Origin of the sequence: Brevundimonas sp., assembly GCF_047617075.1 — a bacterium.
Lineage (GTDB): Bacteria > Pseudomonadota > Alphaproteobacteria > Caulobacterales > Caulobacteraceae > Brevundimonas.
In genome coordinates this window covers 1-55086 of record NZ_JBLGCI010000014.1, presented here as the reverse complement: position 1 = coordinate 55086, position 55086 = coordinate 1, and the positions used below count along the sequence as shown (strand labels likewise).

Below are 55086 nucleotides of genomic sequence, written 5' to 3'. Positions count from 1 at the left end.
ATCCATCGTCCGCCGTCCGCCAGGGCAGGGACCGGCGTCAGAATGAGGCCGATTGCGGCGAGCGCGCCCGACAGGCGCCGTCTGGAGATCATGGCCGTCCTCCCGCGCCGCGCGCCGCGATCCGGCGTCGTGATAGCGCTATCATTCGCCGCAGCGTCCCGTTTTCCGCAGGGATCGTCAAGGCGGCCTGACCGAACGGCGTGTGTGGCTTCCGCGCCACTGTTACGCTTGTGTAATCGTTCGGCCTTGGAACCGCCCCAAGGCGTACCTACTTGAACACTCGCTGGGATTAAGGGGCTGGCGACCAAAGAAGTCGCTGCTCACGGAGTGTAACGAAATGAAAACGATTCTTCTCTCTACCGCCGCTATCGCCATGTTCGCCGCTGCGCCTGCGATGGCTCAAAGCTGGCCCGCGCCCGAATACTATGGTTCGCTGGGCTATTCGCACCTGGAAGCTGATGGTGTGGACGCCGACCTGGGCGCCGTCACCGGTCGCTTCGGCGCCAAGCTGACCCCGTACTTCGGCTTCGAAGGCGAAGGCTCGTTCGGCGTGCGTGATGACGAAGTCACCATCGCCGGCGTGACCGCCGACATCGAGCACAACTACGACCTGGCCGCCTACGGCGTCGCCTTCCTGCCGGTCAGCCCGAACTTCGAGCTGTTCGGCCGCCTGGGTTACGGCACCACCGAGCTGGAGGCCTCGGCCGCCGGAGTCACCGCCACGGCTGACGGTGAAAGCTGGAACTACGGCGTCGGCGCCAACTACTTCTTCGACGGCCAGAACGGCGTCCGCGGCGACTGGACCCGTCGCGACTTCGAGGATGACGGCGGCGAGGCCGACGTCTGGTCGGTGAGCTACATCCGCCGTTTCTAAGGCCTGATCGGTTGAGGCGGGGTCGCTTCGCGATCCTGCCGACGCCGTGAATCAGGCCTCGGATAGACCTGGACCGATCCCGGTCCAGGCTGGATGACATCGGGGCTCCGGCGACGGAGCCCCGCTATCGAGCAGGAAAGGCGCGCTTCGGAGAGGAAGCGCGTCTTTCTTTTTGTTGGGCGCTAACGCTCGCGACGCGGTCGCTCGCTGCTTGAGCGCATTATGGGGCGCTAACGCTCGGCCCGCGGGGCCTCGCTGCTTGAGCGCGGGCCGCGCGCCGAGCGGTAGGGGAAGCGTCACGCCCTCAAGTCGCGAGCGATCGCGTCGCGAGCATAGGGCAAGCATCACGCCCTCAAGCCGCGAGCCTCCGCGAGGCGAGCATAGGGCAAGAATCATGGCCAATCCTCCGCCTTCCCGGGCGGAATCCCCTCGTCTTCACGCCACGCCTCCCGATTGGCCTCAAGGGTGATTTCGTCCAGCCGGAACAGAGGCCTCAGCCGCCCGTCCTGATCCCAGAATTCATCCGTCCAGGCGTGCTTGCGCATATAGTCCCGGTCCGCCGCCGCGACCTCGGGCGCCAGCCGGTCGGCGCGCCACTCCAGCACGAAGCCCGCATGCCACAGGGGAACCTCATGCAGCGGCCCGCCCTGCATGGCCTCGGCCAGCTTTTCGGCCAGCTTTTCGGCCAGCAGCCGGGTCTCGTCCCGGCGGGCCCGGAACGCGCCCATGGCCCGCCGCGCGCGACTGTCCCATCCCTCCACCGGCTCCGGCTCGGGATCCCCGGCCCGCAACCGCCGCCAGCCCTCGGACGCCCGCCGCCGCCACAGATTGGCCAGCCCCACGTCATACCGCTGCGCCAGCGAGGCGGCCGTCTCCCCCTGCTCCCATCCCCGCCGCACCTCGGCCCAGGTGTCCTCGCTCCTGATTTTCGGCGGCTTGCGCGCGGGCCTGTCGTATGGATCGTGCATGCCGGACAGGGTGCGGCGCCGAAACGTCAGAACCGGACGTAATCCTCCCCCTTGGGGGTGGAGGAGGAGCGGCGGAGGCGATCCGACGACGGGACCATGCGCAGCATGGTGGAGGGGGCGTATCCGCGCGCACGCGGCCTTTCCCACCACCCAAAGCCCGTCATTCCCGGCCTTGTGCCGGGAATCCAGACGCGCGGACCGGTCAGGAGGAACCCCGCCCCTGTCGGAGTCTATGGACCCTCGGGACAAGCCCGAGGGTGACGGAGACCACAGGATTTCAGCCGCTCGGTCGTCCCTCTCCCGATGGGAGAGGGCTGCGCGCACGGATGCGCCAGCATCCGTGTCTCCTCCCCTGCGTCGCAGGGGAGGGGGACCACAAAGTGGTGGAGGGGCCGGTCGCTGAAAGCGACCGGAGCGCGCGCAGGGTGAGGGTCCGGTGGTCGCCTTCTGATCCGCTCGACCCTCAACCCCCGCGCCAGGACGAAGCCGCGATGCGCCTTCGTGCGCGGGTCCCCCTTCTCCCATCGGGAGAAGGTCAGGAGAGCCCGTCCGTCCCGCGCCTGTCACTGCGGCAGGCGGTCGGCGGCGCAGGCGGGACAGAAGCCGTGCAGCGCCATCCAGGCCTCGGTGACGGACCGGGCGGTCTGGGTCGGCCCCTTGAAGGCGACGGCCGGTTCGGCGAAGCCCAGCTCACACCAGTGATTGTCGTCCTGCCCCATCCTCCCACCTTAGCGGGTGGCGGGTCAGGGGTCAGCCCTTACCGCAAGTCGTCTTTTCGATGTCGTCGCCATTCCCGTCGAGAAGGTGGGAGGCAGGCCACCGACCACTGGTTGATAAAAATCGCATCTGCTGGAATTGACCTTGACCGTTCGTCCGCAGCGCCGTCATATCTCCCCCTCTTTACGCGTTAGGGTCGTTAGTCCGCTTTCGGTCCTGTGTCGGGCGTTTCGCCAGACCATATGTTATTGGGAGCGTTAATCGGTAGGAACGGGTCACGAGAGCTCATCTCTCGTCGCAAGCTCCTCGCCTTCGGCCGATGACCTCTCGCAACCCGTTCCTACCTTCTCAGGTAAAGAGCCTCATTGTCGGAAGAGCTTGCCCAACTATATGCCGACATAGAGGGGCGTCCGACGAGATTTCGGCCACCCTTCAAATCTATATTTTTCTGTGGCGGAGAGATGCTGGAGCCTGATGTTCGGGGACCGGCCAAGAGCCTCCGCGATTATCTTTGCCGTACAAGATCATTAAAGTTGAAGGCGAAAATTGTATTCGCAGAGAGCGCAAATAAGCTCTATCGCGACACAAATTATGACGATCTTATTTCATTTGAGGAGGACATAGCGCGGATCGCGTCTTTGGTTCTCGTTATATCTGAAAGTCCCGGCTCTTTGGCGGAACTCGGGGCTTTCTCAATGAATGACACTATACGGCCGTCGCTCCGTGTGATTTCTCAGACGAAGTACGAAGAATCGGAATCGTTTGTGCGGTTCGGTCCAATACAAAAGGTCATGGATGAAGACGAGGATTTCGTCGCCTTCTATCCGTGGACGACGAATGGGCAGGGGCGCTTCGTTCGCCGATCCGCTACCCCGCATTACAAGGAAATAAAATCGTTCATATCAGCAAATGTTGATGCAGTACCTGCCAGCCGACAGTTCCATCTGGAGTACGAAGTCAGGAAGTTCTTTGTCGTATACTGGACTTTGTATCTCGCTTACGCCGCCTCCATCAATGTTATGCTGACCGCTGTAAGGCGAATATACGCTGACATGACGCTGTCCGATCTTAGAGATGTCTTATTCTGCCTCAAGGTTGTGGGGTGGATTGATCGCCAAAAATACTCCAACAAGGAATACTACTTCGCTTTGGGGAATGGAGACCCCTTGGAGTATCGCTTTTCCGGCGATCTCGTGGACAAAGACATCCTGGGTCGACGCCTTCGGGTCCGCGAGGATTTCGAGGGTGCGGAAAAATTGCCTGTCCACATAAAGAAGGTCGTGGCCGAGCGACGGGCAAAGTCCAAATGAGCTTGATCGACGAAATTTCTGCGTTGATGGAGGTAGGGCCTGCTGATGTCGCCCGTTTTTTGTATGCGGCACCGGCTCGGTACAAGGTATTCGATATCCCCAAGCGAAATGGTGGAAGCAGGACAATTGCTCAGCCTTCTGCAACGCTAAAAACAATTCAACGATATCTGCTAGCAAGCAAGTTACGCGCAGCTCCTGTCCACCCCGCAGCGACGGCGTATGTCACGGGCAAAGGCATTATTGACAACGCGGACGCTCACAAGGCGAACAGGTATATCCTCAAATTGGACTTCACTGACTTTTTCCCTAGCATCAAGGTCAAGGATTGGCGCAACTACGCGAGAAGCGGAACATTTACTGAGATCCTTATCGAGGACTCTACAGCATATGAGCGGATACTGTTTTGGGGAGACGGAGGGTTTTCACCTAAATGCCTCTCCATAGGAGCACCAACGTCACCGCACGTCTCCAATATGCTGATGTATTCGTTCGACGCTGATGTTAGCCAAGCAGCGAGCGAGCGCGGGGTGATCTACACGCGTTACGCGGATGACCTCACGTTCTCGGCGAACTCACGAGCTGCGATCCTAGACACGGAGCGGCACGTCACCCAGCTCGTAAGGAAGATGCGATCCCCAAACTTGAGCTTCAATGAATCGAAGCGGGGTCTCTACGGTCCCGGAGAGCGTCGGATGGTGACTGGGCTAATTATCACGCCTGAACGACGCGTCTCGCTTGGCCGAGATCGAAAACGCCTTATTTCTTCGATGGTTCATCGTGCTTCGCTGGGTCAACTCGACGTCTTGCAACTCAGCCACTTGAAGGGCCAGTTCGGTTTCGTGATCGCTGTAGAAGCCACATTTCTCGACACCCTAAGGGCGAAGTACGGCAGTTCCGTTATTGATCGAATTCTTGAATTCGATCCTCCGGCGCGTGTTCGGGACTAGGCCCGCCATATTACTGCGTCGGCCGAGCGACCTGACTACTGCGGAGCTCAGCCCCCTACAACCGCCCCTTCCTGAACGCCTCCGCCGACGCCGCGCGCGCCGCCGCGCGGTCCCGCTTGGGCGCATCCTTGTCCACGGCCTCGCCCGGCGCCGTCAGGGCCTCGTTGGCGAATTCCAGGTCCATGAGCTTCATGTGCTTGATCTCGTCGCGCAGGCGGGCGGCTTGCTCGAACTCCAGGTTGGCGGCGGCCTCGCGCATGCGGGATTCCAGGTCCTTGAGGGCGGCCTGGAAGTTTGTGCCGACGAAGGGTTTTGAGTCCTCCTTGACGCCCGGGGCGGTCAGCTTGTCCAGGGCGCGGGATTCGTAGGGGCTCTCGATGATGTCCTTGATGTTGGACTTGACGCTTTCGGGCGTGATGCCGTGTGCGGCGTTCCAGGCCTGCTGCTTCTCCCGCCGGCGGTCGGTCTCGGCCATTGCGCGCTCCATGGAGCCGGTGATGCGGTCGGCGTAGAGGATGACGCGGCCGTCCACGTTGCGGGCGGCGCGGCCGATGGTCTGGATCAGGGAGGTCTCCGAGCGCAGGAAGCCTTCCTTGTCGGCGTCCAGAATGGCGACCAGGCCGCACTCCGGAATGTCCAGGCCCTCGCGCAGCAGGTTGATGCCCACCAGCACGTCGAATGAGCCCAGGCGCAGGTCGCGCAGGATCTCGATGCGCTCGATGGTGTCCACGTCGCTGTGCATGTAGCGGACGCGCACGCCCTGCTCATGCATGTATTCGGTCAGGTCCTCGGCCATCTTCTTGGTCAGGACGGTGACGAGGGAGCGGTAGCCGGCGCGGGCCACGTCCTTCACCTCGGCGATGACGTCGTCCACCTGGGAGAAGCCGTCCTTCGAGACCGGGCGCACGTCCACCGGCGGGTCGATCAGGCCGGTGGGGCGGATGACCTGTTCGGTGAAGACGCCGCCGGTGCGGTCCAGCTCCCACGGGCCGGGGGTGGCGGAGACGTGGACGGTCTGGGGCCGCATGGCGTCCCATTCCTCGAACTTCAGCGGGCGGTTGTCGATGCAGGAGGGCAGGCGGAAGCCGTATTCGGCCAGGGTCGCCTTGCGCCGGTAGTCGCCCCGGAACATGGCGTTGATCTGGCCGATGGTGACGTGGCTCTCGTCCACGAACAGCAGGGCGTTGTCGGGGATGTATTCGAAGAAGGTGGGCGGGGGCTCGCCGGGGCTGCGGCCGGTCAGCCAGCGGGAGTAGTTCTCGATGCCGGCGCAGGAGCCGGTGGCCTCCATCATCTCCAGGTCGAAGCGGGTGCGCTGTTCGAGGCGCTGGGCTTCGAGCAGCTTGCCGTTCTCGACCATCCAGTCGAGGGTCTCCTTAAGCTCGGCCTTGATGCCGGTGATGGCCTGGTTGAGGGTGGGGCGCGGGGTCACATAGTGGCTGGCCGCATAGACGGTGACCTCCTCCAGATCGGCGGTCTTCTTGCCCGTGAGGGGGTCGAACTCGGCGATGGACTCGATCTCGTCGCCGAACAGGCTGATGCGCCAGGCGCGGTCCTCCTGGTGGACCGGGAAAATCTCGATGGTGTCGCCGCGCTTCCTGAACATGCCCCGGTCGAAGGCGGCGTCGTTGCGCTTGTACTGCAGGGCGATCAGATCGGCCCGCAGCTTGGCCTCGTCGATGGTCTGGCCCACCTTCAGGTCGAAGGTCATGGCGGTGTAGGTCTCCACCGAGCCGATGCCGTAGATGCACGACACCGAGGCCACCACGATCACGTCGTCCCGCTCCAGAATCGCCCGCGTCGCCGAGTGCCGCATGCGGTCGATCTGCTCGTTTATGGAGCTGTCCTTCTCGATGTAGGTGTCGGTGCGCGGGACGTAGGCCTCGGGCTGGTAGTAGTCGTAGTACGAGACGAAATACTCCACCGCATTGTCGGGGAAGAAGCTCTTGAACTCGGAATAGAGCTGGGCCGCCAGGGTCTTGTTGTGGGCCAGGATCAGGGCCGGGCGCTGGGTCTGTTCGATGACCTTGGCCATGGTGAAGGTCTTGCCCGAGCCGGTGACGCCCAGCAGCACCTGATCCCGCTCGCCGGCCTCGGCGGTGGCGACGAGCTCGGCGATGGCGGCGGGCTGGTCGCCGGCGGGCTCGAACGGGGCCACCATGCGAAAGGGCGTCTTCACCCGCTTGTCCGGGCGCGAGGGCCGGTGAGGGGTCCAGTCGGCGTCCACGCCCGGCGCGATCTCCGGCGTCAGGCGCGGGCCGGTGACGGGCGCGAACATGGGCATTTTCCCGCCCTTGGGCGGCGCGTCATGCACGAACGTCCCTGACATGTCGGACATGCCCGGAGTGTGGACGGGCTTGGCGGATTTCGAGGGAGAACGGGCCATGAACGCCAAGGTAGTGACGCGGGAGGCGGACGGCTAGGGGGATGATAAGCTGGGCGCCCCGACTCACCCGGAGGTCCCATGCGCGCCCTCGCACCCCTGTTGCTGATCCTGCTGCTGGCCGGGTGCGGGCGGTTGCTGCCCGAGCCGCAGCCCTATGGCCCATACCAGCCTGGGCCGACGCCGTCAGGTGCGCCGCCGGCGTCCATCAGCGAGGTGCTGATCGACCGGCCCATCGACGGGGGCACGCGGGAGGCGGTGCTGGGCGAGGGCGGCGTACTTGGCCGGTGCCTGGCCCAGCTGTCGGCGGCGGACGTGCGGTTCAGCACCCGGCCGGACGAGGCGCGGGGCGGCAGCTGCGGCCTGTACGACGCCGGGACTCTGGGGCCCGACATGGGCACGGTGGCGCGCATGACGCCCGGCGACCCGGTGGTTACCTGCCAGACGGCCCTGGCCATCAGCATCTGGCGGCGCCAGTCGGTGGAGCCCGCCGCCCGCGAAATCTTCGGTCAGGATGTTGTATCCATTGACCATTTCGGCACCTACGCCTGCCGCCCGGTGAACAATGTGGCGGGCAACCGTCCCAGCGCCCACGGCCTGGCCGCCGCCCTGGACTTCTCGGGCGTGCGCCTGAGGGACGGCCGCCGCATCACCGTGGCCAGCGACTGGAACGGAAACGGCCCGGAAGCCCGCTTCCTGCGCCGCATCCGCGACGACGCCTGCCGGGTGTTCGGGACCGTCCTGAGCCCCGACTACAACGCCTTCCATGATGATCACCTGCATCTGGAGGCGACGGGGGGCCGGGCGTTCTGCCGGTAGATTTCAGACTCTGAAAAAGAGGGTCTGAATGGTCTGAAACGTCTGAAATCGGGTCCGGGCGTTGCACTGCCGGAGCGAAAAACAGTGCAATCGGAGTCTAACGCCTTGTCATCCCGGAAGCGCCGCAGGCGCTATCCGGGACGGGACGGCGCCCTCATCCCTAGGCCCGGACGCGATCCGGGCCGAGGGTTCCCGGCGCCGGTCGCCCGGCTCAGCCTCGCGGCTGTCCGGGCGGGGTGGCCGATAGCGTCGCCGGTCCCGGCGCTCCGCTGCGCGTCGGCCGGGATGACAAGGGCCGCGAGACTCCGGATGCGAAAAACAGTGCAACGGGAGTCTCACGAGGCCCCGCTTTCACGTCCCCGGCGCATCACACCCCTCCACCGCTCATCCCGGCGAAGGCCGGGATCCAGATGCGATGGCGCGGTCCATGACGTGGTCGCAGGGTGGATGTGCGACGCCCCTGACACCCCGCCCTATGATCTGGATCCCGGCCTTCGCCGGGATGAGCGGTTGGGGGTGGGGATAGGTTGACTCCCTCGTACAGTATGCCGCATACACTGTGTGGCACACACTATGTGACGTCAGCGGAGATGGCTTGTGGGCGAGGGTGAGCTGTTTGAGGCGATGCGGCTGGAGCTGCGGCGGGGGTCGCTGGTGCTGGCGGTTCTGGCGCGGCTCAGGACCGAGCAATACGGCTATTCGCTGCGGGTGGCGCTGGGCCAGGACGGGATCGAGATGGAGGAGAGCACCCTCTATCCCCTGCTGCGGCGGCTGGAGAGCCAAGGGCTGCTGACCAGCGAATGGCGCGAGGAGGACCGGCGAAAGAAGCGGTTCTACCGGCTGTCGCCGCTGGGCGAGACGATGCTGGCGCGGCTGGCGGAGGAATGGCGGGGCCTCTCGGCCTCGCTGGAGCGGATGCTGTGAGCGGCGCCGGGTTCAATCAATCAAGGGATGGAGGGCGGGGCATGACCCTGACGGAGAAATATCTGAAGGCGGTGGCGGCGCAGTTGCCGGCGGCCGGGCGGGAGGACGTGATCGCGGAACTGCGCGACGCGCTGATGAGCCGAATGGAGGACCGGGAGGCCGAGCTGGGCCGCCCGCTGACCGAGGCGGAGGAGGAGGCGGTGCTGCGCGAGATGGGGCACCCGCTGGCGGTGGCCGCGCGCTTCGGCGCCGGGCCGCATCACGTAGTGGGGCCGGAGCTGTATCCCTGGTGGCTGTTCGGGGTGAAGACGGCGCTGACGGTGCTGGCGATCATCACCGTGATCGGGGCGGTGGTGCGGGTGCTGGTGGGCGAGGTGGACGGGGCCCAGGCCTTCGGCCAGGCGATCCACGGCCTGCTGTGGAGCGGCATGATGATCGTGGGCTTCGCCACCGTGGCGGGCTTCATCATCGAGCGCATGAAGGACAAGCCCTCCTTCCTGACCGAATGGCGGGCGCGGGATCTGGGCCTGTTCGAGATGGGGGTGTTCTCCAGCGCCTGGGCCGGCAAGGCCGCGGACATGGTGGGCGGCGAGCGGGCCGACGGGACGAAGGAGACGGCCGCGTCGTGGAATGGAACGGGCGCCATGTCGCCGACGGCGCGAGCGGTGGCCTCGGGCGTCGCCTGGGGCGTGTTCGTGCTGTGGTGGATCGGGGTGATCGGGGGCGAGATCCGGCCGGGTGTGATCGGCGGCGAGCTGATCGTGGACGGGGTCGATTACGGCCTGTTGGTCAACGAGACGATCGCCTGGATCTGGTGGCCGATGCTGGCCTTCGGTCTGGCGCGGGCGGCCTTCCACCTGATGCGGGCGGCCATGGGGTCGCCGGTGCGGTTCACGGCGTTCGGGGATGTGGCGTTCAGTGTAGCCAGCCTGGGCTTCATCGGCTGGTTCTGGCTGTATTCGCCCATGGCGCCGGTGGTCGCGGTGGATACGGCGCAGGCCTTCGTGGACCGGGTGCGGATGTTGTGGAGCACGGGCGAGCTGGTGGTTCCCACGGGGCTGATGCTGGTCACGGCCCTGATCTTCCTCGCCGAGGTCTTCACCCTGCTGGGGGCGGCCGGGCGGTTCGTGACGGGCGTGGACCGGCGCGGGTGACGCCTTGCCACGGTCGCCCCGGCGAGGCATCACCGGCGCCTGTTCAAGGGGAGACCGATCATGCGCAGCGACGTCAAGGCGACCATCATCATCACCGGCGTGATCGTGGCGATGATCCTCGGCTTCCTGGTGGGATGGCCCCAGTACAATGTCTATCGCAAGCAGATGCAGGGCCGCGCCGCCTATGAGCAGGCGGTGCAGGACCGGCGCATCCGGGTGCTGGAGGCGCAGGCGGCGCTGGACTCGGCCCAGCTGACCGCCGAGGCGGAGATCGCCCGGGCGCGCGGCACCAACGAGGCCAACCGCATCATGGCCGAGAGCCTGGGCGGGCCGGAGAACTATCTGCGCTGGTCCTACATCCACATGCTGGAGGAGACCGCCGGGCAGGGCGACCGCCAGGTGATCTACATCCCCACCGAGGCGGGCATGCCGATCCTGGAGGCGGGGCGGCGGCCGGGCGCGAACTGACGACGCTTAAGCATTGGGCAATCGCGGCGTGCCATGAGAGACGCGAAGGGCGTCTTGAGGGTTTTCACGCGTGGTCGATGTCGTGGCGACAATGCCGCCGGAGGCGGTGGGCTGGGACGCCCTGAGCCGGGCGGTCTGGCTGTTCGATCCGGTGAGCTGTCGGGGGCTGTACGCCAATCCCTACGCTCTGGAGCTGTGGGGCGCCGATAGCCGCGAGGAGCTGCTGGCGCGGGATTTCTCGCAGTTGTCGCCGGCGGTGCGGGCGCGAACGGACCGACTGGCCCAAGCCACGGCGGGCGGCGCGGTGGTCACCGAGCGCTGGACCTTTTATCCGAACGGCGAGCCGCTGACGGTTCAGGCGGCTATCTCGACATTCCGCATGCCGGACGGGCGGGCGGTGCTGCTGTTCGAGGCGGCGCCGGAAGAGACCAACGAGGGCGAACGCCGGGCCGTCGAGGCCTTGAGGCACACCTCCAGCATCATCACCCTGTTTGATCGCGAAGGCCGGGCGGTGTTCAGCAATCCGGCCGCCTTCCGCACCTATGGGCCCGGGGAGCTCGGCTTCGCGGAACGGTTCGCGGAGCCCGACGCGGGCGCGCGGATGCTGGCCCGGGCGACGGCGGGCGAGGCCTGCGCGGACCTGCGCCGGGTCACCACGCCGGATGGCGAGCGCTGGCACTATCTGGACGCGCGGCCGGTGACCGATCCGGCCACGGGAACGCCTGGGGTGCTGCTGAACGAACAGGACGTGACCGCCCAGATCGAGGCCGAGCGCGCGGCCCGGACCGCCGAGCAGCGGGCCGGACTGGCCGAGGCCCGGCAGCGCTTCCTGGCCAATATGAGTCACGAGCTGCGCACGCCGCTGAACGCCATTCTGGGCTTTTCCGCCGTGCTGGAGGCGCGGGTGGACGATGAGGACCTGCGCGGGCAGGCGCGGCGCATCGGGGCGGCGGGCGAAACCCTGCTGGGCGCCGTCAACGACATGATCCTGCTGGCCGCTCTGGACGCGGGCGAGGTGAGCCTGAAGGCCGAGCCGTTCGAGCCCGAGGCTGTGCTGCGCGAGGCGGCGGATCGGTTTGCGCGCGAGGCGGCGGACAAGGGGCTGGCCCTGACGGTGGAGGCGGGCGCGGTCGCCGCCGTCGAGGGGGATGCCGAGCGGCTGGGGCTGATCCTCGACCATTTCGTGGGCAATGCGGTCAAGTTCACCGAGACCGGCGGGATCGTGATCCGGCTGGAAGGCGCGGCGCGGGGTGGAGGGGCCGAGCTGACGATTTCGGTGAGCGACACCGGGCCGGGTATCGACGAGAACCGCATCGCTGCGCTGTTCGACCGCTTCGTGCAGGCGGACGACGGCGCGACCCGGCGCAAGGGCGGTGGGGGCCTGGGTCTGGCGGTATGCAAGGAGCTGGCCGATTTGATGGGCGGAACCGTGCGCGCCTCGATAAGCCCCGGCGGCGGTTCGCGGTTCGAGCTGAGCGTCTTTCTGCCACTGGCCCAGGCCGCGGGCGTAAAGGTTGACGAGGCGGGCGATGGTGGTCCGCTGCGGGTGCTGTACGCCGATGATCACGCCAGCAACCGGGCGGTGGTGGTGGCGATGCTGGCCAGCCAGGGGCACGCCTGCGACACGGCCGATGACGGGGTCCAGGCGGTCAAGGCGTTCCTGGGCGGAACCTATGACCTGGTGTTGATGGACATCCAGATGCCCGTCATGGACGGGGTCGAGGCGGCGCGCACGATCCGGGCCCTGGGCGGGGCCGGGACGACGACGCCCATCGTGGCGCTGACCGCGAATACGCTGGATTCCCAGGTGCGGACCTATCTGGAGGCCGGCATGCAGGACTGCATCGCCAAGCCGGTGATGATGCCCGAGCTGCTGGCCAAGACCGCCGCCTGGGGCGCTCGTGGTCGCCGGGAGTCTGAACCCGGCGCCTGCGCCACGGCCTGATCCGGGCCCGCGCAGGGTCCGGTGGGAACCCCCCAGCGGGCGAGGGATTGAAACAGGATCGCGAACCAGGCGGGGGCCATGACGATTCTGAGTTTCCAACCCTATTGCGGAGCGGCGCCGGACCCAGGCGCCGTGTGGGCTGCGTGGAATCTGGACCCGGTGTTGATCGGCGCCCTGATCGCAGTGGCCGTGGCCTATGGCATGACCTGGGGCCGGGATGCCTCGACGCGCGAGCGGCTGGTGTTCGGGGCTGGATGGAGCTTGTTCTTCATCGCCTTCGTGTCGCCCCTGTGCGCCCTGACCTCGGCCCTGTTCGCTGCAAGGGTGGGGCATCATGTGGCGGTGCTGACGCTGGGGGCCGGGCTGCTGGTGGTGGCGGCGCCGCGTCAGCGGCTTGAGCGCCTGTTCGGGGGGCGGGCGCTGTTGTGGAGCGCCACGGCCGCGCAGGCGATCCTGCTGTGGTTCTGGCATGCGCCGGGGGCCTATGGCTGGTCGCTGACCGGCGACATTCAATACTGGGTCATGCAGACGGGCCTGATCGGCGCGGCGCTGATGTTCTGGCGCGGGGTGCGGCTGGCGCCGATCCAGCACGCCTTGCTGGCGCTGATCGCCACCATGGTGCAGATGGGCGCGCTGGGCGCCCTGATCACCTTCGCGGGTGAGCCCCTGTATGCGCCCCACTTCGCCACCACCCTGGCCTGGGGGTTGACGCCGCTGGAGGACCAGCAGGCGGGCGGGCTGATCATGTGGGCGCCGGCGGCGGGCGCCTATCTGGCGACGGCGCTGATCCTGCTGATGCGGCGGGTCGGCTTCGGCGAGGCCGATGCGGGCGAGCGGGTCGCATGATCACGCGGCTGAGGGTCTGGGCCGACAGCCACACGTCGGAGGGCCGCTGGTCGCCAGTGGCCATCACCTTTCACTGGACCATGGCGGCGCTGGTGCTGTTTCAGCTGGTGTGGGGCTGGTGGACGTCGGGCATTCCGGTGGGCGGCGACAAGGTGGCGGCCTATCAGCTGCACGCTGATGTGGGCCTGCTGATCCTGCTGCTGGCCGTGCTGCGGGCCATCTGGCGGCTGATGATCCCGGGCCCGGTGAATGACGCGGACGAGCCAGGCTGGGAGAGCCAGGTGTCGCGGCTCACGCACTTTCTGTTCTACATCTTCATCGTGGGCCTGCCCCTGTCGGGCTGGCTGATGCTGTCGGCCACGGCGCCGGAGATGCAGCTGATGCTGGGCGGGGTGATCCCGGCGCCGCGCCTGCCGGTGGGGAGCCTGTCGCAGGAAGGGCTGTGGCAGGTGCAGTGGGCAGCGGAACGCATCCACTTCTTCATGATATGGGGCATCACCTTCCTGATCATGGGCCACGTGGCGGCGGCCCTGAAGCACTATGTGTTCGACAAGGACAATGTGCTGCCCGGCATGCTGCCCATCGCCCACGAGCTGGACGGCGAGCCCATCGAGGTCATTCCGGAGACGGATGAGGAAGAGATGCCGCGTAAGCGGAAACCGCCGCGATCTGGTCGTCGGAAAGCGGCCGGCTGACGGCGCCCATGACGTCGCGCGGGTCGTTGTGGCGTTTCGCCGACCGCCAGAGACGCAGCTGGGCGGCCAGATAGGCGGGTGACTGGCCTGTCAGAGGCGGGTTGCCGCCGCCCAGACCCTGGCCGTCCGCGCCGTGGCAGGTCGAACAGGCGGCGACGTTCTGATCCGGCAATCCCTGATGATAGAGGGCGCGGCCCTGGGCGATCCGGTCGGCGGCCGGCGAGACGGCGGGGGCAGCGGCGCGGGGCGGCATGTCGGCATAGTAGCGGGCCACGCGAGCGCGGTCGGCGTCGGAAAGGCGCCGGGCGATGGAGGACATGGGGTCGTGGGGCCGCAGGTCCGAACCGTAGTCGTTGAGCTGCTTGAGGATGTAGCCCTCGTCCAGCCCGGCGATACGCGGCGTTTCCGCGCCGTCGCCCTGGCCGTTCATGCCGTGGCAGGTGAAGCAGGCGGCCTGCGCGCCCGCGTCTCCGCCGGACAGGGCGACGACTTCGCCGGTGGCCACGAAGGGGTCTTCATACTCGTCCACGCCCGGCGCGCAGGCGGCCAGGGTCGTCGCGGCGAGGAGGGCGGGTAGGGCGCGGTACGGCATCGCTTGGCCAACGCCGGGTGGGGGCGGGGGTTCCTGAAATCCTTCTCCCGTTGGGAGAAGGGGGACCCGCGCACGAAGGCACGAAGCGGCTTCGTCCTTGCGCGGGGGATGAGGGCCGGGTGTTTCATAAGGTCGCCGTCCGACCCTCACCCTGCGCGCGAACGACGAATGCTGTCGCATCCGTGCGCGCAGCCCTCTCCCATCGGGAGAGGGAATCGACGGAACCGTTGCGGCGACGCTGGGTTAGGTCTGGATGAACGGAGCGGGGGTGACGGGGATGGTCGTGATGACGCTGGCGCTGGCGGCGTGTTCGGGCGCGGCGGAAACGCAGACGCGGACCGTGCCGTCGGGCGACCCCGACCGCGGGCTCCAGATCATGAGCGAGGCCGGCTGCGGCGCGTGTCATGAAGTGCCGGGGCTGGATTGGCCCCGAGGCCAGGTCGGTCCACCGCTGTCGGGGATGGGCGGCCGGGCGCTGATCGGCTCGGGTCTGCCCAACCGGCCTGAAAACTTGATCCCCTATCTGATCAACGCCCCTGCCGTGGACCCCGGCTCCGCCATGCCGCCCATGCCCATCACCGAGGAGGAGGCGCGCGATGTGGCGGCCTGGCTCTATGAGCACTGACGCGAGCACCGCGGCCTTCGCCGGATGGCCGCCGCCGGCGCTGACGTCGGCGGGGCCGTTCGCCGAACCGCTGGTGACCCTGTCGTGGGGCGTGTTCGCCATGGGCGCCGCCGTGCTGTTGATCGTGATCGCGGCGCTGGTGATGGCGCTGTTCGGGCGGGAGAGCCTGAAGGCGAAGATCGGTAATCAACGGTTGATCTGGTATGCCGGGCTGGCGTTCCCCGTGGTGGTGCTGAGCGCGCTGCTGATCTGGGGCCTGTCCCTGACCTCGGCCCTGACCGGCGAGCCGGAGCCGGGCGAGATGCGGGTGCGCGTGACCGGCGAGATGTGGTGGTGGCGCGTGGCCTATCTGAACCCCGAGGGCGGGGAGGCCGGCGCGGTGCAGTCCGCCAACGAGGTGCGCATCCCTGTGGGCGAGCCGGTGACCTTCGAACTGGAGTCCGCCGACGTGATCCACAGCTTCTGGGTTCCGCAACTGGGCCCCAAGCTGGACATGATTCCGGGACGGACGAATATCCTTAGACTTCAAGCGGATGAAGCCGGAACCTACGGTGGGCAATGCGCTGAATACTGCGGCGGGCCGCACGCCCTGATGGGGCTGGTGGTGGTGGCCATGCCGCGCGATGAGTTCGACGCCTGGATGGCGGATCAAGCCCGGCCCGCGGTGGCGCCTGCGGACGCGCTGGCGGCGCAGGGGCTGGAGGTGTTTCAGGACAACGGCTGCGGTGCCTGTCACGTGGTGCGCGGGGCGCCGGGCGCCTCGGGACTGGCCGGACCGGACCTGACCCATGTGGCCAGCCGGCGGACCATCGGGGCCGGGATCCTGCCCAACAATCGCGGCACGCTGGCGGGCTGGATCGCGGACAGCCAGGGCATCAAGCCGGGCAACCGCATGCCGGCCTACACCACGATGTCCGGCGATGAACTGCAGGCCGTAGCCGCCTATCTGGACGGGCTGGAATGAAGTCCGAGACCGGGTTCGACCACAAACTCTATGACCGTTTCCCCACGAAAGGGCCGCGGCCGGACGGCGAGCTGAAGGCGCTGGAAGAAGTCTGGTGCGGGCCGAAAGGCTGGGGCTGGTTCACGGCGATCAATAACAACTATGTGGGCATCCTGTTCATCGGGGCGGCCTTCCTGTTCTTCGTGCTGGCGGGAATTCTGGCGCTGGTGATGCGCACCCAGCTGGCGGTGCCCGACGCCGGGTTCGTGGGCGTGAACACCTACAACCAGCTGTTCACCATGCACGGGACCATCATGATGTTCCTGTTCGCGGTGCCCATGGTGGAGGCGATCGCGGTGCTGCTGCTGCCGCAGGTGCTGGGGGCGCGGGACATGCCGTTCCCGAGGCTGGGGGCCTATGCGCTGTGGGCCTATCTGGTGGGCGGGCTGATCTTCTTCTGCTCGATCTTCTTCAGCCTGGCGCCGGACGGGGGGTGGTTCATGTACCCGCCCCTGACCAGCAAGACCTATTCGCCCGGCATCAACGCCGATTTCTGGCTGCTGGGCATCGGCTTCATCGAGATCTCGGCCATCGCCGGGGCCATCGAGATCATCGTCGGGGTGATGCGCACGCGGGCGCCGGGGATGACCCTGGCGCGCCTGCCGATCTTCGCCTGGGCCATGCTGATCTTCGCGGTGATGATCATCATCGCCTTCCCGTCGGTGATCCTGGCCACCACCCTGATGGAGCTGGAGCGGCTGTTCGACTGGCCGTTCTTCGACGCGGCGCGGGGCGGCGATCCGCTGCTGTGGCAGCACCTGTTCTGGTTCTTCGGCCACCCGGAGGTCTACATCATCTTCCTGCCCGCGGCGGGGGCCATGTCCACCATGATCCCGGTGATCGCGCGGCATCGGCTGGTGGGGCATCCGCTGGTGGTGATGGCCATGCTCGCCACCGGCTTCATCAGCTTCGGGGTGTGGTCGCACCACATGTTCACCACCGGCATGCCAACCATGTCGGTGGGCTTCTTCTCGGCCGCATCCATGGCGGTGAGCCTGCCGGCGGGGGTGCAGGTGTTCGCCTGGATCGCCACCATGGCGGCGGGGAAGATGCGCTTCAACGTGCCCGGACTGTTCATTCTGGGGGGGCTGCTGATCTTCGTGATGGGCGGGCTGACCGGGGTGATGGTGGCCATGGTGCCCTTCGACTGGGTGGTGCACGACACCTACTTCATCGTGGCGCACCTGCACTACGTGCTGATCGGCGGGATGGTGTTCCCGGTGTTCGCGGCCATCTATTACTGGACGCCGTTCGCGGGTCGGCGGCGGCTGTCGGAGCGGACGGGCAAGATCGCCTTCTGGCTGATGTTCACCGGCATGCATGTGACCTTCCTGCCCATGCACCTGACCGGGCTGATGGGCATGCCAAGGCGGGTGTTCACCTATCTGCCGGACCGGGGGCTGGATCTGGTCAATCTGATCTCGACTGTGGGCGCGTTCCTGTTCGCCCTGGGCGTGCTGGCGGTGATCATCGATCTGGTCCGGAACTTCCGCCCGGCGACCGAGGGCAATGCGGGCAATGTGTTCGACTCCCCCGGGCTGGAGTGGCTGCCCAGCGGGCTGTACTCCACCCGCTCGATCCCGGTGGTGAAGAGCCTGTATCCGCTGTGGGACAATCCCGAGTTGTCAAAGGAAGTGGAGGAGGGCCGCTACTTCCTGCCGGGCACGGCGACCGGCGAGCGCGAGACCCTGATCACCAGCCCCCTGAACGCCGAGCCGCAGTATGTGGCGCGCATGCCCCGGCCGTCTCCGTGGCACTTCTGGGGGGCGATCTTCACGGCGGTGTTCTTCATGCTGCTGGTGCCCAGCGCCTATGGCGCGGCGGCCGTGGCGGGGGTGATCGCGGTGGCGTGCCTGATGGGCTGGGCCTGGAAGCTGGACGAGCCCATGAGCAAGGACATGGTGGACGTGGGCGCGGGCATCCGACTGCCGACCTATGGCGTTGGGACGACCAGCCACGGCTGGTGGGCCATGACCATCCTGCTGTTCGTGGCGGGGGTGGTCGCGGCCATGAGCATGTTCTCCTACGTCTTCCTGTGGAGCCGCCGGCCGGACATGTGGATTGACCCGCCGGCCATGTGGAGCCTGATCGTGGTGGTGGGCGGATACGTCCTGTCGATCGCCCTGATGCTGGGGGCGCGCAAGGTGGTGCGGCTGGACCGGCCCCGGGCGGCGATGATCGCCACGGGCATGGTGGTGCTGGCCTGGGCCGCCATGGCGGCGGCGTGGCGGATCGACTGGGTCACCTGGAGCGGCGCGGGGCTGGACCCGACGCGCAGCGGGCAGGGGTCGACGGTGTTCAGCTTCATCGGCTGGCAGGGGTTCTATGTGATCGTTTGCGCCCTGATGACGCTGTATGTGGTCATGCGCTGGCTGCGGGGGCGGGTCAGCCCGGCGCGGCCCACCAGCTATGACGTGATCGCCCTGTTCTTTGTGTTCGTGGCCGCGCAGGCGGGGCTGGCGGCGCTGCTGACGCGGCTGTTCCCGGGCGTGGCCCTGTGAAGCGCTGGGGCTACATCCTGGGCGGACTGATCGTATGGACGGTCCATTTTCTGGGCGTCTATGTGATCGCCAGCGTGGGCGACGTGGCGGCGGACGCGGACCACCCGCTGTCGCGGGCGGCGGTGGGGATTTTCACCCTGATCTGTCTGATCGCGGCGGGCGGGCTGACGGTGGCGGCGGCCCGGCGCTGGCGGCGCGGCGGGGACGAGATGGGCTTCGAGAACATCATCGCGGCGACGGGCGGGGCGATCTCGGCGATCTCGATCCTGTGGCAGGGGCTGCCGGCGGTGGTGGGGTAATTCAATCACCCGCTCACCCCAGCGAAGGCTGGGGTCCAGATGCCGAACACAGAGCTTGGAAATAGAGACGAGTGGTCATGCAAGCCGTTAAATACCCAGCCCTGTGATCTGGACCCCAGCCTTCGCTGGGGTGAGCGGAGTTTATGGGCGGAGCTCGGCGGATTCTGGTTTATGAGCGGAGCTCGTCGCCGATGTCGCGCCAGGTGGGGTTGGCTTCCTCGATCAGACGGAGTTTCCAGGCGCGCTTCCAAGCCTTGAGGGCGCGCTCGCGCTTGAAGGCGCCGTGGCGTGTCTCGTGCCACTCGGCCCAGACCAGCGTCTTGCAGCCGTATCGGAAGGCGAAGTCGGACATGACGCCGTTGCGGTGCTGATCCAGCCGACGGTGCAGGTTGTCGGTATGGCCGATGTAGAGCGTCCCGTTCCGGGCGTTGGCCAGAATGTAGACCCAGAATCCCTGGGGTCCGCCGAGGTTCGTGACGCCGCGCGACATGCGCCAGCATAACACACCGCCGGGGTGAGCGGACGGGGAACAACCCGCGCCCTCACCGATTGTCCGGTGACCCAATCAGAAGGAGCCGGACATGGATCGCACGGAGCAATTCGAGCGCGAGGGCGACAAGGCTGCGGAGCATGGGCGCGCCATTCAGGCGCCGATCGATGCGAAGGAAGCGAAGGCCTCCGGCGGCGACAAGCCAGACAAGGCCATGCAGGCGGGCGCGCGCGAATACCCTGTGCCGCCGTTCCCCAAGCAGCACCAGAAGAAGCCGGGCGAGGAATACCGGCTGGATCCGGCGCCCATGTATGACGCGCCCTTCTGGAAAGGCTCGGGCAAGCTGGAGGGCTTCGCGGCCCTGATCACGGGCGCCGACAGCGGCATCGGCCGGGCGGTGGCGGTGCTGTTCGCGCGCGAGGGCGCGGACATCGTCATTTGCCATCTGGACGAGGACAAGGACGCCGAGGAGACGAAGAAGGCGGTCGAAGCCGAGGGCAAGCGCGCCATCATTCTGGCCGGCGATGTGGCCGATCCGGCCTTTGCGAAGATGGCGGTGGACGAGACGGTGAAGGCGTTCGGGCGGCTGGACGTGCTGGTCAACAATGCGGCGTTCCAGCAGCATGTGCCGGACTTCGCCGACATCACGGTGGAGCAGTTCGACCGGACCATGAAGACCAATCTGTACGGCTATTTCCACATGGCGCAGGCGGCGGTTCCGCACATGAAGCCGGGCGGGGCCATCGTCATGACCGGGTCTGTCACCGGCATCATGGGCAATGAGATGCTGCTGGACTATTCCCTGACCAAGGGCGGCATCCACGCCTTCGCCCGCTCGCTGGGCACCCACCTGGCGCCCAAGGGCATCCGCGTGAACGTGGTGGCGCCGGGGCCGGTGTGGACGCCCCTGAACCCGGCGGACCGGGACGCCGAAGGAACCAGCGAGTTCGGATCGGGCACGGTCATGGGCCGCCCCGCCCAGCCGGAGGAAATCGCCCCGGCCTATGTGTTCCTGGCCTCGCCCCAGTGCTCCAGCTTCATCACCGGCGAGGTGCTGCCGATCATCGGGGGATATGGGGGCGGATGAGGGTGCGGCCTTCTCCCTCCCCGTCCCGGAGAGGGGCGTCGCGAAGCGGCGGGGTGGGGAGGGCAAGGCGACCTGGGCTGAATGGCTGACCGTCAGCGCGGCCTTGCCGAGCCGCCCCCACCCGGTCGCTGCTGCGCACCGACCGCCCTCCCCGAACGGGGAGGGAGAGCGCAGTGCTGTCTCGGAACCACCTTTGCCGTGGGGTGTTCGCCTATGAGGCGATGAAGGGGCTTTGACATGTTTGGACGGGAAAGACTGGGCGCGGGCGACTGGGCGGTGATGGCGCTCGGGGTGCTGTTCGGGCTGATCGGGGTGGTGCTGACCATCGGCGGCGGCTGGCTGATCGCGGTGGGCGGCAGCTGGTATTATCTGCTGGCGGGGCTGGGCCTGATCGGGACCGGCGCGCTGCTGTTCGTGCGGCGTATGGAGGCCTTCTGGCTGTATCTGCTGGTCTTCGTCCTCACCGTGATCTGGGCCCTTTTCGAGGTGGGGCTGAACGGCTGGGCGCTGGTGCCGCGCGTGTTCGCGCCCTTCGTCCTGTTGCTTCTGGTCATCGCGTCGATCCCAGTGCTGGCGCCGGCGCGCAATCGCTGGGTGACGCCCTGGAGCGGGCGGGTCAGCGGCAAGCCTCTGATGCTGGCCGGGTTCGCGGGGGCGGCGGTGTTCGCCCTGATCGCCGGCGTGGCCATCGCCGCCACCAACCGGTTCGAGGTCCAGCGCGCCCTGCCCGAAGGCGGGTTCAGCGCGGCGGAACGGGCCTCGGCCCTGCAGACCGGCGCCGACTGGCCCGCATATGGCGGCACGACGGGGGCCCAGCGCTACACCAACCTGACCCAGATCAATCGCGACAATGTTGGCGAGCTGGAGCGGGTGTGGGAGTTCAACACCGGCGACATCCCCGAGAAATTCGGCGCCGAGACCACGCCCCTTAAGGTGGGCGACACCATCTATCTGTGCTCGGCCATGAACGTGCTGATCGCGCTGGACGCGTCCAGCGGGCTGGAGAAGTGGCGCTATGATCCGCAGGTTTCGGACGACGCCATTCCCTATACGGCCGCGTGCCGGGGCGTCGCCTATCACGCCATGACCGAAACGGCGCCGGAAGGCGACACGACGACCTCCGTGGACGAGGCGGCCCTGTCGCAGCGGGCCCGGCTGGAACCGTGCGCCACCCGGATCGTGGAAGGAACGCTGGACGGCCGTCTGATCGCGGTGGACGCGCGCACCGGCGTGCCCTGCACCGATTTCGGCCAGAACGGGTCCGTGGACATCAAGGTCGGCATGGGCGACGTGATCCCCGGCATGGTGTCCATCACCTCGCCCCCCGTGATCGTGAACGGCGTCATCATCACCGGCCATCAGGTGCTGGACGGTCAGTACCGCAGTGCGCCGTCGGGCGTGATCCAGGGCTTTGACGTAGTCACCGGCGAACTGCGCTGGGCCTGGGACATGATGCGTCCCGACATCACCGGCCTGCCGCCCGAAGGCGAGACCTACACCCGCGGCACGCCCAACATGTGGACCATGGCCACGGGCGACGAAGAGCTCGGGCTGGTCTATCTGCCCATGGGCAACTCGGCGGCGGACTATTACTCCAGCGACCGGGCGCCGGCGGAGAATGAATACGCCACCTCGCTGGTGGCGCTGGACGCCGAGACCGGGCGGCCCGCCTGGCATTTCCAGACCGTGCGCATGGACGTGTGGGACTATGACCTGGGCAGCCAGGCGACCCTGATCGATTTCCCGGTGAACGGCGCGACCGTGCCCGCGATCATCCTGCCGTCGAAACAGGGCGATATGTATATTCTGGACCGGCGCACGGGCCGGCCGCTGACGCCGGTTGAGGACCGCCCGGCGCCGGGCGGCGGGGTGGAGCCGGAGCAGCGCGCGGCGACCCAGCCGTACAGCCTGTTCCACACCCTGGCCCGGCCCGACCGCCTGACCGAGCGGGACATGTGGGGCATGTCGCCCATCGACCAGATGATCTGCCGCATCAACTTCCGCCGCGCGTCCTATGAGGGCATGTACACCCCGCCCACCTCGGATCGGCGCTGGATCCAGTATCCGGGCTACAACGGCGGTTCGGACTGGGGCGGCATCGCGGTGGACCCCGACCGGGGCGTGATCATCGCCAACTACAACGACATGCCCAACTACAACCGTCTGGTGCCGCGCGAGGAAGCCGACGAGCGGGGCTGGTACCCGCGCGGCGACGCCCGGGCCGACACCGGCGGGGCCGAGGGCGCAGGCGACCCGCAGGTGGGCGTGCCCTACGCCATCGACGTGAACGCGGGCTGGCGCATGCCCTTCACCGGCATGCTGTGCAAGGAGCCTCCCTATGGCGGCATCCGGGCCATCGACATCCGCAGCGGCGAGACCATCTGGGACCGCCCGCTGGGCACGGCGCGCAAGAACGGGCCGTTCGGGATTCCGTCCATGCTGCCGCTGAACATCGGTACGCCGAACAACGGCGGGTCGGTGGTGACGGCCTCGGGCCTGATCTTCATCGCGGCGGCCACGGACGACCTGATCCGCGCCATCGACATGGAGACCGGAGAGACGGTGTGGCAGGACGTGCTGCCCGCCGGCGGCCAGGCCAACCCCATGATCTATGAGCAGGACGGACGCCAGTTCCTGGTCATCATGGCGGGCGGGCACCACTTCATGGAGACCCCGGCGGGGGATGCGGTGATTGCGTATGCGTTGCCGGAGCGGAATGGCTAGGACCAAATCCTTCTCCCGGTGGGAGAAGGGGAACCCTCGCACGAAGGCGCGAAGCGGCTTCGTTCGGGCGCGGGGGATGAGGGTCGGGTGCTCGAGCAGGTCCCGCTGAACCCTCACCCTGCGCGCGAAGGAGCGGCCTGCTGACGCATGCCGCTGCGCGCAGCCCTCTCCCAACGGGAGAGGGACGACATGGCAGAGTCCGAAAACCGCGAGACAGGGCCGCCGCGCGGGCGCATTCTGCGCGGCATGGAACTGGATCAGGACGCCTGTTATCGCGCCGTCGTCGCCCGGGACGCCCGTTTCGACGGGAAGATCTTCGGCGGGGTGAGGACGACGGGGATTTACTGCCGCCCCATCTGTCCGGCGCGGACGCCGAAGCGCGAGAACATCCGCTTCTACCGCTCGGCCGCCGAGGCGGAGGAGGCGGGGTTCCGGCCCTGCCTGAGATGCCGCCCGGAGACGGCGCCGGACATGGGCGCGTGGCGCGGCACGTCGAACACCGTCAGCCGAGGTCTGGCCCTGATCGAGGCGGGCGCTCTGGATGGGGGCGACGTGGAGGCCCTGGCCGGACGGCTGGGGGTGGGCGAGCGCCAGCTGCGCCGCCTGTTCCGCCAGCATCTGGGCGCCGCGCCGGTCAGCGTGGCCCAGACGCGGCGGGTGCTGCTGGCCAAGCAACTGATCCAGGAGACGCGCATGCCCATGGCCGAGGTGGCCATGGCGGCGGGTTTCGGTAGCGTGCGGCGGTTCAACGAGACCTTCCAGCGGCTGTATCATCGTCCGCCCTCGGCCCTGCGGCGCGGCACGGCGCCCGATGCGGCGCCGGGGGAGGGGGTGCGGCTGATGCTGGCGTACCGTCCGCCCTACGACTGGGACGGGATCATCGCGGCCTTGGCGGTGCGGGCCGACCCGATGGAGCGGGTGGCGGACGGACGCTGGATGCGCGAGATCGAAGGCGGCGGCGCGGTGACGGTGGAGCGGGGCGCGGGCGAGCGGCTGGCGGTGCAGGTGTCCATACCGGACATCACGGGCTTGCCGGGCGTGCTGGCGCGGGTGCGGCGGGTATTTGACCTGACCGCCGACCCGGCGATGATCGGGGCGCATCTGTCCGCCGATCCTGCGATAGCGCACCTTGTGAGCAAGCGGCCGGGGCTGAGGCTGGTCGGGGACTGGCATGTGGAGGATCCGGGCGCCTTGATGAGCGACCGGCTGGACGACGAGGACGAACGGATTGCGGCCCGGGCCGAAGGCTGGCGGCCATGGCGGGCTTACGGGGCAGCGCACCTCATGGCCGAGGGCCTGAGCGTTGCAGCCCTGATCGAACGGGAGACGAGACATGACCAAGCGGCCTGAGACGTTTCAACTGGACCGGATCGCCACGCCGCTGGGCGAGGTGCTGGTGGTGTTCGACGGGCAGGGCGTGGTGCGCGCCTTCGACTTCGCCGACTACGAAGCGCGCATGCGTCGGCTGCTACGGCTGCACTATGGGGCGGTGATCCTGGAGGCGGGGCCGGCCCCTGCTGACGTGCGAGAGGCTGTGACGGACTATTTCGGCGGCGAGGTGGAGGCGCTGAAGCGCATTCCTTGGGCCACCGGCGGCACGGCGTTTCAGCGCCGCGTGTGGCAGGCCCTGACCGAAATCCCGGCGGGGCGCACCGAAACCTATGGCCAGCTGGCGGCGCGGATCGGGGCGCCCACGGCGGTGCGGGCCGTGGGGCTGGCCAACGGCGCCAATCCGGTGGGCGTGATCGTGCCGTGTCACCGGGTGGTGGGCGCGTCAGGCAAGCTGACCGGCTATGCGGGCGGGCTGGAGCGCAAGAAATGGCTGCTGGAGCACGAGGGCGCGCTGAAGGTCTGAGCGTCAGATTTCAGAGGCTGCGAGCGGGTCCTCATTGCGGCAGCATCGCCCGGCTGCACGGGAGAAACGGCGATGATCTGCGTTCTGGCGACCGGACTGGCGATGGCGTGCGAGCCGGATATGACGGGGCCGGCCACGCGGCCCATGGACCCGTGGGCGGACTGCCCGGTGGAGCGGTCCGTCTATGAACTGCATCTGGACGAGGAGCGGCGCGCGGATTTCACGGACGGACCGATCACAGCCGGATTCATTCCGGCGCGCCATTACGCCTCGGCGGTCAGCGACCTCTATTTCTGGATCCAGACGCCCCAGAACCGCTACTGGTTCGTGATCAATGTCTCGATGGGATACGGCGTGACGTCGATTAATCCTGTCACCGACCCCACGCGCGCAGACGCCGAACCCGACGGCCCCCGCGAAATCGAGGCCGCCGACGGGGTTCCTAACGGCTCCACCCTGCTGATGTTCGACGCGGACGCCATGCCGGTTGAGGTTCCGTCCAGCACCGACCTCGGACCCGAATGGATTCTGGTTCCCGATCTGGGACCCGCGCTCTGGTATTCGCCGGGCGACATGACGGATCAACCCGCGAGCGAGCGGGACCGCCTGCCGACGGCCTTCTTTAGGCGCAGCCGGTGCGCGGACGCGGGGGCGGCCCTCGCCTGGCCCTAGTCGGGTTCGCCCTGGCTGCGGGCCACGGCGGCGCCGGCGGCGCCGCCGACAGCGGCGCCAACGGGCCCGGCCACGACGGCGCCGGTGATGGCCCCGGTGGCGGCGCGCTGCTCCATAGTGGCGCCGCAGGCGGCGAGACCGGCGAGGCCGGCGGACAAGATCAGAACTCGGGTGAGACGACGCATGGCTATTCTCCAGCTTAACCGTTGAGTAACGCTGCTGCCGAGCGCCGGGTTCCCGACGCGGCGTTTTCGCAAGATGTCCACTTCCGGGGTTTGGCCGCAATGACTATTTCTGAGGGCATTTCATTATTTTCTTCATTTGCACCCACCGGTTTAAGGTCGCATTGAGATAAGAGAATACAATCAAGGACAGATCAGTGGCGATCATCATGGGGAATTACCCTTGGATCACCTTGCCAGTGTTGCATGGGTGCGACGAATTGCTGCGCCGCACGGGCCGATTGCGAATCGTCCACATTGACGCCATATTCTGATGGCTTAAGCGCCGCCTCGCCAGTCACGGGAAGTTGACTGGCGGCCAAGCCCCTGCGTAACCGGCGCCGAACTTGCGTCGAGGGGGCCAGACTGCCTGGGGGCGCAATCCTGCCCCTGCTGCTCAGGACTGCATCCTTGTCGAATTCCTCGCGGAAGCCCACGACTGCGCCCAATTCTCCGTCCATCCGAGCGCCGAAGATGCGCCCGATGACGGCGGCCGCCGCCTTTGGCGGACTGGTGGGTCTGGCCGTCGGCTGCGCCTATCTCGGCGGGACGGTGGCCAAGTCGACGACCACGCGCATCCAGGCCGAGCGCATCGCCGGCGCCACCGCCGTGGGCTTTACCGAAGAAGCCCTGTCGGCCGCCGCCGGCGGCATGGACGCCAGCGCCCTGACCATCGCGCGCCGTCACGACCCCTACACCGTCGCGGGCGCCGCCCAGCGGGACCGCCAGTCCGAACTGCTGACGGCCCGTCTGGAAAGCCTGCGGGCCAGTTCCAGCACCGAGGCGGGTCTGCGCCGCGTCAGCATGACCGGCCCCGCCGCCCAGCCGTTCCGCCTCGCCGGCGCTCTGGACGCCTCGCGCGATCTGGAGTGCCTGACTCAGGCTGTCTATTACGAAGCCCGCGGCGAAGGCCGGCCCGGGATGCAGGCCGTGGCCCAGGTGGTTCTGAACCGCGCCCGCCACGGCGCCTTCCCGAACAGCGTCTGCGGCGTGGTCTATCAGGGCGCCAACCGCTCGACTGGCTGCCAGTTCAGCTTCACCTGCAACGGCGCCATGCGCCGGGGTGTGAACCAGTCGGCCTGGCGCCGGGCCCACGACGTGGCGTCGTCCGCCTTGTCGGGCCAGGTTTATGCGCCCGTCGGGAACGCTACCCATTTCCACACCACGGCCGTTTCGCCGCGCTGGCGCCATTCGCTTGTGCCTGTGGGGCAGGTGGGCAGCCACCTGTTCTACCGCTTCGGCGGCCGCAACGGGTCGTCGGGCGCCTTCACCTATGCGGCCCAGCCGTCGACGGCCTCGGACGCCCGCGTCATTCAGGCCAGCCTGGACCCGTCGGAAACCGTGCGCCAGGCGAGCAATGCGGTGGCCTATACGGTGCTGTGGGCGCAGGACAACATGCCCGAGCGTGAGGTCCGTCCGTCGGCTGAGGCCGCTGATGCTCCGGCCCAGACCCGTCAGCAACCGACCCCGGATTCGAACGCCGGGGAAGACGCCGCCGCCTAATCCGGCGGCTGCGGCGCAGTCGCCAGCGATGCCGGCGGCGCATTGAGGCGGGTTCCGCTGAAGTCGTCCTGTTCGTCAGGGGTCAGCGGCCGCGACATGCTTATACTGCCGTCGGTGTTGTTGAAGACCTTGTCCTCTACGGGGACGGTCTGCTCGGTGACGGGGCGCTCGGGGCGCTGTTTACGCTTGAACATGAGGTGAAAACCGGCGGCGAGGCCGTCCGGTTCCAGACCCGTGTTCACCCGGCGTCCAGGCCCACGTCCAGCGACGGGGCCGAGTGGGTCAGGGCGCCCACCGAGATCACGTCCACGCCGGTATCGGCGATGGCGCGTACGGTCTGAAGATTCACCCCGCCCGACGCCTCCAGCACCGCCTGACCCTTCGCCCGCCCGACGGCCGTGCGCAGGTCGTCCAGGCTGAAGTTATCCAGCATGACCACGTCGGGCCGCTCCGCCAGGGCTTCGTCCAGTTGATGCAGGCCGTCCACCTCTACCTCGATCTTCATCAGGTGCCCGGCATGGGCGCGGGCGCGGCGGATGGCCTCGCCGACGCCGCCGCACACGGCGATGTGGTTGTCCTTGATGAGGATGGCGTCATCCAGACCGAAACGGTGGTTCAGCCCGCCGCCCATGGCCACGGCGTGCTTCTCCAGCGCGCGCAGGCCGGGGGTGGTCTTGCGGGTGTCGGCGATGCGGGCGCCGGTCCCGGTCACGGCGTCCACATGGGCGCGGGTCAAGGTGGCGATGCCGGACAGGCGGCCCAGCAGGTTCAGGGCCGTGCGTTCAGCCGACAGGATGGCGCGAGCGTCGGCCTCGACCTCGGCCAGCACGGTTCCGGCGGCGACCGTCTCGCCATCCTGAGTACGGGCGGTGAAGCGGGCTGCGGGGTCCAGCGTCGTCATGGCCAGACGGGCGCAGTCCAGGCCGGCGATGGTCCCGGCCTGTCGCGCCGCGAAGACGGCGGTCCAGCGGGTCCCGGCGGGGATGCAGGCGGCGGCGGTGACGTCGCCCGCACGGCCCAGGTCCTCGACCAGGGCGGCGCGGACCACCGGTTCGATCAGGAAGGCGGGAAGGCTCATTCGGCGGCCATGGCGATGGGGGCGGGGGACAGGATGATGCGGGTGTGGCGCGCCTCTGCGGCGGCGTCCGGATGGTCGGCGCGGAAGTGGCCGCCCCGGCTTTCGCAGCGCTCCAGCGCGGCCCGGGAGATCAGGCGGGCGGTGATGAAGGCGGGAGCGGGACCGTGGGCCGCCTCGAGACCGTCGATGATCGCGAGGAGGGCGGACAGGCCCTCGGCATTGCGCACCACGCCGGCGTGCAGGCTCATGGCCGCGCGCAACTGCTGCAAGGCGCCGGGAGGCAGGGCCTCGGGCGTGACGATGGGCAGGAGCGGGGCGGCGGGGGTGTCCGGCTCCTCGCGGGCGGCCAGACCACTGCGCCAGCCGAAGGCGGCGGCCTCCAGCAGGGAGTTGGAGGCCAGACGGTTGGCGCCGTGCACGCCGGTGGCGGCGCACTCGCCCACAGCGAACAGGCCGGGCAGGCTGGTGCGACCGTCCGCGTCGGCGGCGATCCCGCCCATGTGGTAGTGCGCCGCCGGAGCCACGGGCATGGGCTGGACCCTCGGGTCGATCCCGGCGGCCATGGCGGCGGCGAAGACGGCGGGGAAGTGCTCGGGGAAGTCCGGGCCGATGGCCTCGCGGGCGTCGAGGAAGGCGCCGCGTCCAGCGGCGATGGCGGCGTGGACGCTGCGGGCGACGATGTCGCGGGGGGCCAGATCGCCTTGGGGGTGGTTCACGATGGGCGCGCCTTCCCGGTCGATCAGGCGGGCGCCCTCGCCGCGCAGGGCCTCGGTGGCCAGGGGCGCGGGATCGGCGCCCACGTCCAGCGCCGTGGGGTGGAACTGGACGAACTCGGGGTCGAGGATTTCTGCGCCCGCCAGCGCCGCCAGCCCCAGACCCTCGCCGCGCAGCTGGGCCGGGTTGGTGGTGACGGCGTAAAGCCCGCCCACGCCGCCGGTGGCGAGGATCACGGACGGGGCGAGGATTTCGATGAGCGACCCGTCGTCCTGACGGAAGGCGGCGCCGCGCACCCGGCTGTCCGAGTCCTGAATCAGGGCGGCGAGGGTCAGGCCGGAGCGCAGGGTGATGTGGGGCGCGGCCAGCGCGGCGGCGCCCAACGCCTGAACGATGGCGCGGCCCGCGCCGTCGCCGCCCGCGCGCACGATGCGGGGACGGGAATGGGCGGCCTCGAGGCTCTGGACGAAGCGGCCGGCAGCGTTGCGGTCAAACGGGGCGCCCAGATCGAACAGGCGCCGGATGGTTTCGGGCGCGGCGCGGGTCAGGGCCAAGGTGGCGTCGGCGTCGTTCAGGCCGGCGCCGGCGGCGACGGTGTCAGCGGCGTGCAGCTCGGCGCTGTCGTCGGGATAGAGGGCGGCGGCGATCCCGCCCTGGGCCCAGGCGGAAGCGGCGGCCTGACCCACGGGGGCGGGCGTGGCCACCAGCACCGGGCGCGGCGCGGCGGAGAGGGCGGCCGACAGGCCCGCCAGCCCGGCGCCCACGATCAGCGGGCCGTCGTGATGGCGGCGCCGTGGGCTCATGACGCCAGCCCGAGGAAGCGGCCGGAGGTGGTCAGGGCGGCGCCCAACCCGTCGCCGGTGTAGAGCGCCATGGCCGTCAGGCCAACAGCCGCGCAGGCCGCACCGGTGACGAGGAACAGGCCCAGGGATGCGCCCGCCTGGCTCCAGCTCAGCGGGGCCGTATCGGGCCGCCAGGCGCCGCGCCGCAGGTGGCTGAGCACGCCGAGGGCCAGAAAGATGGCGAGGATGTAGGCGCCGTTCTGAAGGCCCCAGAGCACTACAAAGGCGCCGACGCCCAGCAGGGCGGCTTTCTCAAGCAGGGGATGGATGCGGGCCAACACCGGGCCCAGCGCCTTTGAGCCGTCCAGCGGCGGGGCGGGGGCCAGGTTGAGCAGATTGATGATGGCCACGAACCACGCGCCTTGCAGCCAAACCGGGTCGGCGGTGGCGGCCCAGACGGCGAAGAAGGGCAGGGCGGCGATCAGGCCGAAGGCGGGACCGGCCAGCGACACCAGCACCCCGATCCACTCACTGGCGGCGCCGCGCGCGCCCCGCGCCGCGCCGCCCAGGAACGGAATGATGAAGATGCGGGCCGGGCCCATGCCGAGGCGGTTCATGGCCAGCACGTGCCCGTACTCATGGACCAGCAGGCCGACGATGCCCGCCAGCGCATAGACCCAGCCCATCAACCACCACAGCAGGCCGGCCAGCAGCGCGGTGGAGACCAGCGCCCAGATCAGGTTCTGGCCGGGGTTCTCGTCCTCGACGGCGCCCCGCGCAGGCGTGCGGGCTCGCGCAAGGGAGGGGGCCGGGTCACCCACGGCGCCCCATGGCCCGGCCTTGGCCGGGCCGATCGGGCCGGGGCGGGTGTCGGTCATCAGATCAGCTCGACCGCGACCTGGTGGCCGCGGGCGCGGACCAGATCGTAGCGGGCGGGCTTTTCAGGCGGGGGCAGGTCGACCATGCGCTGGACCGCCAGACGGGCGCGCTCGGCCATGTCCTCGGGCACGGTGACCTCGAAGGTCATATCGCGCAGGGAGTCGCGGATCTTCTCCAGGGTGATGCGCTTCATGTGCGGGCACATGTTGCACGGGCCGATGAACTTCACGTCCGGGGCCTCGCCGGCGATGTTGGAGGCCATGGAGCATTCGGTGATCAGCACCACCTGGGCGGGCCGGTTCTTCATCACATAGTCGTTCATGGCGGCGGTGGAGCCGGCGAAGTCCGCGGCGTTCAGCACGTCCTCGGGGCACTCGGGGTGAGCCAGCACCACGGCGCCGGGCCAGGCGTCGCGCATGTCGGCGATGTCGGAGGCGGTGAAGCGCTCGTGCACCTCGCAGGCGCCCTTCCAGGCGATGATCTTCACATCGGTCTGGGCGGCCACGTTGCGGGCCAGGTATTCGTCGGGGATCAGGATGACCCGATCGACGCCCCATTCCTTCGCCGCCCATTCCACCACCTGAACGGCGTTGGCGGAGGTGCAGCAGATGTCGGTCTCGGCCTTCACATCAGCGGTGGTGTTCACATAGGTGACCACCGGCAGGCCCGGGTAGCGCTGCTTGATCAGGCGCACGTCGGCGCCGGTGATGGACGAGGCGAGCGAACAGCCCGCCAGCGGGTCGGGGATCAGGATGGTCTTGTCCGGCGACAGGATCTTGGAGGTTTCGGCCATGAAGTGGACGCCGGCCTGGACGATCACCTTCGCATCCGAGCGCGCGGCCTCTTTCGCCAGAGCCAGGCTGTCGCCCACGAAGTCGCCGACGCCGTGGAAGATTTCGGGGGTCATGTAATTGTGGGCGAGAATGACGGCGTCGCGCTGGAGCTTCAGGGCGTTGATCTCGGCGATCAGGGGCGCGTGCAGCGCCCACTCGGCGGGGGTGACATGGTCCTTGACCTTGTCCCACAAGGGATCGGTCGCGCGCCGCACGGCGGGATCCATCAGAAATTGGCCGTCAGCCATGGTCGCCTCCAGTTTTGCTCGAATTGAGCAAATCCAGGTTCTGAAAAACGCCGGACGGACGAGAGCCTGACCGGCGACTTATGCTTAAGGTGAGCATAAGTGGGCTTAATGTAGGACGCCGGCGGACGGATGCAAGGAAAATCGGGCGGGGCTCGATCAGCCGAGGGCGAGAATTTCACCCAGGCGACGCTGAAGCGCCTCGGCGGCGTAGGGCTTGGGCAGCAGGGGCCAGGGGGCGTCCTTCATGGCCTCCTCCACATCATCGCCCGCATAGCCGGACGTCAGGACGATATGCATGTCGGGCCAGCGCCGGGCCGTCTGGCGCGCCAGTTCAATGCCGCTCATGCCGCCGGGCATGACGATGTCGGTCAGCATCAGGTCGAACCGGCTGGCCTCCAGGGCGGTGAGGGCCTGGTCGGCGTTCTCCACCGCCACCACCTCGAGCCCGAAGCTCATCAGCAGGTCCATGGCCACGGCGGACACGGCCTGGTCGTCCTCCACCAGCAGAACCCGGCGACCTGTCACCGAGGCGGGTGCGGTTTCCTCGGCCACGGCGACTTGGATCACGTCGTCCTCAGCGAGAGCGGGCAGGTAGAGCCGGACCTCCGTGCCCTTGCCGGGCGAACTCTTGATCCGGACATCACCCCCGCTCTGGCGCGCGAAGCCGTAGACCTGGCTGAGGCCCAGACCCGTGCCCTTGCCCACGGCCTTGGTGGTGAAGAAGGGCTCGAAAACCCGGTCGCGCACCTCGTCGCTCATGCCTTCGCCCGAGTCCTTGACGGTGACGCAGATGTGGGGCGTGTCGACAGGCCCTCCGGGCAGGTCGCACGTTTCAGTGGAAACGCGCAGCCGTCCCTGTTCGCCCATGGCGTCGCGAGCGTTGACCACCAGATTGAGCAGGGCGGCCTCGAACTGGGCGGCGTCCACGCGCGCGAACGCGCCGCCCCGCTTGAGCTTCAGATTGAAGTCGATGGCTTCGCCGACGCCGCGACGCAGCAGCGGCTCGCTCTCGCGGATCAGGGCGTTCAGATCGCAGGGCTCTGGCCGCAGGGCTTGCCGCCGGGAGAAGGCCAGCAGTTGGTGGGTGAGGCGCTCGCCCCGGCGGGCGGCGGCAAGGGCGGCCTCGCCCATCTTCTGGCGCCGGGCGGCGTCGTCGGGCGACTTCAGGATCATGTCCAGGGCGCCGATGACCACGGTCAGCAAATTGTTGAAGTCATGGGCCACGCCGCCGGTCAGGCGTCCCACCGCTTCCATACGCTGGGCGTGCATCAGGTCCTGTTCCGCGCGGGCTTTCTCCTCCAGCGCCTCGGAGACCCGCTCCTCGAGCAGTTCGTTGATGCGCTTGAGGTCCTGTTCCGCCTTCTTGGCCTCATTGACGTCGAAGGCCACGCCGACGAAGCCGATGACCTCGCCCTGGGCGCCCAGACGGGGCCGTGAGAAGGAACGCAGCCAGCGGTACTCGCCGGAGTTGTGCCGGTAGCGAGCCTCGAGCGAGAAGGGCTGACCCGTCGCTTCCCCGGCGAGGGATTCGGCCAGGATGCGGTCGTGGTCGCCCGGATGCAGATACTCACGCCAGTCGGCGGTGCGCACGGTCTCGTAGTCCGCGCCCATGTATTCCACATAGGCCTGATTGACGAACGACCGGACGCGGTCGGCGCGCGTCACCCAGATGAGCACAGGCGCCGTGTCGGCGATGTCGCGGAACCGGCTCTCGCTCTCCCGCAGGTCGGACTCAGCCCTTGCCCGCTCGATCTCGGCCCAGGTGCGGTCGGCGACATCCTGGATCAAACCGACCTCGGCGTCGGTCCAGTCGCGCGGCTGGGAGTCGTGCACATAGAGGAAGGCGCGCAGGCGACCGCTGCGCACCAGAGGCGCGCGGACAAGGGCGCATGTCTCGATGGATTCGAAGGTCTCGATGGCGTCGAGGGTGCGCGAATCCTCTCGCACGTCGTTGATGCGGATGACCTGCCCTGCGGCGAGGGACTGCATCAGTTTCTCGCCGAAGGCGTCGAAAGCCCACTCACCCTGGGCGCTGGCCACGCCCGAGGTCCAGTCGCGGCCGAACGAGACCACCGCCTGATCCTCGTTGACCTCGCCATAGCCGACCCGCTGGACGCCCAGGACTCCGCCCAGGGCGCTTTCCACCTCGATCATGATGTCGTCAGGGTCGTCTATGTCGCGCAGGCGGTCGGTCAGTTCGAGCAGGAAGGTCTGACGGCGTTGATCCCGTTCAAGGCGTTGCAGGGCCTCCTGGGTTTCTGTGATGTCGAAGGACATGCCTGCGTAGCCGAGGAATCGGCCGTCCGGATCGAAGCGGGGTTTCACGCTGACGCGCATCCAGCGCCACTGATCGCGCCCGTTCCTGAACCGGGCTTCAAACCCGTAGGGCAGGCGGGCAGGCCGCGCATGGTTCTGGATTTCCGCGACCGTGCGCGCATCTTCGGGGTGCAGGGTGTCCTTCCAGATGTGGCCGTGGATCTCCTGCGCCGGACGATCATAGAAGGCGCCCAGGGCCTCGTTGGCGAACTCGACCGCTCCGTTTTCGTCGGTCAGCCAGACCGGGGCGGGTGCGGTGTCGGCCAGCAGGCGGAAACGCTCCTCGCTCTCGCGCAAGGCCGCCTCGGCCGCCTTGGCGTCGGAGATGTCAGTGACCACCGCCATGAGCCAGGGCTCCGCACCCGGCTCGTCGCGACCGACGCGGACTGAGGTCAGGGCCCAGAACACCGAGCCGTCGCGGCGGCGATAGCGCTTTTCGAACCGGACGCCCTGAGGATCATCCATGGCGCGGCGCACCTCGGCGCGGGTGCGCTCGACATCGTCGGGATGACTGAGGTCTGTGGTGGTCTTTGTGACGATGTCGTCGCGGGAGAAGCCCAGCATCTCGCAGAAGCGATCGTTGGCCTTCAGCACCTTGCCGTTCAGGTCCGCCTTGATGATGCCGGCCGCCGCCTGTTCGACCATGGCGGTGAGTTCGGCCTCGTTCTCGCGCAGCGCGCCTTCGACCATACGGGCGTCAGTGACGTCGAGGTTGACCCCGATCATGCCGAAGAAACGATCTTCGGCGTCGAACCGGGGGCGGGCGGTGGTGCTGAGAATGCGCCAGGCGCCGTCATGGCGGCGATAGCGGGCCTCCACCTCGAACCCTTGACCGGCCATGGCGGCGTTCATGCCGATGGCGGTGACGCGCTCTGCGTCGTCCGGATGCAGGGTGGCGCTCCAGTCGAAAGCCGACAAATCCTCGGGCGCCCCCCAGAACTCTCGCTGGGCCTTGTTCAGATAGACGCAGTCGCCCTGTTCGTCGCTCATCCAGAGCATCACGGGCGCATCCTCGCTGACCAGACGAAAACGAGCCTCGCTCTCGTCCACGGCGGAGGTGGACGCTCGAAGCGCGGCATTGGAATCAGCGAGGGACTGCAGCGTCCGCCGCAGGGAGGCCGACAGGATGACGCCGAAGGTGCTGGTGATCGAGAAGGTGACGGTGTTGACCAGGCCCTGCGCGGTGTCGAGCACGAACAATCCCGGCAGGGTGGTCAGCAGCCAGGCGCCTGCGACGCAGAGCGCCAGCGCACTGAATCCCGCCAGGCGACCGGCCCACAAAGCGGCCACCAGAATGCCCGGCAGCATGAGCATCAGGCCCGGCGAACTACCGTAGACGCCTTGCAGGGAAAGCCTGATCAGAAGGCCGGCGGCGCCGCCCGCCAAGCCGATCAGCAAGGCGTGGCTCTTCCCCCTCTCCCGGGACAGGGCAATGCGCCGGATAATGCGTTCTGCCGGTCGTTCGGTTTTTTCACCCGTCCCTGCGGACATGTCTCCCCCGATAATCCGCTGGTTCCGATCCATCTCAGCCCCGATGGCCGGAGCAGCGGCTGTGGTTGGCAACGCTTTGACCGCTAACGCGTTCCTGGCGCCGAGGAATGTTCGCAGGGCGCATGGATACCCTTGCGTCCAGCTTGACCGTTCCTACCTCATCATCATCCCGAGTCGACCTCAAGGAGCAACCAATGACCGCCAAGATGGACACCGGCCTGAAGAAGGCTGACCGCACCGACATCGCCGCCGAGCTGAAGAAGGTGCTGGCGGACAGCTTCGCCCTTTATCTGAAGACGCACGGCTACCACTGGAACGTGCGCGGGCCTCAGTTCTTCGGCCTGCACAACATGCTTGAAGAGCAGTATCGCGAGCAGTGGGCCGCGTTGGACGAAATCGCCGAGCGCATCCGTTCACTGGGCGAAACCGCGCCCCAGGGATTCGGTACGTTCGGCAACCAGACGGGCATCAAGGACGGCGATCCTGAAAAGGATTCCCAATCCATGATCGAGGAGCTGGTCAGCGACCACGGCACGGTCATCGCCACCCTGCGCAAGGCCATCGAGACGGCCGACGAAGCCGGGGACGAAGCCACCGCCGATCTGCTCACGCAGCGGCTGGCCGCTCACGAGAAGACCGCCTGGATGCTGCGCGCCACCACCCAGTGAAATGCGCGGGCCAGTGAGGTGAACCGGTCGTAAGATCGGGAACATGAATCCGCCGGAAAATGCGGGTATTGGAGCGTGAAGGCGCGACTTCGCGCCAAGTCCCGGAGCGCCCATGCGGACCCATGACGTCAGACAGGCATTGAAGCGGACGTGGCGCATTGTCACGGCCGCGCCTGTCGTTGTGGGCGCCTTGGCGCTTGCGGTGTCGGCCAGTTCGACGGTGCGACCCGAGAGCGACCGCGCCGCCGAGGGACTGGCCCGCCTGACCCAGGGCCGGCTGGACGAAGCCGGATTGCTGGCCATTTCAAGCCGGCTGGATCCGGCCAGTCTGGCGCTGGCGCAGCGGCATGATCCGGCGTTTCGCGGGCAGAACCTGCCCGGTCTGACGCCGGGGTGGGAGACCCTGACCCTCAGCGGACGGCCGCGACTGGACGCCACGGCGTCGGGCGCGGAGGCCTTCCGGTTGAATGCGGCCATGGCGGCGGAAGCAGGAGCCCTGCGCCCCGCGCGACCCTTCGTGTTCAACGCCGCCACGGCGGACGACCGCCGCCGCGCCCAGCGCTGCCTGACCCAGGCTGTGTATTACGAGGCCGCTCTGGAAAGCACCCTGGGTCAGGAAGCGGTTGCCCAGGTGGTTCTGAACCGGGTGCGCGATCCAAACTACCCCGACACCGTTTGCGGCGTGGTGTTCGAGGGCGCCGAGCGGAATACCGGCTGTCAGTTCAGCTTCACCTGCGACGGAGCCCTTTCGCAGGCGCCTGTGGGTTGGGCCTGGCGGCGCGCCGAGGCGGTGGCCCAGCGCGCCCTGGCGGGCCATGTGGCCGCGGAGGTGGGCACGGCAACCCACTATCACGCCGACTACGTCCACCCTTGGTGGGCGCCGACGGTGACCAAGATTCGCCAGATCGGGGCGCATATCTTCTATCGCTGGAACGGCGCCCTGGGCGACACATCGGCGTTCATTCAGGCCCATGCCGGGCGGGAGCCGGTGATCGACGAGGCGCGGTTCGCCCGCCCGCGCATGCAGACCGCCTCGGCTGGTGAGAGCCTGGAAAGCCTGGCCGAAGCTACGGGGTCCGCGCCCCGCACCGTCGAGATCAACGGCGCCACCCGCGTGGTCGGCGTGGTCAGTCTCGGCGGCCGTCGCCAGCCCACGGCCGAGGACGTGGCGCGCATCAACGAGCGACTCGCCGATTTCGAACAGCAAAGCTCCGCCCCTGAACCCGCCCCTGCGCCGCCGCCGGGGGTGACGCCGCTCGAGGTCGAGGAAGTGGGCCGGCCTGCCGGCTGAGCCCGCCCCAAGCCTCTGTCCTGCAACAATTAAGCGACCTTTGCATTAAGGATGACGGCCCACGCGAGCGTCGCGTCGGGGTTGCCGCCGGAGCGCCAGTGAAAGACCGCGTGAACACCGAAACAGCTGCTGATGAGGCCGACGATCTGCGCAAGGCGCAGGAGGCCCTGGCCGCCAGCGACGCCCGGTTCCGGGTTCTGGCCGACAGCATGCCCCAGATGGTCTGGTCCACCCGCCCGGATGGTTTCCACGACTATTACAACGCCCGCTGGTACGAGTTCACCGGCGTGCCTGACGGGTCCACCGACGGCGAGGGCTGGAACGACATGTTCCACCCGGACGATCAGGAACGGGCCTGGGCGCTGTGGAAGCATTCGCTCGAAACCGGCGAACCCTACGAGATCGAGTATCGGCTGAGGCACCGGTCAGGCGTCTATCGCTGGACCCTGGGCCGCGCCATGCCGCTGAAGGACGAGGACGGGCGCATTACGCGCTGGTTCGGCACCTGCACCGACATCGACGATCTGAAGCGCATGGAGCAGCACAAGGAGGTGCTGAGCCAGGAACTGAGTCACCGGATCAAGAACATCTTCGCGGTGGTGTCGTCCCTGATCGCCCTGTCGGCGCGCAAACACCCTGAGGCGGCGCCGTTCGCCCGGGACCTGCGAACCCGTGTGGCGGCTCTGGCGCGGGCCCACGAGTTCGTGCGGCCCCACACGGAAGTCTCCCGGCCCACGGTCGGCGACATGACGCTGCACGCCTTCCTGGCGGATCTGTTCCGGGCCTACTCAACCGAGGACGGGTCGCCGCGGGTGGTCCTGAAGGGCGATGACGCCGCCTTCGACGATCAGGCCGCGACGTCGGTCGCCCTGCTGTTCCACGAACTGGCCACCAACGCCGCCAAATACGGCGCCCTGTCCATGCCTGACGGTATCGTGACCCTCACTACAGAGAACAGGGACGACCGGTTTATTCTGACCTGGGTCGAGGAAGGCGGGCCGACCATAAGTCATGAGCCGACCCACGCCGGCTTTGGCTCAAGTCTCGCAACCCTGTCAGTTGAGGCTCAACTGGGCGGCAAACTGGAACGAAAGTGGGAGCCGCAGGGTTTGGTCATCATAGCGGATTTACCGTCCACTGCGCTGTCGCGTCGCAGGGCGGCCATCAAGGCTAACGAAACCTTATAACCTTGTTCTGCGTTATTGCTGGCGGAGGGCCACCAAGGCTTTTGAGTAAAAGGACATGACGGCGAGAATTCTGATCATCGAGGACGAAGCGATCGTGGCCATGGAGCTGCGCTTCGTGCTGGAAGATCTCGGCTACGAGGTCGTGGACGCTGTGGCGGACGCCAGAACGGCCCGAAATGTGGTGCGCGAGGCTCCAGTGGATCTGGCGCTCGTAGACATTCACCTGTCCGATGGCCCCACGGGGGTCGAGCTGGGCCGGGAGCTGGCCAACGAGCAGAACGTCACCGTGCTTTACATGACCGCCAACCCCGGCATGGTCCGCGACGGCGTGGCCGGAACCATTGGCGTGCTGACCAAGCCGACCGACGAGTTCGCCGTGCAGACAGCCGTTGAATACGCTCTGCGTCGCCGCCAGGGCGAGAGGTCGCCGCCTCCGCCCGCCGAACTGAGGCTGTTCGGCTAGGCCGTCACCACGCGCCGATCTTTTCCGCTTCCTTGTGGCTGATGGGGTCGCCGGCCTTGGCGTGATCGACTTCGGCCAGGAAGCGCGCAGCCTCCAGCGCCGCCATGCAGCCCATGCCCGCCGCCGTCACGGCCTGGCGATAGACGTCGTCTGTGACGTCGCCCGCGGCCCACACGCCGGGAATGGCGGTGGCGGTGGTTCCGGGCTTCACCTTGAGATAGCCGCCCTCGTTCATCTCCAGCTGGCCCTTGAACAGCTCGGACGACGGCGCGTGGCCGATGGCGACGAAGAAGCCGTCGCAGGCCACCTCTCGCGTCTCTCCGGTTTGCGTGCTCTTGAGGCGCAGACCGGTGACGCCCATGGGGTTTTCGGTGCCCAGCACCTCGTCCACCGCATGGTTCCAGATCACTTCGACCTTGGGATTGGCGAACAGGCGCTCCTGCAGGATCTTCTCGGCGCGGAACTCGTCGCGGCGGTGGACGACCGTGACCTTCGAGGCGAAATTGGTGAGGAACAGGGCCTCCTCCACCGCCGTGTTGCCGCCGCCGACCACCACAACTTCCTTGTTGCGGTAGAAGAAGCCGTCGCAGGTGGCGCAGGCCGAGACGCCGAAACCCTGGAATTTCTGTTCTGACGGCAGGCCTAGCCATTTGGCCTGGGCGCCGGTGGAGATGATGACGGTTTCCGCCAGCATCTCGCCGCCGGAATCCAGCTTCAGGCGGAAGGGACGCTGCGACAGGTCCGCCTCCACCACGATGTCGTGGATGACCTCTGTTCCCACGTGCTCGGCCTGGGCCTGCATCTGCTGCATCAGCCAGGGGCCCTGGATAACCTCGGCGAAGCCGGGATAGTTCTCGACCTCGGTGGTGATGGTCAGCTGGCCGCCGGGCTGCAGGCCGGCGATGACCACGGGCTCCAGCATGGCGCGGGCGGCGTAGATGGCGGCGGTCCAGCCGGCGGGGCCGGAACCGATGACGGCGACGCGGACGGTGCGAGGCTGGGCGGTGTGGGGAGCGGTGGGATTCGACATGGTCCCAATCTAGGATGCAATCATCTGGTTTGCGACATGGGGAAGAGGAATGGCTGAGGACAAAAATACGCAGGGCGGTCCCGGGGCGGGCCTGGCGATCGGGATTGCCATCGGACTTTCTACCGGCACGGCGCTGGGCGTAGCCCTGGACAATCTCGCCCTGGGCATCAGCCTCGGCCTGGCGATCGGCGCGGGCATCGGCGTGGCCATGGGCGGCGCCATGCGCGCCGACGCGCGCAGGAAGGGGGGAGACGGCTCGGTCCCGGCGACCGACACCTCGTCCGACAAGACGCGGAACGACATGGATTCGTCGGATGGCGGCGGTGACGGCGGCGGCGGGGACTGATCGTGCCTACATCATGTCGACGTCGGCCGCCTTGCGCTTCTTGGACATGGCTGACAGGCGATGGCGGAACTGCTCCCACGCCACTACGCCGCGGCTGGTGACCCAGTTCATCTGGATGGCGCGGCGCTTGCCCTCGAAGGGTTCGTGGCCGTGGTAAGAGGTCTCGGAGCGACGGAAGATCAGCAGGGTCCCGCCGTTGGGCGGCACCTCGGCGGCCACATCGTTCAGATCATCGCTGTTGAGGATGCGCAGGCGACCGCCGTCCGCGTCCCAGTCGTCGTTCATGTAGAGCAGGACGGTGATGATCTTTGATTTCGAATCCGTGTGGATCTTGCCGTCGGTGGCGCGGCAGCGGCCGCGCACGGTGAACATGGTGGGCTTCCCGCGAAGGTCGACGTCGAACTTCGCCTCCACAGCCTGACGGAAGGCGGGACCGTCCATCTCGGCCAGCATTTCGGCGAAGCGGCCATGGATGTCCAGTTCGCTGGGCGGCACCGAGCCAGGCACGTCCATGGACGGAAAGTCGCGGCTGACCTCGCCGAAGGCCTCGGGCCTCACGAAATTCTCGACCACCAGATAGTCATAGGGCGCGCGCCGCAGGGGCGTGGCGTTCAGCTTGTCGATGTCCAGCAGGGCCATGGGCCTACTCCGCGTTCAGAACCACGCCCCGTTCGGCCAGACGCCGCCGCAGCGCATCGGCAATATAGGTGGTCGCGTCCACCGGCGCATAGGTCCATGCGTCAAGACGCCCCTCTAACGGTCGAGTGGCGCCCGTGGCGGTCAGGGCCTGGTGATAACGGTCAAATTTAGAGCCCTCTGCGCCGGGGGGATGGAACACATGGACCGGCTTGCCGGTGGAGGCGGCCTCGCCCGCCATGTTCACCGAATCCGCAGTGACGATGATGGCGTCCGCCACAGCGACCCATCCGGCGTAGGGGTTGGGGCCGGACCCGTCGTAGAGGCGGGCGGGGCGGGAAGCGACCCACTGGCGCAGGTGTTCGGTGAAGGCGGGCGGGGTGCGTCGCGAGGCGGTGGCCAGCACGGTTCCGCCGCCCGCCGCCTGGTCCGTCAGGGCCAGCAGGCGGTCCAGCTCGGCCTCGTCGAAGCGATAAACGCCGTTGGGGCCGCCCACCATCAACAGCACATAGGGGCGGGGCAGGCTGGACAGATCGTCCAGCGCCTTCCCGCCTTCTTCGCGGAGACGCGCCGCGTTGAGCCGGTGTGGCGACGTGAGCGTCTTCAGGACATTCGGGCCGGTGACCGGATCATGCTCCGGCGCCCAGATGAAATCGAAGGCTTTTGGCCCGGTCTTGGGATCCTGCAGTGCGACGGTGAAGACCTCGCCGCCAGACGCGTTGCGGATGGCGCGGACGTAGGGCGCCGCCTGCCGTCCCACTGAAATCAGGAGATTCGGCCAGGGCGGCGAGAAGCGGGCGCCGTCGCCCACCTCGCCGGGCGCGACAGGCCCCCACGGCGCCAGCCAGCGCCAGGGCGCTTTCGGGGTCACATGGAACAGTTCGTGACGCGCGCCGAGAGCCTCGGCCACGCCGCGCGCCTGAACGTCGGAGCCGGTCGCTCCGTTGGTGATGAGCCAGACGGGTGCCGGCCTTATTTCCACTCGACCTTGAGGATTTCGTAGGCCTTCACGCCGCCGGGGGTGTTCACCTCGACTACGTCGCCCACTTCCTTGGAGATCATGGCGCGGGCGATGGGCGAGGTGACGGAAATCTTGCCCTGCTTCACGTCGGCTTCGTGCTCGCCGACGATCTGGTAGCGGCCTTCTTCCTCGGTGTCCTCATCCACCACGGTGACCGTGGCGCCGAATTTCACCTGGTCGCCCGACAGTTTGGAGACGTCGATGACCTGGGCGCGACTGATCTTGTCCTCGATCTCGGCGATCTGGCCTTCGATCCAGCCCTGTCGCTCCTTGGCCGCGTGATACTCCGCGTTCTCGGACAGGTCGCCGTGCTCGCGCGCCTCCGAAATTGCGGCGATGACCGCGGGACGCTCCACGGACTTGAGTTGTTTCAACTGATCGTCGAGAGCGCGATAGCCCTCGGCCGTCATCGGCACTTTTTCCATGTGCGATTGGGTTTCTTATTCGCCCTAGCGAAGGTGCAAGCAAACAAATGCCGGTCGAGGGCGCTTCGACCGGCCAGAGAGGATAGGTCGCGTTGCGGCGGACTTCAAGCGGTCCTGTCTCGCGACTGCGAAAAGCGGTGTCGCACCGCTCGCCAGCCGAGCCAGACCAGGGCCGCGCCGAGAAGAAGGGCGATGAGACCGGCCACGGCGCCGACGCCCGCCGCCATGAAGGCGAACACCAGCGCGATGCCGGCAAGCGCCAGGGAGACATACTGAATGACTGAAAGCTTCATGGGCCTTTAAACGGGCCCGGACCCCTACGGTTGCGTCGCCGCCCAGGCCGCCTCGACCGTTTCGCGGAAAAGTGAGCGGAAGGGGTGCACTTCCGCGCGGGCTTCGCCGCCGCCGATGTTCCGCGTGCGCGCCAGCAGGGCGTCGCGGGCGGGCCGCAGCAAGGCCAGCGCTTCGCCGGGGCGGCGCTGCTCGTTGAGGAACGCCGCCAGGCCCAGTTGTCGAAGAGTCAGGCGAGGGTGCCCGGCAGCGACATTGGCGCGGGCGATTTCCACGGCCTGACGATAATCCTCTTCAGCCTCCCGCACCCGGCCCATGGCCTGCCGCGTCTCGCCACGGCCCAGCAGGACGCCGCTGAGGGTCATGGCGAAGCCGGGCTGGTATTGCTCGCGCAACAGGTCGACGGATTGATCATAGGCGGCTTCGGCTTCTTCATAACGCCCCTGACCGTTCAGGGAGTCGGCCAGGGCGGCCACACTCACCGCCTCCATATGTCGGTCGGACAGGCCGGCGCGCCAGGACGCCGCCTGGCGCAATAGGGGCTCCGCCTCGACGTGGCGGCCCATTCGCGTGAGGGTGAAGCCTAGGTGGTGCAGGGCGTATGTGTGGCTTTCGCCGCCCGGCTCGGCGCTGTCCAGCACCTGACGCAGCAGGGGCTCGGCCTGATCCAGGTCCCCGCGCGCGTGCAGATGGGCGGCGAGGTTGTAAATCGAGACAAGGGTCGGCTCGCCGGTGGCTCCGAAGAGCTGCTCGCGCAGGGCGACAGCGCGCCTGAGCGCGGCGACGGCGTCAGTGTTGCGTCCGATCTCTCCGCGCGCCGTGCCCAGATTGTGCCAGGCGGTGGCGGTTTCCCCGTGCGTTTCGCCGTAGGTTTCACGCGCATGAACCAGCGCCAGCGCCGCCGCCGGCTCCGCGTCGAGGAAACGGCCTGAGCGGGAGTACATCTTGGCCAGCAAGCCCCAGGCGGATGTCAGCTCGGCCCCGCTGACGGCGGGATCGCGGGTCAGGCCCCGTAGTTCGCTCTCGGCCTCATCGAAGCGTTCCAGTTCGATCAGGCTCCATGCCCAGAGCAGGATCGTGGCGTGGGCCGCTTCTGTGTCGCCCCAGCCCAACGCCCGCCATCCCTCGACCACCTCTCTCAACGCGGGCTCGGCGGCGGCGTGATCTTCGGCCATGTTGAGGGCGTAGGCTCGCTCAGCGAAATCATTGAGGTGCACGGCCCGCGCTTCCAAGGCGGCGGGTTTCTGCGCCTGCGCCGCAGTGGGAGCGGCGGCCAGGATCAGCGCCGTCGCCAGCAGGGCCAGCCCTCTAGGCATAAGCGTAGGCCCCGCCGCGCTTCAGCGCCGCCTGATAGGCCGGGCGAGCATGGATGCGCTCCAGGAAGGTTTCGATGTTTGGCCGACCCTGCGCCACCGACATTCGGCTGGCGGCGGCCTCCAGCGGGAAGCTCATCATGATGTCAGCGGCGCTGAAGTCCGGTCCGGCGAACCAGCCGTCGCGGCCCAGTTCGCTGTTCCACCAGTCGGCGTGGGTCTTGAGCTGGGGATCGATGAAGCCCTTGTTGGCCGCCTTGACGATGCCGTTCACGATCGGTTTGACCAGCCCCGGCGCGCGCTTCGGCAGTTGGCTGAACACCAGCTTGAGCAACAGGGGCGGCATGGCCGAGCCCTCGGCGTAGTGCATCCAGTAGGTGAAACGCAGACGATCCGCCGAACCGGCGGCGGGGCGCAGGCGGCCCGCGCCGTGCGTATCCAGCAGGTATTCGATGATCGCCCCGGTTTCGGCCACACGCACGTCGCCGTCGTCCAGCACCGGCGATTTGCCCAGCGGATGGATCGCCTTCAACTCCGCAGGGGCCAGCATGGTGGCGGGATCCCGCTCATAGCGGCGCACCTCGTACTCGAGTCCCAGTTCCTCAAGCAGCCACAGCACGCGCTGTGAGCGGGAATCGGCGAGGTGGTGGACGATGATCATGAACGACCCTTTCGACAGGCCGCCATCATGGCGCGGGGCGAGCGGCGCCGTAAAGCGTGATCAGCGCCGCTTGCGACGACTGTTCGAGAACAGCTTCCAGGCGATCGTCGCCAGGGCCAGCTTTCCAGCGTTACGGCCGGCGAAGCGGCGGGCGCCGCGATTGAGCAGCAATCCGCCGACGAGGGTGGCGAGTCTGGGCATGGGAGGGCTCCGTTATTTTCCGTTGCCGGTCAAACGGATGAAACGGCCCTGTGGTTCAGGCCGAGGCCATCACGCTCTGGAACAGCACAGCGCCGTCGGCGGAGCCCAGCTCGGCCTCGAAGGCCCGGTCCGGGTGGGGCATCATGCCCAGGACGTTGCCGCGCGCGTTGACGATGCCGGCGATGTCGCGGGCCGAGCCATTGGGGTTCGAGACATAGCGGAACACCACCTGGCCCTCGCCCTCCAGCCGATTGAGGGTCTCTTCGTCGGCGAAGTAGTTCCCGTCGCCGTTGCCCTGGGTCATGACCACCTCGCGCCGGCCCTGATAAGCGGCGGTGAAGCGGGTCTGACCGTTGGTGATTTCCAGCTCGATGGGCTTGCAGACGTATTTCAGCCCGGCGTTCTTCATCAGGGCGCCCGGCAGCATCCCGGCCTCGCACAGGATCTGGAAACCGTTGCAGATGCCCACCACCGCCACGCCCGCGTCGGCGGCTTTCTTGACGGCATCCATGATCGGCGCGCGGGCCGCCATGGCGCCGGAGCGCAGATAGTCGCCATAGGAGAACCCGCCCGGCAGGACGATCAGGTCCACGCCATAGGGAAGCTCTGTGTCGGCGTGCCAGACCATGTCCACCTTGGCGCCGGTGGAGCGTTCGACGGCGACCTTGCAGTCGCGGTCACAGTTGGAACCCGGAAATACGATGACGGCTGCGCTCATGGCGCGGGCCTGTAGCAGGGTTCGCGGCGTTTGTCAGTGAGACGGTTCGACCAGACCCAGGCGAATTTCGATGCGGTCGACACGGTCTTCCAGATGACCGAGGCGATTCTAGATGTTGCCGACGTCCTGCTGGATCGCGGTCAGATGCGTACGTACGGCGTTCATCTGATGCTTGAGGTCGGCCACGTCGCTGCGCACCATTGTCACGTCCCGCTGGACGGACTTCAGCACCTCATAGATCAGGTCGTTCGTAACCTCGGCCATACGTCACCTTATCACCGATGCGGCGTTGGCCAAACGACCTTGTCAGACCGCCGGGCAGGGGCGCGCCTCGGTCCGCTTCTGGTCCAGCCACGCCAGCCCCCAGATGATCAGCCCGCCGATGGACAGGGCGCAGCCGACCCAGCCGGCCACGGACCAGCCGTAGCCCGCGGCGATGGCCGCCCCGGCCAGCAGGGGGCCGAGCGCATTGGCGGTGTTGAAGGCCGAGTGGTTCAGGGCGGCGGCCAGGGTCTGGGCGTCGCCGGCCACGTCCATCAGGCGGGTCTGCAGGATGGTGCCCAGCCCGCCGCCCATGCCGATCATGAAGGCGAGAATGGCCATGGACCACGCCTGTCCGGTGGCGAACGGGTACAGCGCCAGGGCGAAGGCGCTCCACGTCAGCAGGACGGCGGCGGCCTTGAACCCCAGCTTGTCGGCGGCCCAGCCCCAGCCGATGTTGCCCGCGGCGATGCCCAGGCCGAACACCGCCAGCATGATGGACACCATCGGTCCGCTGACGCCCGTGACCGCCAGCAAGGTCGCCGAGAAATAGGCGTAGACCGCGAACATGCCGCCGAAGCCCACGGCGCCGACGCCCAGGGTCAGCCAGACCTGTCGACGCTTCAGGGCGTCCAGCTCGCGCAAGGGGCTGGCTTCGGGACGGCGCGGATCGCGCGGCACCAGGAAATAGACCAGCGTCATGGTGATGACCGCCAGCACCGAGACGATGACGAAGGCCCAGCGCCAGCCGAAGGTCTGGCTGACCAAAGTGGCGAAGGGCACGCCCACGATGGTGGCGATGGCCAGGCCCAGCAGGATGCGCGACACGGCCTGCGCCCGCTTGCCGGGCGGGGCCACCGAGGCGGCCACGAGGGCGGCGACGCCGAAATAGGCGCCGTGGGGCACGCCCGACAGGAAGCGGAACACCAGCATCCACTCATAGGTGGGCGCCAGGGCGCTGAGGCCGTTGGCGAGGGCGAACAGGCCCATCAGGACAATCAGCAGGACGCGCCGCGACATGCGCGCGCCCAGCACCGCCAGAACCGGCGCGCCGATGACCACGCCCAGGGCATAGGCGCTGATCACATGGCCCGCCGTCGGTTCGTCGATGCCCAGACCGGCCGCGAACCACGGCAGGATGCCCATGGAGGCGAACTCGGTGGCGCCGATGGCGAACCCGCCCATCCCCAGCGCCAGCAGGATCAGCCGCACATTGGGCGCGCGTTCGGGGGGCGCGCGTTCAGGAGCTGGGGCGGGGGAGGGAGACGCCACGTGGAATGAACCTTGGATGCGGATTATTGCGCCGCAACATAATCAGCGTTCACCTGACAGCAAGCGTCGCCGTCGCCGCGTCACCCAAAGTGATCGTCAGCCCTTGTTTTCGTAGATGGCCGTGATCTGCGCCCGGGCCAGGGTGTGGAAGTGCAGGTTGAAGCCGAACACGGCGCCGGAGTTGTCGGCCGTCACGTCCAGCTTGTCCGTATCCACGGCGAATACGGTGAAGATGTAGCGGTGGGGGCCGTGGCCCGGGGGCGGTGCGGCCCCGCCGAAGCCGGCGTCACCGTAATCGGTGCGGCCCTGAATGGCGCCCTTCGGCAGGTTCGCGCCGCCCACGGCGCCGGCGCCGTGGGCCAGTTCGGTCACATCGGCGGGAATGTTGGCCACGGTCCAGTGCCAGAAGCCGGAACCGGTGGGCGCATCGGGATCATAGCAGGTGACGGCGTAGGATTTGGTCCCTTCGGGCGCGCCGGACCACGACAGGTTAGGGGAGGTGTCGCCGTGCGCCTTCACATGGCCGTCGGGCAGCGTGTCGCCGTCCTTGAAGTCGTTGGATGTGACGGTGAAGGTCATGTGCGTCTCCCTGTCCAGTGATGCGTGCTGAACGCGTCAGCTGGACAGGGGATGCCGAAGATCCGGGCCGGGGGTCAATACGTCCGCCCGGCCCGAAGCGTGCTCAGGCCATTTGAGGCTTGCGGGCGCCGGAGCGGTTGCGGCCGCGGCGCTTCATCTTGAAGTCGCCTTCCACCGCAGGCTTGGGCGCGCGTTCGCCGGCCATAGGGTTGTAGGCGGGACGCTCCGGCTGGGCGCGGTCGGCGGACGCGGCGCCGGGCTTGGCCCGACGTTGACGGTGGGGCTGGCCCTTGCCGCCTTCGGGACGCACGCCGTCGCGGTGCGGGTTGCGGTTGCGGCCGCGGCCGCCGGGGCCCCGTCCCTCGCCGCGCGGACGATCGTCGTCCAGCAGTGTCGCCTTCTTGCCCACGCCAGCGGCCATGATAGAGGCGTCCAGCGCCGCCAGGGCCTTGTCGTTGCGGCGATCCCAGCTCTTGATCTTCTGGCGGGTGACCCGCTCGATGTCGCGCAGCAGCTTCATCTCGTCAGGGGCGCAGAAGCTGACGGCCGAACCGTCGGCGCCGGCGCGCGCGGTGCGCCCGATGCGGTGCACATAGGCTTCCGGCACGAAAGGCAGCTCGAAATTGACCACGTGCGAGACGCCGTCCACGTCGATGCCGCGCGCGGCGATGTCAGTGGCCACCAGCACCCGCAGCTTGCCCTTCTTGAAGGCTTCCAGGGCCCGCTCGCGCTGGGACTGGCTCTTGTTGCCGTGGATGGCGCCGGCCTCGACGCCGCCGGCCTCAAGATAGGCGGCGACCTTGTCGGCGCCGTGCTTGGTCTTGGTGAAGACCAGGCAGCGGGTCATGGCCGGATCGGCGAACATCTCCGACAGCAGGGCGCGCTTGCGACCCTGTTCGACGATGATCACACTCTGCTTGATGCGCTCGACGGTGGTGGCCTGGGGCGTCACCTGGACCTTGACCGGGTCCTTGAGCAGCTCGCCGGCCAGCTTGCCGATCTCGCTGGGCATGGTGGCCGAGAAGAACAGGTTCTGGCGCCGCGCGGTCATGCGCGAAACCACCTGGCGGATCGGCTTGACGAAGCCCAGGTCCAGCATCTGGTCCGCCTCGTCCAGCACGAAGATCTCGGTGGTCGACAGGTCCAGGGTCTTCTGCTGCACGTGGTCCAGCAGGCGGCCCGGGGTGGCCACCAGGATGTCCAGGCCCTGTTGCAGGGCGCGTTCCTGGCCGCCGTACTTCACGCCGCCGAAGATCACGGCCACGCGGAAGCCCATGTTGGCGCCGTAGGCCTTGAAGCTGTCGGCGATCTGGCTGGCCAGTTCGCGGGTGGGCGAGAGGATCAGGGCGCGGGTCGTGCGGGGCACGGGCGCCTTACGGTCCGCGGCCAGCCGATGCAGGATCGGCAGGGCGAAGGCGGCCGTCTTGCCGGTGCCCGTCTGGGCGATGCCCAGCAGATCCTTGCCCTTCATCACGTCCGGGATGGCCTGGGACTGGATGGGGGTGGGGGTGTGATAGCCCTGGCTCGTCAGAGCCTGCAGCAGGGCCGGATTCAGGCCCATGTCGGCGAAGGGAATAAGGGTCTTGGTCAAAATGGTTCTTTCGCATGCGACGACGCGCATCAGGCCGGGCTCAAAGCCGAAGGCCGCGCGCCGCCAGTCCCGATGGGGTCCGCGAAATGCGGGCCGACGGGATTGATCGGGCGCCGCCCCGCGTGTCCGGGCAGCGAATGAATCTTGAGGAGCCGGCCGCTTCTACAGTCAGGTCTGTCTTAAGACCCACACGCGCTGGAGCGCGCCGGAAATCGCGTTTGTGCGATGCAGCGCTAGATGGTCTCTAATTGCGGCCACGTCAAGGCCGCCTTCGTTTCAGTCGTCGTCGACGCGGTTGCCGGGCTGGCGGATGGGGGTCTCGGCCCCTTGGCGCACATCGACGCCTGGCACGTCGCGCAGATGGGCGCCCGCGCAGCCCATGCCCAGATTGGACCCGGGACAGTCCCCCGGACCCACCACGCCGGTTCCGCCCGACAGCGGCGCACGCTGGGCTTCATAGCGTGCGATGTTTGCGCGCCCTTGGCTGGCGAAGGCTTCGTCGCGTTCGGGATCGCCGCTGCCGCGAATGGGAGGTGCATCGCCGGCGCCGGCGAACCGTTCGTCGCAGGCGGCGCGTTCGGCCGGGGTCATGTCATTGCGCGGGCGGCTGCAGGCCAGACCTGACGACCGCAACGCGCGCGCCACCTGATCGCCGGTGGCGTCGGGACTGACCCGCCACTGCGGCTCCACGTTCTGGGCCGAGGGCGATGGGCGAACCGGCAGGCGCAGGGCCTCCAGGCGGCGGCGTTCCTCCTCTTCGTCTTCGGTCTGGTCGCGAATGGCTCGAGCGCGAACCTCGCGGGTAAGGGCGGGGGACTCGCGTGGCTCCGCGATCACGGTGACGGGGGGCTCGCGCACCGTCTCGCCGGCCATCAGCGGGCGGGGTTCGATGCGAATATAAAGAGGTTCGGGCGGGGCGCTGTAGCCGGTCATGTCCATGCCGGCGCGCATGCCGACGAGCACCAGAACGATCGCATGCAGGGCAAGAGAGGCTCCCAGCACGCCCAGCAGGGACCGGTTGCGCGCAAAGCCTCTGTGCAGAACCGGTAAAGTCGACATGAGCCCCCTTGTCGTGCTCGCCCGTCCGCAGCGCGGGATACAGACGTGATTGTGCGGCGAGCGGTTTCGACGCAGGATTATTCGGCAAGCTATGCGTCGGGTTTAAGGCGAAGCGGCAAGGGGGGTGAGATCATGGCCGGAAAGCTCAGGGCGGTATTTGCGCGCAGGGTCAGTCTGGCCGTGGCCCTGTTGTCTGTCGTCGGCTGTGCGACCAGTCCAGCCGAGGGATGGATCCGTCGCCCCACCCACGACCATCTGCTTCAGCACTATCCCCCGCAGGCGGCGCGTAACGGAACCGGCGGGTTCGCGCGCATCCGCTGCGACGTTCAGGCCGACGGTCGGCTGACGGCGTGCGAGGTTCTGGAGGAATCGCCGGCGGGCGCCGGGTTCGGCGAGGCCACCCTGCGCCTTGCGCCCTACTTCAGGATGGCGCGCGAAATCGGCGGACAATCCGTCGAGGGGAGTTCGATCGAGATCCCCATGACGTGGGGCATAGGCAACTCCTGAGGTCATGAGGCGCCGGCGCCGACGTTCGACGGAGCCTTGACCTTCCGCCCCCCGAAGCGTAAACGGCGCGCACTTCGAGGCATGGGCGGTTCGCCGTCTGCTGATCTCGTGACAATCGAACGGACGGGCTGAGCCCGCCGGAACGCCCAAAGCGCGCGTTCCGGCTTTTCTGTTTGAGCGCACGGTCGGTCTCGATAACACCCCGGGCGCGGCTTCGGCCACGTCCAAAAGAAGGAAATCGAGGCGCCCCGGCCGACAGGCACACGCCTCCATCGCAGAAGAGACCAGACACGAATGCCTACGATCAACCAGCTGATCCGCAAGCCGCGCAAGCCCAAGCCCGTGCGCAACAAGGTGCCGGCCCTGGAGGGTTCGCCCCAGCGCCGCGGCGTCTGCACCCGCGTCTATACGACGACCCCGAAGAAGCCGAACTCGGCCCTTCGTAAGGTGGCCAAGGTCCGCCTGGCCAAGAACGGCTACGAAGCCGTGTGCTACATCCCCGGCGAGGGCCACAATCTTCAGGAGCACTCGGTGGTCCTGATCCGCGGCGGCCGCGTGAAGGACCTTCCCGGCGTCCGCTACCACATCCTGCGCGGCGTGCTGGACACGCAAGGCGTGAAGGACCGCAAGCAGCGCCGTTCGCACTACGGCGCGAAGCGTCCGAAGTAAGCCCTGCGCGTCCAGAATATTATTTAAGAGGATAACCCCATGTCCCGTCGTCACCGCGCACAGAAGCGTGAAGTTCTGCCGGATCCCAAGTACGGTGATCTGATCGTCACCAAGTTCATGAATTACGTCATGTACGAGGGCAAGAAGGCCGTCGCCGAGAACATCGTCTACGGCGCCTTCGACATCCTGGCCGAGAAGAAGAAGGACCAGGAGCCGGTCGCCACCTTCCATTCGGCCCTGGAAAACGTCGCTCCGGCGGTCGAGGTCCGGTCGCGCCGCGTCGGCGGCGCCACCTATCAGGTGCCGGTCGAGGTTCGCCCCGATCGCCGCCGCGCCCTGGCCATCCGCTGGCTGGTCAACGCTGCGCGCAACCGCGGTGAGAACACCATGACGGAAAAGCTGGCGGCCGAGCTGCTGGACGCCGCCAACAACCGCGGCACCGCGGTCAAGAAGCGTGAAGACACCCACAAGATGGCCGAAGCCAACCGCGCCTTCTCTCACTACCGCTGGTAAGCCGGTTTTCCGGCTGACGGCCCTTCAAGAAGCGGGCGGTTTGCGTTAGACCGCCCGCGCTCCTGAAGCCCTCCCTGACCCAGGCGCCGGATCGGCGCCGAACACCCGAGTTTTCGAATTATGGCCCGCATCAACAAGATCGAGGACTACCGCAACTTCGGCATCATGGCCCACATCGACGCGGGCAAGACGACGACGACCGAGCGGATCCTCTATTACACCGGCAAGTCCCACAAGATCGGCGAAGTCCACGACGGCGCCGCCACCATGGACTGGATGGACCAGGAGCAGGAGCGCGGCATCACCATCACGTCCGCCGCGACGACCGCCTTCTGGAAAGAGAAGCGCCTCAACATCATCGACACCCCCGGCCACGTGGACTTCACCATTGAAGTCGAGCGCTCGCTGCGCGTGCTGGACGGCGCCGTGACCGTGCTGGACGGCAACGCCGGCGTGGAGCCCCAGACCGAGACCGTCTGGCGTCAGGCCGACAAGTACCGCGTGCCGCGCATCATCTTCGTCAACAAGATGGACAAGCTGGGCGCCGACTTCGACAAGTCCGTGGAATCCATCCGCGACCGCCTGGGCGTTAAGGCCGTTCCGATCCAGCTGCCCGTCGGTCAGGAATCCGACCTGCGCGGCGTCGTGGACCTGGTCCGCATGAAGGCGATCATCTGGGACAATGACGGCCTGGGCGCCGAGTTCCGGGAAGAAGAGATCCCCGCCGACCTGGCCGACAAGGCCGCCGAGGCGCGCAGCTACCTGATCGAGAACGCCGTCGAGCTCGACGACGAAGCCATGGAAGCCTACCTGGAAGGCAACGAGCCCTCCGAGGAAACCATCAAGAAGTGCCTGCGCAAGGCGGTTCTGACGGCGGCCTTCTATCCGATCCTGTGCGGCTCGGCGTTCAAGAACAAGGGCGTGCAGCCGCTGCTGGACGCGGTGGTCGACTATCTGCCGTCGCCGCTGGACATCCCCCCGACGCCGGGTCTGGACTACCGGACCGAGGAGCCGGTGGTTCGCCACGCCTCTGACGAAGAGCCCCTGTCGGTTCTGGCGTTCAAGATCATGGACGACCCCTTCGTCGGCTCGCTGACCTTCTGCCGCATCTACTCCGGCAAGATGGAAACGGGCATGAGCCTGCTGAACTCGACCCGCGACAAGAAGGAGCGCGTCGGCCGGATGCTGCTGATGCACTCCAACAACCGTGAGGACATCAAGGAAGCCTACGCCGGCGACATCGTCGCCCTGGCCGGCCTGAAGGACACCCGCACCGGCGACACCCTGTGCGACCCCATCAAGAACCCCGTCATCCTCGAGAAGATGGAGTTCCCCGCGCCGGTCATCGAGATCGCCGTCGAGCCCAAGACCAAGGCCGACCAGGAGAAGCTGGGCGTCGCCCTGGCCAAGCTGGCGTCCGAGGATCCGTCCTTCACCGTCTCCACCGACCACGAGTCGGGCCAGACGATCCTGAAGGGCATGGGCGAGCTGCACCTGGACATCAAGATCGACATCCTGAAGCGCACCTACAAGGTCGAGGCGACCATCGGCGCGCCGCAGGTGGCCTACCGTGAGTCCCTCGGCAAAAAGGCCGAGATCGACTACACTCACAAGAAGCAGACCGGCGGTACGGGCCAGTTCGCCCGCGTCAAGCTGGTGTTCGAGCCGGGCGAGCCGGGTTCGGGCTTCGTGTTCGAGTCCGGCATTGTCGGCGGCGCGGTGCCCAAGGAATACATCCCGGGCGTTCAGAAGGGCATCGAGTCCGCCAAGGACAACGGCCTGCTGGCCGGCTTCCCGCTGATCGACTTCAAGGCCACCCTGATCGACGGCGCCTTCCACGACGTGGACTCCTCGGTGCTGGCGTTCGAGATCGCCTCGCGCGCCGCCTTCAAGGAACTGCGCACCCAGGGCGCGCCCAAACTGCTTGAGCCGATCATGGCCGTCGAGGTCGTGACCCCGGAAGAGTATCTGGGTTCGGTCATCGGCGACCTGAACGGTCGTCGCGGCATGATCCAGGGCCAGGACGTGCGCGGCAACGCCACCGTCGTGAACGCCTTCGTGCCGCTGGCCAACATGTTCGGCTACGTCAACAACCTGCGCGGCATGTCGCAGGGCCGGGCGCAGTTCACCATGCAGTACGACCACTACGACCCGGTGCCGCAGCACGTCGCCGACGAAGTGATCAAGAAGTACGCCTAACCCGCATTTGCAATCCCGGCCCGCTTTCACCAGATAGCGGGCCGACAACCCCGAAATCCAAGTAACCCCGGTCTCGGGGACAGGAGCTGAGAGATATGGCCAAGGAAAAGTTTGAACGCACCAAGCCGCACTGCAACATCGGCACGATCGGCCACGTTGACCACGGCAAGACGACCCTGACGGCGGCGATCACGATGACGCTGGCGAAGGCCGGCGGCGCCA

Annotated in this window: 57 protein-coding genes (1 of these 57 only partly in view); 30 read left to right on the top strand and 27 right to left on the bottom strand. The window is 67.6% G+C overall.

Annotated features, from left to right (window positions below):
- Window positions 1-92, bottom strand: partial view of an SGNH/GDSL hydrolase family protein gene (locus ACI8U3_RS13135; RefSeq protein ID WP_415015326.1) — the start only. Its footprint begins 1156 nt before the window's first position; only the first 92 of its 1248 coding nucleotides appear in the window; it begins with the start codon at window positions 90-92; its stop codon lies beyond the left edge, outside the window.
- 245 nt (window positions 93-337) lie between these two features.
- Here ACI8U3_RS13135 and ACI8U3_RS13130 point away from each other — a divergent pair, with 245 nt between their 5' ends.
- Window positions 338-874, top strand: coding sequence for a porin family protein (locus tag ACI8U3_RS13130; protein WP_415015325.1), 537 nt, complete (start codon window positions 338-340; stop codon window positions 872-874).
- A gap of 392 nt (window positions 875-1266) precedes the next feature.
- On the opposite strand, the gene ACI8U3_RS13125 is transcribed toward ACI8U3_RS13130, so the two are convergent.
- Both ACI8U3_RS13125 and ACI8U3_RS13120 read right to left on the bottom strand, forming a co-directional pair.
- Complete coding sequence (locus ACI8U3_RS13125) at window positions 1267-1842, bottom strand: hypothetical protein (protein ID WP_415015324.1); 576 nt, start codon at window positions 1840-1842, stop codon at window positions 1267-1269.
- 563 nt (window positions 1843-2405) lie between these two features.
- On the bottom strand, window positions 2406-2561 hold the full coding sequence (locus ACI8U3_RS13120; protein ID WP_415015323.1) for a hypothetical protein: 156 nt from the start codon (window positions 2559-2561) through the stop codon (window positions 2406-2408).
- Window positions 2562-2924: 363 nt separating this feature from the next.
- Here ACI8U3_RS13120 and ACI8U3_RS13115 point away from each other — a divergent pair, with 363 nt between their 5' ends.
- Both ACI8U3_RS13115 and ACI8U3_RS13110 read left to right on the top strand, forming a co-directional pair.
- Window positions 2925-3869, top strand: coding sequence for a retron St85 family effector protein (locus ACI8U3_RS13115; RefSeq protein ID WP_415015322.1), 945 nt, complete (start codon window positions 2925-2927; stop codon window positions 3867-3869).
- Between the two features lie 2 nt (window positions 3870-3871).
- Window positions 3872-4816, top strand: a complete 945-nt coding sequence (locus ACI8U3_RS13110) for a retron St85 family RNA-directed DNA polymerase (protein ID WP_415015321.1) — start codon at window positions 3872-3874, stop codon at window positions 4814-4816.
- A gap of 55 nt (window positions 4817-4871) precedes the next feature.
- On the opposite strand, the gene uvrB is transcribed toward ACI8U3_RS13110, so the two are convergent.
- Complete coding sequence (gene uvrB, locus ACI8U3_RS13105; RefSeq protein ID WP_415015320.1) at window positions 4872-7202, bottom strand: excinuclease ABC subunit UvrB; 2331 nt, start codon at window positions 7200-7202, stop codon at window positions 4872-4874.
- A gap of 78 nt (window positions 7203-7280) precedes the next feature.
- Here uvrB and ACI8U3_RS13100 point away from each other — a divergent pair, with 78 nt between their 5' ends.
- From ACI8U3_RS13100 to ACI8U3_RS13070, 7 genes are all read left to right on the top strand, one after another.
- The gene (locus tag ACI8U3_RS13100) at window positions 7281-8018 is read left to right on the top strand and encodes an extensin family protein (RefSeq protein ID WP_415015319.1); all 738 of its coding nucleotides are present in this window, start codon (window positions 7281-7283) and stop codon (window positions 8016-8018) included.
- Window positions 8019-8642: 624 nt separating this feature from the next.
- Window positions 8643-8942 carry a PadR family transcriptional regulator gene (locus ACI8U3_RS13095; RefSeq protein ID WP_415015350.1) on the top strand — a complete coding sequence of 100 codons (300 nt, stop codon included), beginning with the start codon at window positions 8643-8645 and terminating at the stop codon, window positions 8940-8942.
- 41 nt (window positions 8943-8983) lie between these two features.
- Window positions 8984-10096: an HAAS signaling domain-containing protein gene (locus tag ACI8U3_RS13090; protein ID WP_415015318.1), complete on the top strand. Its 1113-nt coding sequence runs from the start codon at window positions 8984-8986 to the stop codon at window positions 10094-10096.
- A 60-nt stretch (window positions 10097-10156) separates the two neighbouring features.
- Window positions 10157-10564 carry a hypothetical protein gene (locus ACI8U3_RS13085; protein WP_415015317.1) on the top strand — a complete coding sequence of 136 codons (408 nt, stop codon included), beginning with the start codon at window positions 10157-10159 and terminating at the stop codon, window positions 10562-10564.
- Between the two features lie 70 nt (window positions 10565-10634).
- A complete protein-coding gene (locus ACI8U3_RS13080) occupies window positions 10635-12509 on the top strand; it encodes an ATP-binding protein (RefSeq protein WP_415015316.1) in 1875 nt (624 codons plus the stop codon).
- 78 nt (window positions 12510-12587) lie between these two features.
- Window positions 12588-13355, top strand: a complete 768-nt coding sequence (locus ACI8U3_RS13075; RefSeq protein WP_415015315.1) for a cytochrome c oxidase assembly protein — start codon at window positions 12588-12590, stop codon at window positions 13353-13355.
- Entirely contained in the window at window positions 13352-14050 is a 699-nt protein-coding gene (locus tag ACI8U3_RS13070; RefSeq protein ID WP_415015314.1) for a cytochrome b, read from the top strand. Before ACI8U3_RS13075 ends, ACI8U3_RS13070 begins: the two co-directional genes overlap by 4 nt.
- Here the strand turns inward: ACI8U3_RS13070 and ACI8U3_RS13065 are convergent.
- Entirely contained in the window at window positions 13971-14642 is a 672-nt protein-coding gene (locus tag ACI8U3_RS13065) for a c-type cytochrome (RefSeq protein WP_415015313.1), read from the bottom strand. The two genes, ACI8U3_RS13070 and ACI8U3_RS13065, sit on opposite strands and share 80 nt — an antisense overlap.
- A 277-nt stretch (window positions 14643-14919) precedes the next feature.
- Here ACI8U3_RS13065 and ACI8U3_RS13060 point away from each other — a divergent pair, with 277 nt between their 5' ends.
- The 4 genes from ACI8U3_RS13060 to ACI8U3_RS13045 are packed head-to-tail and all read left to right on the top strand — an operon-like array spanning window position 14920 to window position 19070.
- On the top strand, window positions 14920-15267 hold the full coding sequence (locus tag ACI8U3_RS13060; RefSeq protein WP_415015349.1) for a c-type cytochrome: 348 nt from the start codon (window positions 14920-14922) through the stop codon (window positions 15265-15267).
- The gene (gene coxB / locus ACI8U3_RS13055) at window positions 15257-16231 is read left to right on the top strand and encodes a cytochrome c oxidase subunit II (protein WP_415015312.1); all 975 of its coding nucleotides are present in this window, start codon (window positions 15257-15259) and stop codon (window positions 16229-16231) included. Before ACI8U3_RS13060 ends, coxB begins: the two co-directional genes overlap by 11 nt.
- Window positions 16228-18771 carry a cbb3-type cytochrome c oxidase subunit I gene (locus tag ACI8U3_RS13050; RefSeq protein WP_415015311.1) on the top strand — a complete coding sequence of 848 codons (2544 nt, stop codon included), beginning with the start codon at window positions 16228-16230 and terminating at the stop codon, window positions 18769-18771. Before coxB ends, ACI8U3_RS13050 begins: the two co-directional genes overlap by 4 nt.
- Window positions 18768-19070 (top strand): hypothetical protein, encoded by a 303-nt coding sequence (locus ACI8U3_RS13045; protein ID WP_415015310.1) that lies wholly within the window; start codon window positions 18768-18770, stop codon window positions 19068-19070. The genes ACI8U3_RS13050 and ACI8U3_RS13045 overlap by 4 nt, the downstream gene beginning before the upstream one ends.
- 169 nt (window positions 19071-19239) lie before the next feature.
- On the opposite strand, the gene ACI8U3_RS13040 is transcribed toward ACI8U3_RS13045, so the two are convergent.
- Window positions 19240-19560, bottom strand: coding sequence for a GIY-YIG nuclease family protein (locus tag ACI8U3_RS13040; RefSeq protein WP_415015309.1), 321 nt, complete (start codon window positions 19558-19560; stop codon window positions 19240-19242).
- A gap of 91 nt (window positions 19561-19651) precedes the next feature.
- Here ACI8U3_RS13040 and ACI8U3_RS13035 point away from each other — a divergent pair, with 91 nt between their 5' ends.
- The 5 genes from ACI8U3_RS13035 (at window position 19652) to ACI8U3_RS13015 (ending at window position 25898) form a co-directional block, all read left to right on the top strand.
- Window positions 19652-20647: an SDR family oxidoreductase gene (locus tag ACI8U3_RS13035; RefSeq protein ID WP_415015308.1), complete on the top strand. Its 996-nt coding sequence runs from the start codon at window positions 19652-19654 to the stop codon at window positions 20645-20647.
- A 237-nt stretch (window positions 20648-20884) separates the two neighbouring features.
- Window positions 20885-23371 (top strand): membrane-bound PQQ-dependent dehydrogenase, glucose/quinate/shikimate family, encoded by a 2487-nt coding sequence (locus tag ACI8U3_RS13030; protein ID WP_415015307.1) that lies wholly within the window; start codon window positions 20885-20887, stop codon window positions 23369-23371.
- 189 nt (window positions 23372-23560) lie between these two features.
- Window positions 23561-24721, top strand: coding sequence for a bifunctional transcriptional activator/DNA repair enzyme AdaA (locus ACI8U3_RS13025; protein WP_415015306.1), 1161 nt, complete (start codon window positions 23561-23563; stop codon window positions 24719-24721).
- Entirely contained in the window at window positions 24705-25226 is a 522-nt protein-coding gene (locus ACI8U3_RS13020; RefSeq protein ID WP_415015305.1) for a methylated-DNA--[protein]-cysteine S-methyltransferase, read from the top strand. Before ACI8U3_RS13025 ends, ACI8U3_RS13020 begins: the two co-directional genes overlap by 17 nt.
- Window positions 25227-25298: 72 nt before the next feature.
- Complete coding sequence (locus ACI8U3_RS13015) at window positions 25299-25898, top strand: hypothetical protein (protein WP_415015304.1); 600 nt, start codon at window positions 25299-25301, stop codon at window positions 25896-25898.
- Here the strand turns inward: ACI8U3_RS13015 and ACI8U3_RS13010 are convergent.
- A complete protein-coding gene (locus ACI8U3_RS13010) occupies window positions 25895-26083 on the bottom strand; it encodes a hypothetical protein (RefSeq protein WP_415015303.1) in 189 nt (62 codons plus the stop codon). The genes ACI8U3_RS13015 and ACI8U3_RS13010 overlap by 4 nt on opposite strands.
- 519 nt (window positions 26084-26602) lie before the next feature.
- Between ACI8U3_RS13010 and ACI8U3_RS13005 the strand changes: the two genes are divergently transcribed.
- Window positions 26603-27622, top strand: a complete 1020-nt coding sequence (locus ACI8U3_RS13005) for a cell wall hydrolase (protein ID WP_415015302.1) — start codon at window positions 26603-26605, stop codon at window positions 27620-27622.
- Here the strand turns inward: ACI8U3_RS13005 and ACI8U3_RS13000 are convergent.
- From ACI8U3_RS13000 to ACI8U3_RS12975, 6 genes are all read right to left on the bottom strand, one after another.
- Window positions 27619-27864, bottom strand: a complete 246-nt coding sequence (locus ACI8U3_RS13000) for a hypothetical protein (RefSeq protein WP_415015301.1) — start codon at window positions 27862-27864, stop codon at window positions 27619-27621. The two genes, ACI8U3_RS13005 and ACI8U3_RS13000, sit on opposite strands and share 4 nt — an antisense overlap.
- Window positions 27861-28700, bottom strand: coding sequence for a carboxylating nicotinate-nucleotide diphosphorylase (nadC, locus tag ACI8U3_RS12995; protein ID WP_415015300.1), 840 nt, complete (start codon window positions 28698-28700; stop codon window positions 27861-27863). The genes ACI8U3_RS13000 and nadC overlap by 4 nt, the downstream gene beginning before the upstream one ends.
- On the bottom strand, window positions 28697-30217 hold the full coding sequence (locus ACI8U3_RS12990) for an L-aspartate oxidase (protein WP_415015299.1): 1521 nt from the start codon (window positions 30215-30217) through the stop codon (window positions 28697-28699). The genes nadC and ACI8U3_RS12990 overlap by 4 nt, the downstream gene beginning before the upstream one ends.
- The gene (locus tag ACI8U3_RS12985) at window positions 30214-31074 is read right to left on the bottom strand and encodes a metalloprotease (RefSeq protein WP_415015298.1); all 861 of its coding nucleotides are present in this window, start codon (window positions 31072-31074) and stop codon (window positions 30214-30216) included. The genes ACI8U3_RS12990 and ACI8U3_RS12985 overlap by 4 nt, the downstream gene beginning before the upstream one ends.
- Complete coding sequence (gene nadA, locus ACI8U3_RS12980; protein ID WP_415015297.1) at window positions 31074-32156, bottom strand: quinolinate synthase NadA; 1083 nt, start codon at window positions 32154-32156, stop codon at window positions 31074-31076. Before nadA ends, ACI8U3_RS12985 begins: the two co-directional genes overlap by 1 nt.
- 156 nt (window positions 32157-32312) lie before the next feature.
- Window positions 32313-35870, bottom strand: coding sequence for a PAS domain S-box protein (locus ACI8U3_RS12975; protein WP_415015296.1), 3558 nt, complete (start codon window positions 35868-35870; stop codon window positions 32313-32315).
- Window positions 35871-36157: 287 nt separating this feature from the next.
- On the opposite strand from ACI8U3_RS12975, the gene ACI8U3_RS12970 reads away from it, so the two are divergent.
- From ACI8U3_RS12970 to ACI8U3_RS12955, 4 genes are all read left to right on the top strand, one after another.
- The gene (locus ACI8U3_RS12970) at window positions 36158-36631 is read left to right on the top strand and encodes a Dps family protein (protein ID WP_415015295.1); all 474 of its coding nucleotides are present in this window, start codon (window positions 36158-36160) and stop codon (window positions 36629-36631) included.
- A 112-nt stretch (window positions 36632-36743) separates the two neighbouring features.
- Complete coding sequence (locus ACI8U3_RS12965) at window positions 36744-37922, top strand: cell wall hydrolase (RefSeq protein WP_415015294.1); 1179 nt, start codon at window positions 36744-36746, stop codon at window positions 37920-37922.
- Window positions 37923-38032: 110 nt separating this feature from the next.
- Window positions 38033-39109, top strand: a complete 1077-nt coding sequence (locus tag ACI8U3_RS12960) for a sensor histidine kinase (RefSeq protein ID WP_415015293.1) — start codon at window positions 38033-38035, stop codon at window positions 39107-39109.
- 55 nt (window positions 39110-39164) lie between these two features.
- Entirely contained in the window at window positions 39165-39572 is a 408-nt protein-coding gene (locus ACI8U3_RS12955) for a response regulator (protein WP_415015292.1), read from the top strand.
- A gap of 4 nt (window positions 39573-39576) precedes the next feature.
- Here ACI8U3_RS12955 and trxB read toward each other — a convergent pair whose 3' ends face one another.
- The gene (gene trxB / locus ACI8U3_RS12950) at window positions 39577-40602 is read right to left on the bottom strand and encodes a thioredoxin-disulfide reductase (RefSeq protein ID WP_415015291.1); all 1026 of its coding nucleotides are present in this window, start codon (window positions 40600-40602) and stop codon (window positions 39577-39579) included.
- A gap of 49 nt (window positions 40603-40651) precedes the next feature.
- Between trxB and ACI8U3_RS12945 the strand changes: the two genes are divergently transcribed.
- On the top strand, window positions 40652-40948 hold the full coding sequence (locus ACI8U3_RS12945; protein ID WP_415015290.1) for a hypothetical protein: 297 nt from the start codon (window positions 40652-40654) through the stop codon (window positions 40946-40948).
- Between the two features lie 6 nt (window positions 40949-40954).
- Here ACI8U3_RS12945 and ACI8U3_RS12940 read toward each other — a convergent pair whose 3' ends face one another.
- The 13 genes from ACI8U3_RS12940 to ACI8U3_RS12880 form a co-directional block, all read right to left on the bottom strand.
- Window positions 40955-41587: a 2OG-Fe(II) oxygenase gene (locus ACI8U3_RS12940; protein WP_415015289.1), complete on the bottom strand. Its 633-nt coding sequence runs from the start codon at window positions 41585-41587 to the stop codon at window positions 40955-40957.
- Between the two features lie 4 nt (window positions 41588-41591).
- A complete protein-coding gene (locus ACI8U3_RS12935) occupies window positions 41592-42566 on the bottom strand; it encodes a mitochondrial fission ELM1 family protein (protein WP_415015288.1) in 975 nt (324 codons plus the stop codon).
- Window positions 42557-43030 carry a transcription elongation factor GreA gene (gene greA, locus ACI8U3_RS12930; protein WP_415015287.1) on the bottom strand — a complete coding sequence of 158 codons (474 nt, stop codon included), beginning with the start codon at window positions 43028-43030 and terminating at the stop codon, window positions 42557-42559. Before greA ends, ACI8U3_RS12935 begins: the two co-directional genes overlap by 10 nt.
- A 104-nt stretch (window positions 43031-43134) precedes the next feature.
- Window positions 43135-43323, bottom strand: coding sequence for a hypothetical protein (locus ACI8U3_RS12925; protein WP_415015286.1), 189 nt, complete (start codon window positions 43321-43323; stop codon window positions 43135-43137).
- A gap of 24 nt (window positions 43324-43347) precedes the next feature.
- Window positions 43348-44637: a tetratricopeptide repeat protein gene (locus tag ACI8U3_RS12920; RefSeq protein ID WP_415015285.1), complete on the bottom strand. Its 1290-nt coding sequence runs from the start codon at window positions 44635-44637 to the stop codon at window positions 43348-43350.
- On the bottom strand, window positions 44630-45295 hold the full coding sequence (locus ACI8U3_RS12915) for a glutathione S-transferase (protein ID WP_415015284.1): 666 nt from the start codon (window positions 45293-45295) through the stop codon (window positions 44630-44632). The genes ACI8U3_RS12920 and ACI8U3_RS12915 overlap by 8 nt, the downstream gene beginning before the upstream one ends.
- Window positions 45296-45355: 60 nt before the next feature.
- Window positions 45356-45496: a hypothetical protein gene (locus ACI8U3_RS12910; protein ID WP_415015283.1), complete on the bottom strand. Its 141-nt coding sequence runs from the start codon at window positions 45494-45496 to the stop codon at window positions 45356-45358.
- 55 nt (window positions 45497-45551) lie between these two features.
- Window positions 45552-46214 carry a phosphoribosylformylglycinamidine synthase subunit PurQ gene (purQ, locus tag ACI8U3_RS12905; RefSeq protein ID WP_415015282.1) on the bottom strand — a complete coding sequence of 221 codons (663 nt, stop codon included), beginning with the start codon at window positions 46212-46214 and terminating at the stop codon, window positions 45552-45554.
- Between the two features lie 108 nt (window positions 46215-46322).
- On the bottom strand, window positions 46323-46478 hold the full coding sequence (locus ACI8U3_RS12900) for a hypothetical protein (RefSeq protein ID WP_415015281.1): 156 nt from the start codon (window positions 46476-46478) through the stop codon (window positions 46323-46325).
- Between the two features lie 42 nt (window positions 46479-46520).
- Complete coding sequence (locus tag ACI8U3_RS12895) at window positions 46521-47747, bottom strand: MFS transporter (RefSeq protein WP_415015280.1); 1227 nt, start codon at window positions 47745-47747, stop codon at window positions 46521-46523.
- Between the two features lie 96 nt (window positions 47748-47843).
- Window positions 47844-48326: a YbhB/YbcL family Raf kinase inhibitor-like protein gene (locus tag ACI8U3_RS12890; protein WP_415015279.1), complete on the bottom strand. Its 483-nt coding sequence runs from the start codon at window positions 48324-48326 to the stop codon at window positions 47844-47846.
- A 103-nt stretch (window positions 48327-48429) separates the two neighbouring features.
- Window positions 48430-49887: a DEAD/DEAH box helicase gene (locus ACI8U3_RS12885; RefSeq protein ID WP_415015348.1), complete on the bottom strand. Its 1458-nt coding sequence runs from the start codon at window positions 49885-49887 to the stop codon at window positions 48430-48432.
- A gap of 306 nt (window positions 49888-50193) precedes the next feature.
- Window positions 50194-50976: a hypothetical protein gene (locus ACI8U3_RS12880; protein ID WP_415015278.1), complete on the bottom strand. Its 783-nt coding sequence runs from the start codon at window positions 50974-50976 to the stop codon at window positions 50194-50196.
- Between the two features lie 132 nt (window positions 50977-51108).
- On the opposite strand from ACI8U3_RS12880, the gene ACI8U3_RS12875 reads away from it, so the two are divergent.
- The 5 genes from ACI8U3_RS12875 to ACI8U3_RS12855 all read left to right on the top strand — a co-directional run.
- On the top strand, window positions 51109-51483 hold the full coding sequence (locus tag ACI8U3_RS12875) for a TonB family protein (protein WP_415015277.1): 375 nt from the start codon (window positions 51109-51111) through the stop codon (window positions 51481-51483).
- Window positions 51484-51777: 294 nt separating this feature from the next.
- The gene (gene rpsL / locus ACI8U3_RS12870) at window positions 51778-52152 is read left to right on the top strand and encodes a 30S ribosomal protein S12 (protein WP_021697983.1); all 375 of its coding nucleotides are present in this window, start codon (window positions 51778-51780) and stop codon (window positions 52150-52152) included.
- 39 nt (window positions 52153-52191) lie between these two features.
- The gene (gene rpsG / locus ACI8U3_RS12865) at window positions 52192-52665 is read left to right on the top strand and encodes a 30S ribosomal protein S7 (protein WP_415015276.1); all 474 of its coding nucleotides are present in this window, start codon (window positions 52192-52194) and stop codon (window positions 52663-52665) included.
- A 120-nt stretch (window positions 52666-52785) separates the two neighbouring features.
- Window positions 52786-54864: an elongation factor G gene (gene fusA, locus ACI8U3_RS12860; protein ID WP_415015275.1), complete on the top strand. Its 2079-nt coding sequence runs from the start codon at window positions 52786-52788 to the stop codon at window positions 54862-54864.
- 95 nt (window positions 54865-54959) lie between these two features.
- A partial coding sequence (locus tag ACI8U3_RS12855) for a GTP-binding protein (protein WP_231492570.1) occupies window positions 54960-55086 on the top strand: 127 nt, incomplete at its 3' end.

Excerpts from the sequence above, each read along its gene's own strand:
- ACI8U3_RS13130 (WP_415015325.1), top strand. The coding sequence starts at position 338 with ATGAAAACGATTCTTCTCTCTACCGCCGCTATCGCCATGTTCGCCGCT.
- ACI8U3_RS13125 (WP_415015324.1), bottom strand. The coding sequence starts at position 1,842 with ATGCACGATCCATACGACAGGCCCGCGCGCAAGCCGCCGAAAATCAGG.
- ACI8U3_RS13120 (WP_415015323.1), bottom strand. The coding sequence starts at position 2,561 with ATGGGGCAGGACGACAATCACTGGTGTGAGCTGGGCTTCGCCGAACCG.
- uvrB (WP_415015320.1), bottom strand. The coding sequence starts at position 7,202 with ATGGCCCGTTCTCCCTCGAAATCCGCCAAGCCCGTCCACACTCCGGGC.
- ACI8U3_RS13100 (WP_415015319.1), top strand. The coding sequence starts at position 7,281 with ATGCGCGCCCTCGCACCCCTGTTGCTGATCCTGCTGCTGGCCGGGTGC.
- ACI8U3_RS13095 (WP_415015350.1), top strand. The coding sequence starts at position 8,643 with ATGCGGCTGGAGCTGCGGCGGGGGTCGCTGGTGCTGGCGGTTCTGGCG.
- ACI8U3_RS13090 (WP_415015318.1), top strand. The coding sequence starts at position 8,984 with ATGACCCTGACGGAGAAATATCTGAAGGCGGTGGCGGCGCAGTTGCCG.
- ACI8U3_RS13085 (WP_415015317.1), top strand. The coding sequence starts at position 10,157 with ATGCGCAGCGACGTCAAGGCGACCATCATCATCACCGGCGTGATCGTG.
- ACI8U3_RS13075 (WP_415015315.1), top strand. The coding sequence starts at position 12,588 with ATGACGATTCTGAGTTTCCAACCCTATTGCGGAGCGGCGCCGGACCCA.
- ACI8U3_RS13070 (WP_415015314.1), top strand. The coding sequence starts at position 13,352 with ATGATCACGCGGCTGAGGGTCTGGGCCGACAGCCACACGTCGGAGGGC.
- ACI8U3_RS13065 (WP_415015313.1), bottom strand. The coding sequence starts at position 14,642 with ATGCCGTACCGCGCCCTACCCGCCCTCCTCGCCGCGACGACCCTGGCC.
- ACI8U3_RS13060 (WP_415015349.1), top strand. The coding sequence starts at position 14,920 with ATGGTCGTGATGACGCTGGCGCTGGCGGCGTGTTCGGGCGCGGCGGAA.
- coxB (WP_415015312.1), top strand. The coding sequence starts at position 15,257 with ATGAGCACTGACGCGAGCACCGCGGCCTTCGCCGGATGGCCGCCGCCG.
- ACI8U3_RS13050 (WP_415015311.1), top strand. The coding sequence starts at position 16,228 with ATGAAGTCCGAGACCGGGTTCGACCACAAACTCTATGACCGTTTCCCC.
- ACI8U3_RS13040 (WP_415015309.1), bottom strand. The coding sequence starts at position 19,560 with ATGTCGCGCGGCGTCACGAACCTCGGCGGACCCCAGGGATTCTGGGTC.
- ACI8U3_RS13035 (WP_415015308.1), top strand. The coding sequence starts at position 19,652 with ATGGATCGCACGGAGCAATTCGAGCGCGAGGGCGACAAGGCTGCGGAG.
- ACI8U3_RS13030 (WP_415015307.1), top strand. The coding sequence starts at position 20,885 with ATGTTTGGACGGGAAAGACTGGGCGCGGGCGACTGGGCGGTGATGGCG.
- ACI8U3_RS13025 (WP_415015306.1), top strand. The coding sequence starts at position 23,561 with ATGGCAGAGTCCGAAAACCGCGAGACAGGGCCGCCGCGCGGGCGCATT.
- ACI8U3_RS13020 (WP_415015305.1), top strand. The coding sequence starts at position 24,705 with ATGACCAAGCGGCCTGAGACGTTTCAACTGGACCGGATCGCCACGCCG.
- ACI8U3_RS13015 (WP_415015304.1), top strand. The coding sequence starts at position 25,299 with ATGATCTGCGTTCTGGCGACCGGACTGGCGATGGCGTGCGAGCCGGAT.
- ACI8U3_RS13010 (WP_415015303.1), bottom strand. The coding sequence starts at position 26,083 with ATGCGTCGTCTCACCCGAGTTCTGATCTTGTCCGCCGGCCTCGCCGGT.
- ACI8U3_RS13005 (WP_415015302.1), top strand. The coding sequence starts at position 26,603 with ATGACGGCGGCCGCCGCCTTTGGCGGACTGGTGGGTCTGGCCGTCGGC.
- nadC (WP_415015300.1), bottom strand. The coding sequence starts at position 28,700 with ATGAGCCTTCCCGCCTTCCTGATCGAACCGGTGGTCCGCGCCGCCCTG.
- ACI8U3_RS12990 (WP_415015299.1), bottom strand. The coding sequence starts at position 30,217 with ATGAGCCCACGGCGCCGCCATCACGACGGCCCGCTGATCGTGGGCGCC.
- ACI8U3_RS12985 (WP_415015298.1), bottom strand. The coding sequence starts at position 31,074 with ATGACCGACACCCGCCCCGGCCCGATCGGCCCGGCCAAGGCCGGGCCA.
- nadA (WP_415015297.1), bottom strand. The coding sequence starts at position 32,156 with ATGGCTGACGGCCAATTTCTGATGGATCCCGCCGTGCGGCGCGCGACC.
- ACI8U3_RS12970 (WP_415015295.1), top strand. The coding sequence starts at position 36,158 with ATGACCGCCAAGATGGACACCGGCCTGAAGAAGGCTGACCGCACCGAC.
- ACI8U3_RS12965 (WP_415015294.1), top strand. The coding sequence starts at position 36,744 with ATGCGGACCCATGACGTCAGACAGGCATTGAAGCGGACGTGGCGCATT.
- ACI8U3_RS12955 (WP_415015292.1), top strand. The coding sequence starts at position 39,165 with ATGACGGCGAGAATTCTGATCATCGAGGACGAAGCGATCGTGGCCATG.
- trxB (WP_415015291.1), bottom strand. The coding sequence starts at position 40,602 with ATGTCGAATCCCACCGCTCCCCACACCGCCCAGCCTCGCACCGTCCGC.
- ACI8U3_RS12945 (WP_415015290.1), top strand. The coding sequence starts at position 40,652 with ATGGCTGAGGACAAAAATACGCAGGGCGGTCCCGGGGCGGGCCTGGCG.
- ACI8U3_RS12940 (WP_415015289.1), bottom strand. The coding sequence starts at position 41,587 with ATGGCCCTGCTGGACATCGACAAGCTGAACGCCACGCCCCTGCGGCGC.
- greA (WP_415015287.1), bottom strand. The coding sequence starts at position 43,030 with ATGGAAAAAGTGCCGATGACGGCCGAGGGCTATCGCGCTCTCGACGAT.
- ACI8U3_RS12925 (WP_415015286.1), bottom strand. The coding sequence starts at position 43,323 with ATGAAGCTTTCAGTCATTCAGTATGTCTCCCTGGCGCTTGCCGGCATC.
- ACI8U3_RS12920 (WP_415015285.1), bottom strand. The coding sequence starts at position 44,637 with ATGCCTAGAGGGCTGGCCCTGCTGGCGACGGCGCTGATCCTGGCCGCC.
- ACI8U3_RS12915 (WP_415015284.1), bottom strand. The coding sequence starts at position 45,295 with ATGATCATCGTCCACCACCTCGCCGATTCCCGCTCACAGCGCGTGCTG.
- ACI8U3_RS12910 (WP_415015283.1), bottom strand. The coding sequence starts at position 45,496 with ATGCCCAGACTCGCCACCCTCGTCGGCGGATTGCTGCTCAATCGCGGC.
- purQ (WP_415015282.1), bottom strand. The coding sequence starts at position 46,214 with ATGAGCGCAGCCGTCATCGTATTTCCGGGTTCCAACTGTGACCGCGAC.
- ACI8U3_RS12900 (WP_415015281.1), bottom strand. The coding sequence starts at position 46,478 with ATGGCCGAGGTTACGAACGACCTGATCTATGAGGTGCTGAAGTCCGTC.
- ACI8U3_RS12890 (WP_415015279.1), bottom strand. The coding sequence starts at position 48,326 with ATGACCTTCACCGTCACATCCAACGACTTCAAGGACGGCGACACGCTG.
- ACI8U3_RS12885 (WP_415015348.1), bottom strand. The coding sequence starts at position 49,887 with ATGGGCCTGAATCCGGCCCTGCTGCAGGCTCTGACGAGCCAGGGCTAT.
- ACI8U3_RS12880 (WP_415015278.1), bottom strand. The coding sequence starts at position 50,976 with ATGTCGACTTTACCGGTTCTGCACAGAGGCTTTGCGCGCAACCGGTCC.
- ACI8U3_RS12875 (WP_415015277.1), top strand. The coding sequence starts at position 51,109 with ATGGCCGGAAAGCTCAGGGCGGTATTTGCGCGCAGGGTCAGTCTGGCC.
- rpsL (WP_021697983.1), top strand. The coding sequence starts at position 51,778 with ATGCCTACGATCAACCAGCTGATCCGCAAGCCGCGCAAGCCCAAGCCC.
- rpsG (WP_415015276.1), top strand. The coding sequence starts at position 52,192 with ATGTCCCGTCGTCACCGCGCACAGAAGCGTGAAGTTCTGCCGGATCCC.
- fusA (WP_415015275.1), top strand. The coding sequence starts at position 52,786 with ATGGCCCGCATCAACAAGATCGAGGACTACCGCAACTTCGGCATCATG.